General features: G+C 42.1%; 41 protein-coding genes and 3 pseudogenes (2 of these 44 only partly in view). 22 read left to right on the top strand and 22 right to left on the bottom strand.

The annotated features are described in order from the left end of the window. Together ACRQ5D_RS33240 and ACRQ5D_RS33235 are read right to left on the bottom strand one after the other, a co-directional pair. Nucleotides 1–907, bottom strand: the 5' portion of a protein-coding gene (locus ACRQ5D_RS33240; RefSeq protein ID WP_431198872.1) for a response regulator. It extends 197 nt beyond the left edge of the window; only the first 907 of its 1104 coding nucleotides appear in the window; the start codon lies at nucleotides 905–907; its stop codon lies beyond the left edge, outside the window. Next, nucleotides 852–2039 (bottom strand): PAS domain-containing sensor histidine kinase, encoded by a 1188-nt coding sequence (locus ACRQ5D_RS33235; RefSeq protein ID WP_091170066.1) that lies wholly within the window; start codon nucleotides 2037–2039, stop codon nucleotides 852–854. The genes ACRQ5D_RS33240 and ACRQ5D_RS33235 overlap by 56 nt, the downstream gene beginning before the upstream one ends. A gap of 195 nt (nucleotides 2040–2234) precedes the next feature. Here ACRQ5D_RS33235 and ACRQ5D_RS33230 point away from each other — a divergent pair, with 195 nt between their 5' ends. Next, nucleotides 2235–3212, top strand: coding sequence for a glycoside hydrolase family 43 protein (locus ACRQ5D_RS33230; protein WP_091170064.1), 978 nt, complete (start codon nucleotides 2235–2237; stop codon nucleotides 3210–3212). 242 nt (nucleotides 3213–3454) lie between these two features. On the opposite strand, the gene ACRQ5D_RS33225 is transcribed toward ACRQ5D_RS33230, so the two are convergent. The 7 genes from ACRQ5D_RS33225 to ACRQ5D_RS33195 form a co-directional block, all read right to left on the bottom strand. Then, a complete protein-coding gene (locus ACRQ5D_RS33225) occupies nucleotides 3455–3535 on the bottom strand; it encodes a hypothetical protein (protein WP_432329947.1) in 81 nt (26 codons plus the stop codon). 29 nt (nucleotides 3536–3564) lie between these two features. Beyond that, nucleotides 3565–3789, bottom strand: coding sequence for an L-rhamnose mutarotase (locus ACRQ5D_RS33220; RefSeq protein WP_432327924.1), 225 nt, complete (start codon nucleotides 3787–3789; stop codon nucleotides 3565–3567). 15 nt (nucleotides 3790–3804) lie between these two features. Beyond that, complete coding sequence (locus ACRQ5D_RS33215) at nucleotides 3805–4821, bottom strand: aldo/keto reductase (protein ID WP_091170058.1); 1017 nt, start codon at nucleotides 4819–4821, stop codon at nucleotides 3805–3807. A gap of 18 nt (nucleotides 4822–4839) precedes the next feature. After that, nucleotides 4840–6108 carry an L-fucose:H+ symporter permease gene (fucP, locus tag ACRQ5D_RS33210; RefSeq protein ID WP_091170054.1) on the bottom strand — a complete coding sequence of 423 codons (1269 nt, stop codon included), beginning with the start codon at nucleotides 6106–6108 and terminating at the stop codon, nucleotides 4840–4842. A 109-nt stretch (nucleotides 6109–6217) separates the two neighbouring features. Continuing rightward, nucleotides 6218–8113, bottom strand: coding sequence for a glycoside hydrolase family 97 protein (locus tag ACRQ5D_RS33205; protein WP_431198871.1), 1896 nt, complete (start codon nucleotides 8111–8113; stop codon nucleotides 6218–6220). A 5-nt stretch (nucleotides 8114–8118) separates the two neighbouring features. After that, complete coding sequence (locus tag ACRQ5D_RS33200; protein WP_091170048.1) at nucleotides 8119–9759, bottom strand: alpha-L-fucosidase; 1641 nt, start codon at nucleotides 9757–9759, stop codon at nucleotides 8119–8121. Nucleotides 9760–10240: 481 nt separating this feature from the next. Then, nucleotides 10241–11128 (bottom strand): helix-turn-helix domain-containing protein, encoded by an 888-nt coding sequence (locus ACRQ5D_RS33195; RefSeq protein WP_091170045.1) that lies wholly within the window; start codon nucleotides 11126–11128, stop codon nucleotides 10241–10243. A 334-nt stretch (nucleotides 11129–11462) separates the two neighbouring features. Between ACRQ5D_RS33195 and ACRQ5D_RS33190 the strand changes: the two genes are divergently transcribed. The 16 genes from ACRQ5D_RS33190 (at nucleotide 11463) to ACRQ5D_RS33115 (ending at nucleotide 25282) form a co-directional block, all read left to right on the top strand. Then, nucleotides 11463–13061 carry a ligand-binding sensor domain-containing protein gene (locus ACRQ5D_RS33190; protein WP_431198870.1) on the top strand — a complete coding sequence of 533 codons (1599 nt, stop codon included), beginning with the start codon at nucleotides 11463–11465 and terminating at the stop codon, nucleotides 13059–13061. Continuing rightward, nucleotides 12980–14908: an ATP-binding protein gene (locus tag ACRQ5D_RS33185; protein ID WP_432329945.1), complete on the top strand. Its 1929-nt coding sequence runs from the start codon at nucleotides 12980–12982 to the stop codon at nucleotides 14906–14908. Before ACRQ5D_RS33190 ends, ACRQ5D_RS33185 begins: the two co-directional genes overlap by 82 nt. Then, on the top strand, nucleotides 14905–15321 hold the full coding sequence (locus ACRQ5D_RS33180) for a response regulator (RefSeq protein ID WP_432327923.1): 417 nt from the start codon (nucleotides 14905–14907) through the stop codon (nucleotides 15319–15321). The genes ACRQ5D_RS33185 and ACRQ5D_RS33180 overlap by 4 nt, the downstream gene beginning before the upstream one ends. Before the next feature lie 41 nt (nucleotides 15322–15362). Continuing rightward, nucleotides 15363–15614: a helix-turn-helix domain-containing protein gene (locus ACRQ5D_RS33175; RefSeq protein ID WP_432327922.1), complete on the top strand. Its 252-nt coding sequence runs from the start codon at nucleotides 15363–15365 to the stop codon at nucleotides 15612–15614. Nucleotides 15615–15951: 337 nt separating this feature from the next. Continuing rightward, nucleotides 15952–16563, top strand: a complete 612-nt coding sequence (locus ACRQ5D_RS33170; RefSeq protein WP_432327920.1) for a glycoside hydrolase family 5 protein — start codon at nucleotides 15952–15954, stop codon at nucleotides 16561–16563. Beyond that, the gene (locus ACRQ5D_RS33165; RefSeq protein ID WP_431198868.1) at nucleotides 16529–16687 is read left to right on the top strand and encodes a cellulase family glycosylhydrolase; all 159 of its coding nucleotides are present in this window, start codon (nucleotides 16529–16531) and stop codon (nucleotides 16685–16687) included. Before ACRQ5D_RS33170 ends, ACRQ5D_RS33165 begins: the two co-directional genes overlap by 35 nt. Before the next feature lie 46 nt (nucleotides 16688–16733). After that, nucleotides 16734–17141, top strand: coding sequence for a hypothetical protein (locus ACRQ5D_RS33160; RefSeq protein ID WP_431198867.1), 408 nt, complete (start codon nucleotides 16734–16736; stop codon nucleotides 17139–17141). Then, a complete protein-coding gene (locus ACRQ5D_RS33155) occupies nucleotides 17104–18747 on the top strand; it encodes a glycoside hydrolase family 3 C-terminal domain-containing protein (protein WP_432327918.1) in 1644 nt (547 codons plus the stop codon). The genes ACRQ5D_RS33160 and ACRQ5D_RS33155 overlap by 38 nt, the downstream gene beginning before the upstream one ends. Nucleotides 18748–18908: 161 nt before the next feature. Then, nucleotides 18909–21308, top strand: coding sequence for a glycoside hydrolase family 2 TIM barrel-domain containing protein (locus ACRQ5D_RS33150; RefSeq protein WP_091170038.1), 2400 nt, complete (start codon nucleotides 18909–18911; stop codon nucleotides 21306–21308). 202 nt (nucleotides 21309–21510) lie between these two features. Beyond that, entirely contained in the window at nucleotides 21511–21723 is a 213-nt protein-coding gene (locus tag ACRQ5D_RS33145) for an alpha-L-fucosidase (RefSeq protein ID WP_218134450.1), read from the top strand. Next, complete coding sequence (locus ACRQ5D_RS33140) at nucleotides 21665–23023, top strand: alpha-L-fucosidase (RefSeq protein ID WP_369596629.1); 1359 nt, start codon at nucleotides 21665–21667, stop codon at nucleotides 23021–23023. Before ACRQ5D_RS33145 ends, ACRQ5D_RS33140 begins: the two co-directional genes overlap by 59 nt. Before the next feature lie 333 nt (nucleotides 23024–23356). Then, nucleotides 23357–23512: a hypothetical protein gene (locus ACRQ5D_RS33135; protein WP_431198863.1), complete on the top strand. Its 156-nt coding sequence runs from the start codon at nucleotides 23357–23359 to the stop codon at nucleotides 23510–23512. Then, entirely contained in the window at nucleotides 23506–23937 is a 432-nt protein-coding gene (locus ACRQ5D_RS33130) for a Crp/Fnr family transcriptional regulator (protein WP_431198862.1), read from the top strand. Before ACRQ5D_RS33135 ends, ACRQ5D_RS33130 begins: the two co-directional genes overlap by 7 nt. A gap of 104 nt (nucleotides 23938–24041) precedes the next feature. Next, nucleotides 24042–24443, top strand: a complete 402-nt coding sequence (locus ACRQ5D_RS33125) for a hypothetical protein (protein ID WP_431198861.1) — start codon at nucleotides 24042–24044, stop codon at nucleotides 24441–24443. After that, nucleotides 24428–24880: a hypothetical protein gene (locus tag ACRQ5D_RS33120; RefSeq protein WP_431198860.1), complete on the top strand. Its 453-nt coding sequence runs from the start codon at nucleotides 24428–24430 to the stop codon at nucleotides 24878–24880. The genes ACRQ5D_RS33125 and ACRQ5D_RS33120 overlap by 16 nt, the downstream gene beginning before the upstream one ends. A 12-nt stretch (nucleotides 24881–24892) precedes the next feature. Further along, entirely contained in the window at nucleotides 24893–25282 is a 390-nt protein-coding gene (locus tag ACRQ5D_RS33115; RefSeq protein ID WP_091170029.1) for a nuclear transport factor 2 family protein, read from the top strand. Nucleotides 25283–25374: 92 nt separating this feature from the next. Here the strand turns inward: ACRQ5D_RS33115 and ACRQ5D_RS33110 are convergent, their stop codons facing one another. From ACRQ5D_RS33110 to ACRQ5D_RS33090, 5 genes are all read right to left on the bottom strand, one after another. After that, on the bottom strand, nucleotides 25375–26841 hold the full coding sequence (locus ACRQ5D_RS33110) for a cellulase family glycosylhydrolase (protein ID WP_091170026.1): 1467 nt from the start codon (nucleotides 26839–26841) through the stop codon (nucleotides 25375–25377). Nucleotides 26842–27225: 384 nt separating this feature from the next. Continuing rightward, complete coding sequence (locus tag ACRQ5D_RS33105; RefSeq protein ID WP_091170023.1) at nucleotides 27226–28440, bottom strand: glycan-binding surface protein; 1215 nt, start codon at nucleotides 28438–28440, stop codon at nucleotides 27226–27228. Nucleotides 28441–28475: 35 nt separating this feature from the next. Then, nucleotides 28476–29951, bottom strand: a complete 1476-nt coding sequence (locus ACRQ5D_RS33100) for a RagB/SusD family nutrient uptake outer membrane protein (protein ID WP_431198859.1) — start codon at nucleotides 29949–29951, stop codon at nucleotides 28476–28478. A 150-nt stretch (nucleotides 29952–30101) separates the two neighbouring features. Then, nucleotides 30102–32030: a SusC/RagA family TonB-linked outer membrane protein gene (locus ACRQ5D_RS33095; protein ID WP_431198858.1), complete on the bottom strand. Its 1929-nt coding sequence runs from the start codon at nucleotides 32028–32030 to the stop codon at nucleotides 30102–30104. After that, on the bottom strand, nucleotides 31973–33262 hold the full coding sequence (locus ACRQ5D_RS33090; protein ID WP_431198857.1) for a SusC/RagA family TonB-linked outer membrane protein: 1290 nt from the start codon (nucleotides 33260–33262) through the stop codon (nucleotides 31973–31975). Before ACRQ5D_RS33090 ends, ACRQ5D_RS33095 begins: the two co-directional genes overlap by 58 nt. A 739-nt stretch (nucleotides 33263–34001) precedes the next feature. Between ACRQ5D_RS33090 and ACRQ5D_RS33085 the strand changes: the two are divergent. From ACRQ5D_RS33085 to ACRQ5D_RS33070, 4 genes and pseudogenes are all read left to right on the top strand, one after another. Then, nucleotides 34002–35626: pseudogene (locus tag ACRQ5D_RS33085) on the top strand (GH39 family glycosyl hydrolase). An 848-nt stretch (nucleotides 35627–36474) separates the two neighbouring features. Then, nucleotides 36475–37526, top strand: a pseudogene (locus tag ACRQ5D_RS33080) (glycoside hydrolase family 5 protein); the annotation flags it as partial. A gap of 123 nt (nucleotides 37527–37649) precedes the next feature. Further along, complete coding sequence (locus ACRQ5D_RS33075; protein WP_431200916.1) at nucleotides 37650–38168, top strand: RICIN domain-containing protein; 519 nt, start codon at nucleotides 37650–37652, stop codon at nucleotides 38166–38168. Nucleotides 38169–38450: 282 nt separating this feature from the next. Then, a complete protein-coding gene (locus ACRQ5D_RS33070; protein ID WP_091170322.1) occupies nucleotides 38451–40799 on the top strand; it encodes a glycoside hydrolase family 127 protein in 2349 nt (782 codons plus the stop codon). 422 nt (nucleotides 40800–41221) lie between these two features. Here ACRQ5D_RS33070 and ACRQ5D_RS33065 read toward each other — a convergent pair whose 3' ends face one another. The 3 genes from ACRQ5D_RS33065 to ACRQ5D_RS33055 form a co-directional block, all read right to left on the bottom strand. Continuing rightward, nucleotides 41222–42106, bottom strand: coding sequence for a response regulator transcription factor (locus ACRQ5D_RS33065; protein ID WP_431198856.1), 885 nt, complete (start codon nucleotides 42104–42106; stop codon nucleotides 41222–41224). 53 nt (nucleotides 42107–42159) lie between these two features. Next, nucleotides 42160–44247: a sensor histidine kinase gene (locus ACRQ5D_RS33060; protein WP_432327912.1), complete on the bottom strand. Its 2088-nt coding sequence runs from the start codon at nucleotides 44245–44247 to the stop codon at nucleotides 42160–42162. 459 nt (nucleotides 44248–44706) lie between these two features. Then, nucleotides 44707–45333: a ligand-binding sensor domain-containing protein gene (locus ACRQ5D_RS33055; RefSeq protein ID WP_431198854.1), complete on the bottom strand. Its 627-nt coding sequence runs from the start codon at nucleotides 45331–45333 to the stop codon at nucleotides 44707–44709. An 840-nt stretch (nucleotides 45334–46173) separates the two neighbouring features. Here ACRQ5D_RS33055 and ACRQ5D_RS33050 point away from each other — a divergent pair. Then, entirely contained in the window at nucleotides 46174–47646 is a 1473-nt protein-coding gene (locus ACRQ5D_RS33050) for an RICIN domain-containing protein (RefSeq protein ID WP_091170008.1), read from the top strand. Between the two features lie 441 nt (nucleotides 47647–48087). On the opposite strand, the gene ACRQ5D_RS33045 is transcribed toward ACRQ5D_RS33050, so the two are convergent. The 5 genes and pseudogenes from ACRQ5D_RS33045 to ACRQ5D_RS33025 all read right to left on the bottom strand — a co-directional run. Further along, nucleotides 48088–49641 carry a RagB/SusD family nutrient uptake outer membrane protein gene (locus ACRQ5D_RS33045; protein ID WP_091170006.1) on the bottom strand — a complete coding sequence of 518 codons (1554 nt, stop codon included), beginning with the start codon at nucleotides 49639–49641 and terminating at the stop codon, nucleotides 48088–48090. Between the two features lie 11 nt (nucleotides 49642–49652). After that, nucleotides 49653–51719, bottom strand: coding sequence for a SusC/RagA family TonB-linked outer membrane protein (locus ACRQ5D_RS33040; RefSeq protein WP_431198853.1), 2067 nt, complete (start codon nucleotides 51717–51719; stop codon nucleotides 49653–49655). Then, the gene (locus ACRQ5D_RS33035; RefSeq protein ID WP_431198852.1) at nucleotides 51629–52795 is read right to left on the bottom strand and encodes a TonB-dependent receptor plug domain-containing protein; all 1167 of its coding nucleotides are present in this window, start codon (nucleotides 52793–52795) and stop codon (nucleotides 51629–51631) included. Before ACRQ5D_RS33035 ends, ACRQ5D_RS33040 begins: the two co-directional genes overlap by 91 nt. 1086 nt (nucleotides 52796–53881) lie before the next feature. Next, a pseudogene (locus ACRQ5D_RS33030) lies at nucleotides 53882–55287 on the bottom strand (sugar porter family MFS transporter). 7 nt (nucleotides 55288–55294) lie between these two features. Further along, nucleotides 55295–57671, bottom strand: partial view of a glycoside hydrolase family 38 C-terminal domain-containing protein gene (locus ACRQ5D_RS33025; RefSeq protein ID WP_091169996.1) — the 3' portion only. 506 nt of this gene lie beyond the right edge of the window; only the last 2377 of its 2883 coding nucleotides appear in the window; the start codon falls outside the window, past its right edge; its stop codon occupies nucleotides 55295–55297.

Genomic DNA, 57671 nt, shown 5'->3' with positions numbered 1-57671 from the left:
ATACCTGCGCCAGCCGTTTCCTTACCGAATGGTAGGCCAGCTCGATTAGTTGTTCTTCCTTTTCTTTGATATTGTTTGACAGTATTTTCAAAAATTGCCGGCCAACGTCGGGATACCGGTCAAGCATGGTTAAAACGGTATCTTTCGGCAGCAGGCATATGGCCGCGTCTTCGGTTGCTTCGGCAGTTTCGCCGTAAGCATCATCAAGCAGCAGGGCATGTACGCCAAGGTAGTCGTCGGCTTTGTATAAGCCGGTCATCAGTTCCCTGCCGTCTTCGGCCAGTTTAAATGTTTTTATGCTGCCTTCCATCACCAGGTAAATTCCCTGCGGGCTATCCCCGTCATAAAATAATACTTGTTTTTTTCTTATCTGCCTTATTTTTCTACTGGCTATCAGTGCGTTTAATTCGGCTGCTCCGTTGCGCGAATTGATGGCCAGGTGCTCTATTTTTTGCAGCGACCTGCTAAAAAATGCCTGTTGTTTTTCTTTTTTGCTCAACCTGCTATCAATGGCATTAAGCAATTCTATATCGTCAAAAGGTTTGGTAAGATAATCATCGGCACCCATTTCCATGCCTTTTCTAAAGTCAACCCGTTCGGCTTTCGCGGTTAAAAATATAAAGGGTATATTATCCGTTTCGGGCGATTTGCTGAGCATGAATAATACGCCATACCCGTCAAGCTCGGGCATCATGATATCGCACAAAATAAGGTCCGGTTTATGCTTTATAGCTAAGTCGACACCAATTTTGCCGTTGCCGGCCTGCAATACCAGGTAGCCGGAAAGCTCCAGTATTTCGGCGGTGCTTTCCCTTATATCGGTATTGTCTTCAATAATGAGGATACTTTTTTCATGATTGCGAAAATGTGAGCGTGAATGATGTTCCGTAATTAACTTTGCTTTCAAATTGCACCGTGCCGTTGATCAGGCTAACGTAGCGCGCTACTATATTAAGGCCGAGACCAGTACCTGATATATTGCCGGTATTATGTGCCCTGAAAAACGCTTCAAACAAGTGCTTCTGGTCATTTTCAGGGATTCCTATACCATTATCCTTAACCACAACAACCAACTGATCGCTGGCTACCTCCGTGTTAAATTCAATAAAGGTATTTTCGCCCGAGTATTTGATGGCGTTGCTGATCAGGTTAATGATGCAGTTTTTTAATAATGCGGGATCCAATTTAAAAACACTGGTAGTACCGGTATGCTGATAAATGATATTTTGGTTTTGTTTGGCTACCAGTTGCATTTCTTCTGTTATTTCCTCGCCAAATTTTACCAGGTTAAATTCGGTAAATACGGGCTCGACCTTGCCGGCTTCGAGTTTTTCGAGCGACAGAAAATCATTTAGGATACCCGTAAGGTTACCTACCGACGTTTTTATTTTGGCGATGTGTTTGCTGATGTTAGGATTGCTAAACTCCTGCGCATATTTTTCAACAAGAATGGCCGATAACTGGATGCTGCTCAGAGGGGTCCTGAATTCATGCGAGGCCATTGATACAAAGCGGCTTTTCATCTGTCCAAGTTCTTTTTCTTTCTCTAATGACAGGCTAACTTCTTCTTTAGCCTGCAACAACTCGCTTACCGAATGCTTTAAAGAAATTGTACGCTCCTCAACAAGCTCTTCTAAATGGACGGCGTAGTCCTTTAATCTTTCTTCTGCCTCCTTTTCGCGTGTGAGATCATGGATAAAACCGGTATAGATTTTTCGGCCTGAAAACTGTACTTCACTTACCCCCAGGCGGAAAGGGAATACGGAGCCATCTTTTTTTAACCCCTTAACTTCGCGGCCAAAACCTATAATGTGCGCCTTGCCTGTGTTTTGATAACGGTTTATATAACCATCGTGCAGCTCCTTATCGGGCGGGGGCATTAAAACAGATACATTTTTACCAATTACTTCGCCGGGACTGTATTGAAACAGATTACATGCTGCCGGATTGATAGATTCGATAATTCCGTGGCTGTTTATGGTAATAATGCCGTCTATGGCATTTTCAATAATTGCTTTTAGCAGCGCGGCATTCTCCATCAGCGTTTCCTTGTTTAATGCCAAAGATCACGAATGGATTTAGTCTTCAATATGATGTGCCTCACCATAAAAAGTGATCACAATCACTTTTTATGGTGAGGCACAAAGTAAAAGGATGGTTGAGTGTAGAGCAACCATCCTTTTTTTACCTATTTTTAAACTCTATCCGATCTGTTAAAATAGAAAACAAAATATATGAAGTATACGGTACTGATCCTGATCTTATCCATATTTTTCAATAACCAGGCACGGTCGCAAAACATGATTTCGGGCGGAGACTTTAAGGACACTGACGGAAATCAGATTAATGCTCATGGGGCAGGGGTACTTTATTATAATGAGGTATATTACCTGTTTGGCGAAATTAAAAAAGGCAAAACCTGGTTGGTTCCCGGGCAAAGCTGGGAAGATTACCGGGTCCCTGCAGGCGGGGTATCGTGTTATTCGTCGACAGATCTGAAACATTGGAAAAATCTCGGAACTGCATTAAGATCTGTCACAGGTGACCCGTCAAATGATCTGGATACCGGTAGGGTAATTGAACGGCCCAAGGTGCTTTACAATGAGAAAACCAAAAAATTTGTGATGTGGTTCCATAATGACAGAAATGATTATCAGGATTCAAAGGCCGGTATTGCCATAAGCGATTCGCCCGAGGGGCCATATACGTACCTGGGCAGTATCAAACCAAACAATCAAATGCTTAGGGACATGACACTTTTTAAGGATACCGATGGCAAAGCCTACGTTGTTTATTCATCCGAAGATAACAACACTATGCATGTTTGCCTGCTGACAGATGATTATTTGAAGCCAACGGAACATTATACCAGGATTCTGATCGACAGAAACCGCGAAAGCCCGGCACTTTTCAAAAATAACGGCAAATATTTCCTGATCACTTCGGGATGCTCAGGTTGGAGCCCCAATGCGGCATCTTACGCAACTGCCAATAGTATCATGGGGGCGTGGACTGAGATAGGCAACCCCTGCAGCGGTACCAATGCAGAACAAACGTTCTTTGCACAGGGAAATTATGTTTTGCCGATAAACGGAAAACCTTCAAATTTTATCTTCATGGGAGATCTGTGGAACAAACTTGACCTGGAGAAATCCGGTTATCTGTGGATTCCTTTTGAGGTAATAGACGGCGAAGTGAAAATAAATAACTGATGTGGTGCTAACGATAAATTGGTGTTTAGTCCTTAGCCAAAAGTCATAAACACTAAGTAACCCAAAAGCAGAAAACGGGAAAGACCGCCATGATTTGCGTCTTTCCCGTTGTATGCCCGGAATCGGGAGTTGCGTTATGGTTTTAATTTATTTTAAGTCCGTATCTTATGTTGGTGATTGAACGTTGCGCAATTAATCGTTTATCCCTGTTTTTTGCAATATTATCTGTATATCACCCGTGCTTAAAGTTTAAAAATCTGTTTCATGATCACCCATTTTTCTCCTTCTTTTGCCCAGGGGAGGGGCTGTTGAAATAGCCACATAAGTTGCTCCCATTCCTGTACTTTAGGATTTAGCGCATCCATTTCTTCTTTTTCTTTGACTCAAAATTGTCGCTCGTTTCCATGATCATAAACAACCGGTTTCCCGTGCGATAGATCTGCATATCAAGAATGTCCGCGTCCAGTATGCTTTTGCGTACTTCTGGCCAGCTATTTTCAGCCTTATGCCAATGTTCATATTCCGCTATCAATTGCGAATCATCCTTTAAATCGAGGGCCAAACAGTATCTTTTCATAGTGAGATTAAATTTTTACAGATAGGCGGAAGCGTATGATTCGTCAACTAAGCCATATTCTTTCATTTCTTTCCAAAATTGTGGTGGGATCTTTAATGAAGCCAGCGAAATATTTTGTGCAACCCTATTGGGATTTGTGGTATTCAGGGCGATGCTTTTAACGCCTGGACCATTTAACCCAAAAGCCACGCAGGCATCCGCCGGTTTTATTTTATAATTTGCACATAAGCGATAAAACAACTCTCGCCAACGATGTAAATGTTTGTCTTTTACCGGATCAGTTAACCGATAGTTATAATAATCAGATCCGGTTAAAAAGCCGCCGTTAAAAACGGCGGAATTAATGATCAAAGTTCCTTGCTTTTCAAGTTCCTGCATAAATTCAATTAATTCTGGCGGATGGCTATGAATTGTCATGCTATTGGCGATCATTACCCAATCCAATTTTACATCCTGCGTTATCATTTTGATGATCCGCCAGTCTTTCGAACCTACACCAATACCTTTTACTTTGCCATTGCGTTTTAATTCAATCAATGCCCGGTAAGCGTCCAATATGTCCCGGTAGCGTTGTGCTTGTTCCTGTTTATCTTTTGCTGCATTAAGGTATTCATCGGGGTCATGTACAGATACCAGTTGTGCACGATAATTCCCCAGCAACTCATTTCCCTGTTCATAACATTCCAGGATGCCTTCATAACTTATTCGCTGAACGGCGTCATATTTCAGGTCGCGCCAAACACCCGGTTCAAAAGTAGGTTCGGGACTTTTTAACGCCGTACGCAGCCAGCCCAATTTATTACTGATCAGTACCTCCGAGGGGGAGACATTTAGTATTGCCAAAGCCTTTCCCAATGATTCGAGCGCGAGCCCCGCGCCGTATTTCCCTGCTGAGTCAAATACAGCCGGTTTAGGAGAATGCCTGATACTTTCGGCAACAATAGCACATTTAACATCGTCTGGAAGTGCTACATATAAATTTCCTAATCCGCTGGTTCCAAAAATTACTTTAGGTAAATTAATTTCCTGCATATTGAAAATGGAAAATTGTTAAAGGATAGTTGAAACCGGTACATTTTCCGGCCCCACTTTTACACGATGTCCTTTCAATCCAAAAAGGGCCACTACCGCAAAGCATACCAACGGTACCACATAACCATTTTGAATATTGCCAGTTACATCGCTGATATAACCGAATGCCCTTGGCAACACAGCACCACCAACGATAGACATAATGATCAGGCTGCTGCCAAATTCCGTATCTGCCTTCAGATCTTTTATACCCAGCGCGAAAATGGTTGGAAACATAATGGACATGAAGAAACAGATCCCAATTACTGTGTAAACCGTGATCATGCCGTGACCAAAAATGGCGATTGCGGATAGCAAGATATTGATACCCGCATAAACTGCAAGTAAAACAGCCGAGCTATAATACCTCATCAGGAAAGTACCAATAAACCTGCCTATTAGAAATGCAGCGCCGCACAAACTGAGATAGTAGGTCGTTTGCACCTCCGTAAGTCTGGCAGATTTCGTGGCATAAAGAATAAACAAACTAAATACACAAACTTGCGCGCCAACATAGAAGAACTGGGCAGCCACACCCCATGCTAAATGACGATGCTTCAGGGCATGGAAAATGTTTTTACTGGCTGCGTGTCCTTCATGCTGCTGGATCCTTGGCAGCCGTGTAAACGCGAAAAGTATGGCAATAAACACCAACACGCTGCCTAATATAAAATAGGGTGTTTTTACTGATGAAGCTTCGGCGGCCAGCGCCAGTTTACGGCCCTCTTCTGTCATTGCGCTTAATTGTGCCGGAGTATAACCTTTTGTCAGTATAATACGCCCGCCAATTATAGGCGCGAGGGTGGCAGCAAGCCCGTTAAATGATTGCGCAAAGTTAAGCCTTTGTGTAGAAGTTGCGGGATCTCCTAATGAAGAAGCATAAGGATTGGCGGCAGTTTCTAAGATGGTTAACCCGCAGGCAATGATAAACAAAGCTACAAGGAAAAATGTGTACTGCTGCGTATTGGCTGCAGGTATAAATAAATAGGAACCAAACGCGAAAATTAGCAGCCCTGTGATAATACCTGTTTTATAACCATATTTTTTCATAATGAACCCCGCAGGTAAAGCCATCACGAAATAGGCTATAAACACCGCAGAATCTACAAGCGTAGCCTGCACTGTGGTAAGCGTAAACGACTTCTTTAAGTGCGGTATCAATATCGGGTCGAGGTTATGTGCAAACCCCCACAGAAAGAATAAGCTGGTTATTAATATAAATGGAAAAAGAGTTTTATTCTTTGTCATGATCTGATCATTGTATTAAACTTTTGTATGCCGGGTTAAAGGTTCTCAATTAATTACTGGGCAGTTATTTTAGCTGCCCATCCGCCTGCTGTATCCATATGGATGTTGATCACGGAATTAGCCGATAACTTTTTTCAGCCCGGGTTAGGCCTTGAGGAGATGACAACACATCGCCCCATGATGATAACGTGTAGTTGCCCGCCGGTAAAAAATCCATTTTCAATTGTACAGTCCTTTCAGAATCGTTTGTCATCGCGCCGATATACCAGTCTTTCCCGTTTCTTTTAGCAATAATGACATATTGGCCCGGGTAACCGCCGAGTACCTTCATGTCATCCCAAACAGTTGGTATATTGTTTAAAAAATCGGCTCCGGGCTTGCCTAAAATGTTTTCAGGCGCATCGCAATAAACCATAAACGGACTTTCGTAGATCACGAATTTTGCCAGCTCGGCACATCGGCTGTTCATTACCTGGGTAGGGCTTCCCTTTCTGAAATCGCTTTTCTTTACATTCAGGAATCCGCCGGGAGTATAATCCATTGGCCCGGCCAACATACGGGTGAATGGCAATGTGGTATTATGCCCGGCTGTTATCCTGGTCGAAAATTTGGAATATTCTTCTCCTAAAACTCCTTCGCGGGTTACCATGTTGGGATAGGTCCGCTCAATGCCGTCGGGTTTAAAAGCGCCATGAAAATCAACCATCAAATGATACTTTGCAGCCGTTTGGATGATACGACGGTACCAGTTCACCATTTGCTGATCATCGCGGTCCATGAAATCAATTTTTATTCCTGCAATACCCCAGTTTTCGTAAATCGGAAATGCTTTTTCAAAATTGTCATTCCGGTTAACATCCGAGCTATATAACCAAAGCCAGCATTTAACCTTTTTGGCTTTAGCATAGGCTAAAATCTCGGGCATATTTAATTGCGGAGCCACTTTGGTAATATCTGCTTCAGGCTTGTTAAATGGCCCATACCATTGCCAGTCAATAAGCATGTAAGGCCAATGTTGTGCCGATGCCAGGTCTATATACTTTTTGATCGTTGGCATGTCAACCTTTACGTCTCCGCTCCACCAGTTATCCCAGGCGCTCATGCCTGGTTTGATCCAGCTGGGATCTTTCAATACGTTAGGTGGGTTCAGGTTCTGTATCAGTTCCGATTCAATTAATTTACCTGGCGAAGCAGCCAGCATCACTACGCGCCAGGGTGTAAACAAATTATTAGTGAAGCGTGCTTTAACACCATTTTCACCTTCACCGGGTAGGGGCGATAGTTTGGTGATCAGGCTAATTTTGTCGGTAGTACCAGTGTCAGTTTTTGAGGATCCTATATAAAACCCCGGATAGTTATCAATATTGGCTTCAGTAAAAGCCGCATAATGATGCTCATCTAATTCTACCAGCAGGGGTAAGCCTGCAATTGTTTTATCAGTAATATGGTTTAGGTTTTTCGGTTGAAATTCGGTTTCCTGGGATGAGGTATAACTACCATAGTCTGCCACCCAGGTTTTTGCTTTTGCTGTTAAGTTAAAAGCGGTGAGCTCCTTTACTATCTGCCGGTCGCCGATTTTATCAGCCCCGAACAACTGGTAGCGAAAAGCAACACCATCGTTATAAGCTCTGAACAATATGTTCATGCGGCGCATTGGCGCTGATTTTTCAACCAGTGATAATTCCAGTTCATTGTAATGATCGGTTACGATACTGTGCTTCGCTTTTACTATCGGCGCCCACGTTTGGTTAACAGAATGCTCCACATGACCGGTTACGGCCATACCGTTGCCAAGAGCCGGTTCATCTTTAAACTCGAAACCGAGTGATGAAGGATGGACGATTGTTAAACCATTGCTGGAAACTGTATATCTCAGGCTGCTGGTGTTGTTTATTTCCACAACGGTTTTTTTATCCGGCGAAACCAGCTTAAACGTTTGCGCCAAAGAAGGAACTGCCAGTGAAACGGCAGTGATCAGGGCGTAACAAGTTTTCAGGTTCATCATATAAATTAAACAGCTCCTTCTATTTTTAAAACAAACGCATCTTTACCGGGTGCCTGCTCAGGTAATTTTACTTTAAGACCGGCCTCAGTCTGCTCAAAACTCAAATTGCCGTTTCCAAGCAAGCTTACACTGCTTACATTGCCTGCTTCATTACCTTTTGCTAACTTTTTAACAACGGCTTCATTCCCGGTTGGCCAACCCAGCATGGTGGCGTAAAGGGTTTTGCCTTTTACGGTAAACCGGATATCTTCGGCTCCGAATGGTTTGCCTTTGCCTTCATTAAAGCCCTGCGCGCTAATTGGAGCCGCTGAATCTGTTGCGGGCCCCTCTCCAAATACTTTCCAGGGGCGGGTGCCATAAATTGCCTCGCTGTTAACCTGCATCCAGGCTCCTATTCCCTCAACAACAGTTCGTTCTTCGCTGTCGATACTTCCGTCTCCCCGTAATGGGACATTTAAAAGCAGGTTACCGTTTTTACTTACAATATCAACCAGGGTATGTACCACTGTTTTGGCACTTTTGTAGCCTTTATTATCAAATATGCGCCGATCATAATGCCAGCCGCCAATACAAGTATCGGTTTGCCACGGTAAAGGTTCTATCTGGTTACTTTGGCCACGTTCTATATCCCATATCATGCATTTACGTTGCTGCTCATTCAATACTTTAGCAAACAGTGCGGCCTGCAACTTTCCATGCTTTTTAATGCTGGTATTGTACATATGCGCCGCTATTTTTAAACCGGCGTCGCTCACCGGCCATAGGGGCAAGGCTGTATCATCAAAATAAATCAGTTCTGGGCCGTATTTATCTATCAGCTCAATGGTTCGGTTCAAAAACTTATCGCAATAAGCCTTGCTGGGCACGCTTGCGCCGTTGCCCCAGTCCCAATGGCTGCCCATACTGTTGTTATCGAGGCTGTCCTTACTTAACGGATGGTTTTGTGCATATAATTCCTGTGGGTCGTAACCGTTCCACCATTTACCTGCACCATCAGCTTTGGTAAGCTTGCCATCATAAGGTACGCCTGCTAACGGGCCGGTTTTATCCGCGCGCTGGGCAACCTCGTACCAGGTCCAGGGGTGGGAGGCGTGTACGGTTACGCCAAAAGGCAAACCATGCTCTTTAGCTGCTTTGGCCCAGCCGCCTATCAGGTCTTTTTTGGGGCCAAGTTTAGTGGAGTTCCAGCTTTGGTATTTGCTGTCATAAAGGTCAAAATTATCATGGTGATTGGCCAGTGCCATAAAATATTTGGCACCGGCTTTTTTATATAGGCCAACCAACTCGTCAGGGTTCCAGTTTTCGGCTTTCCATTCATTAATAACGTCTTTAAAACCGAATTTGGAAGGATGTCCATATTTTTGGACGTGATATTTATACTGATCGCTGCCTTCCTGGTACATGCCGCGTGCATACCAGTCACCACGTTCCGGTTGGCATTGCGGGCCCCAATGCGCCCACATCCCAAACTTTGCATCGCGAAACCAGTCCGGCACCTGGTACTGAGCCAATGAATCCCAATTTGGTTTAAACGGCCCAGAAATAGTTTCAGTGTTTGTTTGCAGTAAACTGCTACCAAATACCTTTGACAGATACAGAGATGAGAGTCCCGTGGCCATGCCTTTTATTAATGTTCTTCTTTTCATAATTGAGTTTGGAAGTTTTGAAAAAGTACCTATCTGGATCAGCTATGCAAACGAGCAGCCAGGCCTTTAAGTAAATTTCTATATGTCATTATCTATAATTGGTTGATGAGCTATTCACGTTAAATTGATCATCAATCAAATTTCTTTGAAATAATATTCAAATAGTTGACCTAATGGGACTTTTTTTATACAAACCCGACTTTTTGAGTGTTTGATATTACGATTGAAGTTGAGATTGATAAAAGGATCGGATACTACTTAAATCATATTATTTTTCAGGTTTACCTATAAATAGCTTATTTATTGAGAATTACTTAATAATGGAAATTAAGCGTTTGTTTACGCCATATCAGGATGCGTAGTGAAGGAAGGTTTGGGAACGGGATTGTAAAAATGAAATCATTGGCTGTTTCAGACCATGCTGTTCTCGGGTTGTGGCATTATCGGTGAAAAAAGCGATAATGATAAGTAGGTATGAATACTAATGATTGAAGCCAACCTGGTACATCTGTTTTTTATATTCACTGGGCGACATACCGGTTAGCTTTTTGAATGTTTTGGAAAAATAAGAAAGGTTATCAAACCCGGTTTGCGTGCAGATCTCTGAGTAAGCCATTCTGCTTGTTGCCATCAGATATTGTGCACGTTCAATTCGTTTTTCATTTATATAATTTAATGGCCTGGTTCCTGTGTGCTGCTTAAATTGCCTTGAAAAGTAATCGACATTTTGATTTGCCCGGGATGCAAGCAGGTTTACGGAAAGATCCATATGTAAATTAACAAGGATATAATTTAAGGTTTCCGCAATTTTAATGGGTATAGATTTATGTTCCGGATGTTTAAATAATTGTGGGTTAAGGAATTTTGCGGTTAACATCAGGAGGATACCCTGGGTTTCCAGGTACACGGAAGTGTTTTGTTGATTATTAAGTTCCTGATATTCCTTATAGTAGATATCTTTTTCATACACCTTAGGATTATCTGACCTGTTAATTCCCCTCCCCGGGTTAATTTCAAGCAGTCTGTTAAAAAGGTTTATATCCATTTCGGTGGCCATTGTTTTCAATACAACCCTGTGATTAGCAAAAAGCGAACTTCCATCTATCGAATCTTCAAAAAACTGTACAAAATACTGGCCCAGGTAATCGTTGCAACTTAAATTACATAGGGTGAAGCTTGGAACGATGTACAAATAACCCGGTTCAAGTTTTAGCGAACTGGCTGCATCTGAAATTTCACCTTCTCCATCATCTATATAATAAATGCGATAGTAAGGGCTGATCACATTCCTGTAATTCCATTTTGGGTTTAACCTTACGTAATCAACGTTAAGGAGCGAGAAAGTATGCTTTAAATTCCTTTTAATCATCTGAACTACAAATATGCAAATTGATTTGACACACCTAAAAGTATATGAGTGGTTTAAAGATTATGAAGTCGGTTTTTTACAAAAAAAGTCCATTTAAATCAAAATTTGAATGCTTATTTTACTGTAGGTTTGAATTAACCAATATAAGCGGTAAAAGAATAGGCTTTCCTTTTTAACGGTTGGTGGAAGTTTGAAAGTATCCTCATAATCGGGTGTTTTTGGATTTATACGTTCAAAATAGGATATTTACTAAAGCCATATTAAAAAAGACTTGTTTTTGTGAAGATAGTCTAACCTATTGATCGAACTTTATGAGTACCCCTATCCCTAAGCTATGAGATATAAATTATCCATAAGCATGCTTGTTTTACTATTGACGCTGCGTGTCGCTTTTGCACAAAATGGTAAATATCAGTTTTCGCAGTTAAACCGAAGTAATGGCTTATCGCACAACCAGGTAAACTGCATTTATAAAGACTCCGAAGGTTTTATGTGGTTCGGAACTGCATCAGGGCTTAACCGTTATGATGGCTACAGTTTTAAAATATTCAAGCATGACGCAAATAACAAAAAGTCGCTTAATGATGATTTTGTAAGCGGTATTTTTGAAGGACCCGGCAAAAAATTATGGGTATCAACCCGCGGAGGATACTGTTTTTATGATCCGGAAACGGAACAGTTTGACAGTGATATGTCGGTAATGACGCGCTCGTTAAAGGTTCCCGGATATCCTAACGTATCTAAAATAATTCGCGGTGGTAAGGGCGAGTTTTGGCTGGTGTGCCCGGATTCCGGTCTGTACAGGCATAATGAAATAAACAAAACAACCCGTCGGTATTATCATCACCGTTCAGGTGCGTCATTGTATTCAAATTTTATCTCAGATATAACACTGGATGCAACCGGCAATGTTTGGGTGGTGTACCGTAACGGCATCGTTGAGATGTTCGATATCAAACAAAACAAAATTACTTATCATACCGAGGTATTTAATAAAGCCGTTAATAACAAAGATGCTTATTACGCTATTACTGTGGATAAGGACAATGATTTATGGTTTTACACACCTGGTTTTTACGCCAACGCGTATTATTACAGTCCCTCAAGCAGGGCGTTCAGGCCTATCGCTAACGAACCTTCGGGGCTCAAATTAAAATCTAATATCATCAGCAACATTATCCAGGCCGATGACGGCCTGATATGGATAGCAACCGACCACGGTGGTATAAATTTGTTAGATAAAAAAACTTTCACATTTACCTATTTATTGAACAGGGAAGATGATGCCAAATCATTAAGTCAAAACAGCGTTATCAACCTTTATAAAGACGATTCGGGTATTATGTGGGCAGGCACCTTTAAAGAAGGTGTAAGCTATTATCACAAAAATATTATCCGGTTCCCATTGTACAGGCACTTCGCTTCAGACCCTAAAAGTTTGGGCTTCGAAGATGCTAACAAGTTTGTTGAAGATAAAAATGGGAATATTTGGATTGGTACAAACGGGGGAGGCTTAATTTATTTTAACCGTGAAACCGGCAGTTTTAGGCAGTATAAGTATGAACCAGGAAATGCAAACAGTCTCAGCAACGATATTATTGTCAGTTTATGTATCGATCATGATCAAAAATTGTGGATAGGGACATATTTTGGCGGCCTGGACTGCTTTGACGGAAAAACGTTTACCCATTATAAACATGACGATAAGATAGCGGGGAGCCTTGCCGATAACCGGGTGATGAGTATTTTCGAAGATTCATCGCATAAGTTATGGATAGGGACATTTGCAGCCGGGCTCCAGATATTTGACAGAGAAAAAAGAAATTTTCCCCTCCCTTTAAACAAACAGATATCAGGTGTCTTTACGTTTCTGCTCTGTTTGAAGACCGCAAAGGCAATATTTGGGTTGGAGGATACTTTGGTATCGATGTGATTTTAAAAAATACAGGCAGGTTTATTCATTACAGCATAAATAAAGATGATCCTAACAGCTTAATCAGTAATACAATCAACTGCATTAACCAGGACAGGCACGGCTTGATCTGGATAGCTACACGCTACGGATTAAGCATACTTAACCCCGAAACCAACAAGTTCACATCACTAACAAAGCGAAACGGATTACCAGATAATGCCATATTGCAAATACTGGAAGATAGCAAAGGAAGAATGTGGTTTAGTACTGCTAATGGTTTAAGCAGGGTAACGCTTATTGCCCAAAAGGCTCCTTACGCTTTTAGGTTTGAGAATTTTGATGAAACGGATGGTTTGCAAGGCAGGGAATTTAATGACCAGGCAGGGCTCAAAACCCGCAAGGGCGAACTTATATTTGGCGGCGGGCATGGTTTCAATATTTTCGACCCGTTAGCCATACATGCCAATACCAACAAGCCTAAACTAACTTTTACTGATTTTTTGCTGTATAACAAAAGTATTAAAGCCAATGAAGAAGTTAACGGACATGTGGTATTGTCAAAAGCTATTTCGGCAACCCGCGAGCTGACACTGACACACAGCGAAAATGTATTTACCATTGAGTTTGCCGCGCTTAATTTCTTTAATCCCAACAAAGTAAAACATCAGTATATGCTGGAAGGCTTTGATAAGGATTGGATTGATGCCGATAATGCTACGCGAAAAGCTACCTACACCAACCTTGATGGCGGCGATTATACTTTTAAAGTACGGGCGGTTAGCCAGGAAGGGCGGTGGGACCCTGATTATATCACATTAAAAATTAAGGTATTGCCCCCGTTCTGGAAATCGACAATGGCTTATTTTATTTATATATTACTTTTATTTGGGATCCTATTTTTGATGCGCCGGCGCGGAATTCAAAAAATAAGAAGGCAGTTTGAAATCGAAAAGGAGAAACGCGAGGCTAAATTGTTAATTGAAAATGAGCGGCAGGAGGCCAGGCGTATGCATGAGCTGGACATGATGAAAATTAAGTTTTTCACCAATGTAAGCCATGAATTCCGGACCCCTTTATCATTGATCATGGCACCTGTTGATAAGATTTTAAAGCAAACCGAGGCCGAAGAGCAGAGAAATCAGTTGCAATTAATTAACCGCAATGCCAAACGGTTACTAAATATGGTAAACCAGTTGCTTGATTTCAGGAAAATGGAGGTGCAGGAACTTAGGCTGCATGCACGGAGTGGTGATATTATCAGTTTTATTAAGGAAATGGCTTATTCGTTCTCGGATGTTGCTGAGAAAAAACATATCAGGCTGGTATTCGACTCGGAAATTCAAAACCTGATTATCAACTTTGATCACGATAAAATCGAACGCATCATCTTCAACCTGCTTTCTAATGCTTTTAAGTTTACACCTGATGGCGGACATATAAGCGTTTTATTGGCGATACTCGAAAAGGACTCTGGAAAGCAACAGCTTGAGATAAAGGTTATTGATACGGGTATTGGTATTCCGTTAGATAAGCAGGACAGAATTTTTGAGCGCTTTTTTCAAAACGAAGTGCCAGGATCTATGGTTAACCAGGGTAGTGGTATAGGGCTGTCAATAACTAAAGAATTTGTAAAGCTGCACAACGGTGAAATATCAGTGCAAAGTGAACCCGGACAAGGCAGTTATTTTACTATATTTTTACCTGTTGATTTAGTAACAGACGAAGAAGTATCGATAAATGAACCTGATTTCCCCGGACAGCGGTATCCGAAAATACCGATTGGGTACAGATGGGAGGCAGCAATTCAATTAAGAAGCTTTCTGTTTTACTGGTTGAAGACAATGAGGATTTTCGTTTTTATTTGAAAGACAATTTAAATGAAACTTTTAACATCATCGAAGCTGCTAATGGAAAGGAAGGATGGCAGAAAACCCTGGCCCTTCATCCTAACCTTGTAGTCAGCGATATTAGCATGCCTGAGATGAATGGCATAGATTTATGCCGCAAAATACGAAACGATAAACGTACATCACATATACCGGTTGTTCTCCTTACTGCTGTTACAGATGAAGAACAGCAATTGCAGGGACTTGAAACGGGTGCCAATGATTACCTTACCAAGCCTTTCAATTTCGAAATACTGACTTCTAAATTAAAGAACATACTGGCCATGCAGCAAGATATGCGTAAAACTTATCAAAAGCAGCTTGATGTTAAACCAACTGAAGTAGAAACCGAATCACTTGATGAAGCGTTTATAAAAAAGCAGTACAAATAATTGAAAAAAACATTGACAACGCCGAATTCTCGGTAGAGGAATTGAGCAGCGAATTATGTGTGAGCCGCGTAACCCTGTACAAAAGAGCGCTGGCTTTAACAGGAAAATCTCCCGTAGATCTGATCCGCACCATCCGCCTCAAACGTGCCGCACAGTTGCTTGAGAATTCACAGTTAACTATATCACAGATCTCCTACAAAGTAGGCTTTAAAAGTCAAAAGTATTTTGTACGATGCTTCAAGGCCGAATTTAATTGCCTTCCATCTGCGTATGTCAGCAATAAGAACAAATAGTGTTTTATAATCGATTTTACCGCAAGCAAATTGCTTTTATTATTTTAAAAAAACGATTTACCTGATTTTGTTATTGGTTTAACTTGATGCTTTTTGGGTCTTTTTGTTAAATTTAGTACAACATCTGTTTCAGTTACGACCGATTATTAGGTATAAATTCACTTTAACATATTGTAAATAAGTACAGTATGTGGTTTTAACATTTGTGTACCCATTTGTGAACAATCGATTGCACCCCGACATTTAAATTAGCAGCATAATTCAATGTTTCTTTATTGTAAAACGCAATTAAAGTTGGGCATTGCTTAAGCCAATTTTCAAACCTGCTTAATTTACTATGATGTTAAAACGTATACTTTGGTGTACTACTGTTATTTTTTCGATTGCTTCTCCGCTCAAGGCCGCTTATTGCAATAGTCCTCAAAAGGCAATAAAAGATACAGCCGTTATCAGAACAATCTATCCCTCATACAATATATCGCCCAAAGCTCCCGATAAAACGAGAATGGATAACACTGCAGTTCAACGGACAGCAAATATCAAATTGGGCTGGAACATCGGCAACACAATGGAAGCGCTCGGCGCCGAAACCGGCTGGGGCAACCCTTTAATCACAGAAGATTATATCAAGTTGGTTAAGCGGAGCGGTTTTAACGCTATTCGTATCCCTTGCGCCTGGGATCAATATTCAGATAAAAAAACTGCCAAAATACAGGATGCCTGGTTAAACCGCGTAAAACAGGTAGTACAATATTGTGTAAAAAACGATACGTATGTGTTGCTCAATATTCACTGGGATGGCGGTTGGCTTGAAAATAATATTACTCCGGCAAAACAGGATTCTGTTAACGCTAAACAAAAAGCGTTTTGGGAACAAATTGCAACGGCAATGCGCGATTTTGACAGAACATGTGATGTTTGCCAGCGCCAACGAACCCAGTACAAATGATGCCGCCCAAATGTCGGTACTGCTTTCATATCACCAAACGTTTGTGAACGCGGTGAGGTCAACAGGTGGCAGAAACAGTTACCGGGTGTTAATTGTCCAGGGCCGTCGGCTATCGAAATCATAGCCGCTGATAAATAATGTTTAACAAAGGATTTAAAGAAATAATGTTTATGAAATGCATAGTTACTTGTTTTATTGCTCTTCTATTTTTCGGTAGTGTATCTGCACAAAACAAAAACGAGGCTGCCCTTAAATTAAAGATCAATAGGATCATCAAAAAGATGACACTTGAAGAGAAAATAGCAATGTTGCACGGCAACGCTTTATTTTCTTCGGCAGGTGTGCCCCGTTTAGGTATCCCTGAATTGACCTGTGACGACGGGCCATTAGGCGTGCGCGAAGAAATTAAACGTTTTGACTGGGCTTCGGCTAACTGGACAACCGATTCGGCTACGTTCTTACCCAATGGTTCGGCAATAGCTGCCACCTGGAACCCTATAATGGCCAATAAATATGGCGTGGTAATAGGAGAGGAAGCGAATGCCCGAAAAAAATGTAATGCTTGCACCGGCATTTAATATCTGCAGGATGCCTCTTTGCGGCCGTACTTATGAATATTACTCAGAAGACCCTTATTTAAACAGCCAGTTGGCCATTCAATCGGTAAAAGGGATTCAAAGTCAGCACGTGGCTGCCTGCATTAAACACTTTGCAGCTAATAACCAGGAACTCGACCGCGATAGTGTAAATACAATAGTTGATGAAAGAGCTCTACAGGAAATCTATTTCCCGGCTTTTAAAGCCGCCGTTCAGCAGGGCAATGCTTATACCGTTATGTCGGCTTATAATAAGTTAAATGGTTATTGGTGTTCTGAAAATGGGTATTTATTAAACAAAGTTTTAAAAGGAGACTGGGGCTTTAAAGGCGTAGTTATGTCTGACTGGGCCGGCACACATCATACCGTCGCGGCGGCAAATAACGGCCTGGATATTGAAATGGGTTCAAGTGGACCTTATGATCAATGGTATCTGGCTAAACCATTGCTTGCCGCTGTTAAAGCCGGGGAGGTTTCAGTAAAAACTATTGACGATAAAGTGGGCAGGATTTTATGGCTCATGTACCATACATCTATGAGTACCAACCATCCAAAAGGGGCTATCGCAACACCGGAGCACACTAAAGCCGCATATGATATCGCCTCAGAATCCATAGTTCTGTTGAAAAATGATAAACAATTATTGCCGTTAAAAACAAGTGAGATCAAACGCATAGCAGTTATAGGGGATAATGCCGTACGCACTTTCGCCTTAGGAGGATATGGCGCAGGTGTAAAGGCTAAACAGGAGGTTACCGCATTAGAAGGTATAAAATCAAGGTTCGGCAAAACTGCCGATATCAGGTTTGCACAGAGTTACAGGGCAAGTTATCTGGCAAGTAAAACTGCTGAGCAAAATGGCGACTATAATGAACCTGATCAGGACCTGATTAATGAAGCCGTAGCGCTCGCTAAAAGCAGTGATGTTGCCATTTTGTGTATCGGTTCAAACCGTGAATACGAAAGTGAAGCCCATGATCGTAAAAGCCTGGAGCTGCCTTTTGGTGAGCAGGCTTTGGTTAACGCCGTAAGTGCCGTTAATCCAAATACCGTTATTGTAGTAATGGCTGGCGCGCCATTTGACCTGAACGAAATCAAAAAATCAAATCACGCCATTGTTTGGTCATGGTTTAACGGATCAGAAGCCGGCAATGCGCTGGCCGATGTGTTGAAGGGAACTATAAACCCATCGGGTAAGCTGCCGTTTACCTTTCCTGCTTCGTTAAATGATTCACCGGCATTTAATTTGAACACCTATCCAGGCGATAATCTCACAGCCGAATATAAAGAAGGAATATTGGTTGGTTATCGCTGGTACGATACTAAAAATATAGTGCCGCTGTTCCCATTTGGTTATGGCCTTTCCTATACTGATTTTTCAATCAGCAAGCTTTCAACAGATAAATCAAGCTATAAAAAAGACGAAACGATCCATGCGAAGTTTACGATCAAAAATACAGGTGAAAGAAGTGGCGCCGAAGTTGTGCAATTGTATGTGAATGATCCGGTTTGTTCGGTACAGCGTCCTGAAAAAGAGCTCAAAGCCTTTAAAAAGGTATTTTTAAAGGCCGGCGAAAAAAGACGATAGAAATGCAGGTGAAAGTCGCAGATCTGGCATTTTATGATGAAGCAAAAAAGGTTGGAACACTGAAGCCGGCGAATACGTTCTCGAGTTAGGTAATTCATCCCGTAATATTATTCTCAAAACAAAGATTACGGTTAAATAACTGTTTTAAGCATATTACTTTTATGAAAAAAATAACAATAGTCATCTTGCTTTTGGCTTACAGTGTTGTAAGTTTCGCCCAGTCTTCCGGGCGAAAACAATTGTTTGATTACAATTGGAAATTTAACCTGGGTGACGATTCGTTGGCACGGTTACGGGATTTTAATGATAATGCCTGGCGTAACCTTGACTTGCCGCATGATTGGAGCATTGAAGGGAGCGTAAGCCCCAAAAATCCAACGGGAGGTGCAGGCGGTTATTTCCCGGCAGGCATTGGCTGGTATAGAAAAACGTTCAAGGTAGCTCCTGAATGGAAAGGAAAAAACGTTTCGGTTTATTTTGAGGGCGTTTACATGAACTCGGAGGTTTTTATCAATGGTAAATACCTTGGTATCCGGCCTTATGGTTATTCGTCATTTAGGTATGATCTTTCGCCTTACCTGGATTTTAACAAAGAGAATGTGATAGCCGTACGTGTGGATAATTCACAGCAAATAAACAGCAGATGGTATAGTGGTTCCGGGATCTACCGCCATGTGTGGATTGACGTTACCAATCCCTTACACTTAGCCGATTGGGGAGTAGCCATTACAACACCCGAAGTCTCTTCAAAGCAGGCTTCGGTACAGGTTAAGGCTACGATAAAAAACGAAACCGGCTTTCCGCAGCGCATCGCTGTTAACACCCGGCTGCTATCCGTAAGCTTTAAAGATGCGGGAAATAATACAACAAAGGTAGAGTTACCGGCACACGGCGAAAAAGAGGTTACTCAAATTATAAAAGTATCGAAGCCATTATTATGGACACCGGAAACCCCTTATTTATATCAGGCTCAAATCCAGGTATTAAAAGGCAATGAAAAAATAGATGAGACAAAGACCTCTTTTGGCATCCGCTCAATAAAATTTACGCCGGAAAAAGGTTTCCAGCTTAATGGTAAAACCGTAAAGATCAACGGCGGATGTGTTCATCATGACAACGGGTGCCTTGGTGCCGCTGCTTTTGACCGGGCAGAGGAACGTAAGGTTGAGTTGATGAAAGCTGCAGGCTTCAACGCCGTGCGTACATCTCATAACCCTCCGTCCGAAGCTTTTTTAGAAGCTTGCGACAGGTTAGGCTTATTAGTTATTGATGAGGCTTTTGATGGCTGGCGAGTTGGTAAAAACAAACACGACTATTCGGTATATTTTGATAACTGGTCGAAACTTGATCTGGAAACAATGGTGCTGCGCGACAGGAATCACCCTTCAATTTTTATGTGGAGTATCGGTAATGAAGTTGTTGAACGGAACAAACCAGAGGCTGTTACGACCGCTAAAATGCTTGCAGGTATTGTTAAAGGTATAGATAGCACACGACCGGTAACATCGGCAATTGTAAAGTGGGGCAATGACTGGGAATCTTTAGATCCGCTTATGGCGGCCCATGATGTTTGCGGTTATAATTATCAACTGCAAGGTGCGCCTGCTGATCATAAAAGGGTTCCTTCACGTGTTATTTTTCAAACCGAATCATATCCTCGCGATGCTTTTGCCAACTGGAAGCTGGTACAAAACAACAATTATATCATTGGTGATTTTGTGTGGACAGCGATAGATTATTTAGGCGAATCGGGAATTGGCCGCTGGTATTATTCGGGCGATGTGCCAGGAGAACATTGGGAAAACGATTTCTTTCCGTGGCATGGTGCGTATTGCGGAGATATAGATTTAACCGGATGGAGAAAACCGATTTCGCACTACCGCAGCATGTTGTACAACGATAAGGAAAAGCTGTACATGGCTGTCCGCGAGCCAAAGCCCGAACCACTGGAAATCAAAGAGACCTGGTGGTCGGTATGGCCGACCTGGGAGAGCTGGACATGGCCAGGCTTTGAAGGCAGAAAATTAGATGTAGAAGTATATTCCAAATATCCCAAAGTAAGGCTTTACTTTAATGATAAGCTTCTTGGAGAGAAGCCTGCAACAGTAAATCAGGAATTTAAAGCTACTTTCTCAGTGCCCTATACGCCAGGGACTCTCAAAGCAGCAGGCGTTGAAAATGATAAAGAAATTGAATCAACTACGCTGCAAACTTCAGGCTCCGCTACTAAGATCTGGCTCATTGCTGACCGTAAGCAGCTATTGCCGAATGGGCAGGACCTATCCTATGTTTCAATTGAAATCACTGATAAGGATGGCGTACTACAACCAAATGCATCAAATCGCCTTCAATTTAAAATTGAAGGGCCTGGTGTAATGGCCGGGGTGGATAATGCGGACGTGAAGGACACTGACCCATATACAGGCAATTCGCGCAAAGCCTGGCGTGGCCGGGCCATGGTGGTAATCAGGAGTACTCATAATGCCGGCGATATTAAGCTTACCGTTAGTTCGGCGGGGTTATCTGATGCAACTATCGCCATTAAAGCGCTCACACATTGACACAGGGGAAACACGCAGGGAACGCGCCAATTATTGATATATCAAAAAAGAACATGAACGTCCGGCCAATATTATGGCTAAAATCAAATAAGAATATATTGTTTGATAAGGACGATGCCGGAAGTTTTTCGCTTGCGCCGTATAAGCCCGAATTTATCGAACTGCGATAGATTTTTCTGTTTACATATAAATACCTGAAAAAATGATAACTAACCTTAAAAAGATTTTCGCGCTTAGCTTCGTCCTGTCCGGGATGTCGTTGATGCTGCGCGGACAAGAGCTGTCCGTTAACAATGGCCCGTTCAAGCCTTCGGATACTTCTTTTAAACAATACCAGTATCCTGCGTGGTTCAGAGATGCCAAGTTTGGTATCTGGGCGCATTGGGGACCGCAAGCCGTGCCCCCGCCAGGGTGATTGGTATGCCCGTAACATGTATATTCAGGGCAGCGAACAAAATAAATATCACGTTGCGCATTACGGGCATCCGTCAAAGTTTGGTTATAAAGACATTATACCATTATGGAAGGCGGAAAAATGGGATCCTGAGAAATTGATGGCGCTATATAAAAAAGTCGGGGCAAAATATTTTGTTAGCATGGGCACTCATCATGACAATTTCTTTTTATGGAACTCTTCACTGCACCGGTGGAATGCCGTACAAATGGGCCCTCATAAAGATGTGGTTGGCATTTGGCAAAAAGAGGCTAAGAAGAACGGTCTTAAATTTGGCGTGTCGGAGCATTTGGGCGCAAGCTATACATGGTACCAGCCTTCACATAATGCCGATACCTCCGGCGCTTACAAGGGTGTTCCATACGATGCGAATGATCCAGCTTATGCTGACTTATATCACCCGAAAGCGAAAGCCGATGATCGCGGCTGGTATACTACAGATCCTGAATGGCAGCTTACCTGGTATAAATCTATTAAAGAACTGGTAGATACTTATCACCCCGACCTGCTTTACTCAGATGGCGGCTTCCCGTTTGGGGATATTGGCCGTGACATGTTAGCTAATTTTTACAACGGAAATGTCGCCTACAACAATGGGCAGCTCACCGCTGTGTATAATTGCAAGCAACCTTCGCAGGGTATGTGGGTACAGGATCTTGAACGGGGCGTTCAGGATTCAATCAGCGCGTATCCATGGCAAACGGATACTTCTATAGGCGATTGGTTTTATCGTACCGGCCAAACCTACAAAAGTGGTACGGATATTATACGAATGCTGGTAGACATAGTAAGTAAAAATGGTAACCTGCTGATAAACATTGTGCAAACACCCGAGGGGGATTTAGAGCCCGATATGTTGAATACACTTGATGAGATAGGTAAATGGACGGCTGCTAATGGCGAAGGGATCTACGGATCACGACCATGGAAAAAATTTGGAGAACGCCCGGAAAACGCAGTGAAAGTTAAATCCGACAACTTTAATGAAGACCGGATGAAATACACGGCAGAAGATATCCGTTTCACCTGCAATGGCAACAAGTTATATGCTTTTTTACTTGATACGCCCACTTCAGATATTCGAATCAAATCGCTGGGTAAATCGTCGGCAATAAACATCAAAAAAATACGCTCCGTGAAACTTTTGGGCAGTAAAGAAAAAATACAATGGCAGCAGGAAGCGGATGCACTTGTTATCAAAAAGCCCTTAAACTTGCCCGCCTGGAAGGTATCAGGTTTTAGGATTGAGCTTGCTGATTAAGGCAAATCTGTTTAAGATAAATAAATTAAAAGACAGGCCCTTCTGCTTCAACAGAAGGGCCTGTCTTTTTCTGGAGACTAAAAGGAAGCTGCGTGCAATTCCTGCAATGATAAACTTCGATCTACTATTTTCGCTACATTAAAGCAGTCGATAAGCAGCTCTTTACCATATTTATTTTATAAAAATCAAACCGGATTATCTGTAAATTAATAGAAGATTTGTTAATTTAAGAAACGTATTTGAAGATAGAAAAGTGAATATCAGGTGTATAAAGGTTGTTATATGATATGCTTGACTTGGCTTTCTCCTGTGCTGTGTTATTAATTATATTCTATGAACCAACTACTGCGTAATAACATCGCCAGGCACGTTTCGCTCAGCGAAGATCAACTGCAACAGTTTCATGATCTTTTTGAACCTCGGTTGTTTAAGAAAAAAGCTATTTTCTATCAGAAGGACAAATTTGTGCCCATGAAGGTTTTGTGCTGAAAGGACTTTTCCGTGTTTACCATGTGGACGCAAACGGTGTTGAGCAAGTTCTTTATTTTGCGCCCGAAGATTGGTGGATTGCTGATATCGACAGTTTTTCTAACCAAAAACCATCAAATCTATTTATTGAGGCTTTGGAAGATAGTGAAGTCCTGGTCATTTCCCGGAAAAACAAGGATCTCGCTTATGAGCATTTTCCTGCCATTGAGAAGCTGTTCCGTATCATGACGCAGAAAACGCATGTAGCCTTGCAGCGCAGGATGATCGATAATTTGAGTAAAACGGCCGATAAACGATACCAGGACTTTTTAGCAAAGTATCCGGATTTATACAACAGGTTATCCAACAGGCAAATAGCGGCATACCTGGGGATTAGTCATGAGTTTTTGAGCAAAATTCGTAATAAACTGGCAAAGGAGAAGTAGCTGTATTTTTGCGTTTGTTGAACTTGTTCAATGTTTTTCGTTTTGACCATGGGTACCTTTGTTTAATCTATTAATCAATAAGGTTTAACAAAAGGTTTTTAACTATGGAAACGCAGGCACAGCAATTTAAACAATTTCAATCAGGCAATCTTACACTTGATGTATTTATTGCAGCGGAAACCGGTTTTGGCGTAACATCAACAATTATTTCGGGGAAGACGGAAGCAATGCTCGTCGATGCCCAGTTTACCCTGGCCGAGGCGGAAGTTGTTGCGGAGCACATCAAAAACTCGGGTAAGAAATTATCTTTAATTTATATCAGTTATGCCGATCCCGACTTCTATTTCGGATTGGAGATCTTCAAACGTTACTTTCCTGAGGTTACAGTTTATGCAAATGACACAACCATTGAACATATCAAGGCAACCTCGCAAAAAAGCTTGACGTTTGGGGAGGCCGCCTTGGCAATGCCCTTACCAAAAATGTGGTATTGCCGCAATTGCTAAAGGATGGTTTATTTGAATTGGAGGGCGAAAAAATTGAAATATACGGACTTGAAGAGTTCCCTTCGAGATCTTTTGTATGGATCCCTTCCGTAAAAGCTGTAATAGGGGGCATTAATATTTTTGGCAGCAATTTCAACCTGTGGACAGCCGACGCGCAAACCCCCGACACACGTGATAAATGGATTGCTATTTTGAATAAGATTACTGCACTGGCGCCATCAATTGTAATTCCTGCCCATACTGATCAGTATTCCGCTTTCGATACTGCGTCAGTGTCCCACACTAAAAACTACCTTTTATTTTACGAAGAAGCCCTGAAAGCAAATAAAACATCAGGGGAGTTGATTGCTGCTATAAAAAACCATTATCCCGATCTTAAGTTTGATATAGCACTTCAGATTGGAGCTAAAGTAAACACAGGCGAAATGAAATGGTAAATATTAAAAGCGATGACAAATCTTGAAATTGTAAAGAGCACTTACGAAGGAAAATCTTCGGAAGAAAACGGCAAAAACCTTCAAAAATTTCTCGCACCTGATGCTGTTTGGACAGAGGCCGCGGGATTTCCGCTCGCCGGCACTTATATAGGTTTTGAAGCGATTGCCCAAAATGTGTTTTATCGCCTGGCTACCGAGTGGATCGATTATAAGTTTACGCTGGAGGGTTATGTTGCTGATGGCCATAAAGCAGTTGCCTTTGGTACATATAGCGGTACCTATAAAGAAACAAACAAATTTTTTAAAGCGCGCGTGGCGCATCTTTGGCAACTGGAAAACGGCCTCATAACGTCTTTTGAACAGTTTGTGGATAGTAAAACGGTTGATGAGGCAACAAAATGAATAATTAATCAATGAGGCTCAGTTGCGTTCATTATTGATTTGAGGGCGCGACAAAAAAATGCCCGGGGCCAGTGGAAGCCCCAGGTGTTTTTTTAATTTGCGCCTTGCTTAATAGCGGTTATCGTACGCTGATCTTTTACTGTATAATTTCTTCTGTCCAGAGCGCCGCCTGTATCCCAATAAAATGGCAGCATGCCACGTGTTTTTGCTTGTTTTGTAACATAAAAATTCCAATAGTCTACCGCATCTTCATGTGTTGGTAAATCTAAAGGAACGTGCGCTGTGTTGTCGCGCCTGTAGGCACCATATTCGCCTAAAAGAACAGGAATCCCTTTATCAACGAAGTTTGTCTTCATTAGGTTGAATGAGGCGTCGACATCGCTCTCTTCACCCCAGGTGGCATTTCGTTCAGGCTCAATAGCCGAGTGGTGCCCTGAGCCCCAATAATAAAACATTTTACCCCAGCTTGCATCATTGTCCAACAGGCAGCAGAACTGAAATGGAGAATAGTAATGTACCTCTACCATCAGCTTGTTTGTCACCTGATCTTGCGGAAGATTGGTCATAAAAGCACTTGTTTTCTCCATATTAGTAGAGGGGCCCTGAAGTACCAATACACGATAGACATTTTTTCCACCGGTTGATCTAACCGCGTTAATAAAGGTTTGATGATAGGTAGAAAGTATCGCCGTTGCCGCGGCATCATCTGCAGCTGGCTCATTAGCACTGGCAAACATCAGGTGTTCATCAAAATCGCGCATAGCTGTGGCAATTTGTTCCCATAATGCCTTTTGTTTAGCATTAACTGAATCTTGTTTGGCTTGGGTAATGTTATTTTCAAGCCAGCCACCATCCCAATGGATGTTAAGCAACACATACATATCATTGTTTACGCAATACCCTACTACTTCTTTTACCCGTTTTATCCAGTTTGGATCTATTTGCGCAGTTGCCGGGTTACTTAAATGGCCCATGTTCCAGGCGCAGGGGAGGCGTATGGCATTAAAGCCTTGCTGTTTTACAAATTTTACATAATCTTCAGTGATTAGCGGATTGCCCCAGCCTGTTTCGCCGCCAGAAGCTTCCAGTGTATTGCCAATATTCCAACCCAATTTTATTTTCGTGGCAAGCTGAACAGCGTTACTGCTCATCCCGGTTGCATCAGGAGCTATTGGTGAAGTATTGTAATTGGGGAAAAGGTTTGATGTTTGAGACACTTTTAAGGTTCTCGCCTGTCCGTTTGAGGAGTTTATGGTCAAGGTACTGGAACGTGTTGATCCTGTACCGTTTTCTGATAACGTTTTGATATGAATGACGATACTGCCGCTATTGCCTGATGTGGTGCTTAACTGCAGCCAGGTAGAGCCTGGATTAACGATATTCCATGTTGCATTACAGGAAATAGAAAAATCCTGCGTACCGCCCTGAGGTGTAAAAGTTATTGCTGTTTGGTTTACAGTAAGTTCCGGCGGGGCGTTATTCGTTTTTTTACACGAAAAAAACGAAATCAATACAATTGGTATTAAAAATACTGGTTTTAAGAAAAATGTTTTTTTCATTTTTTAAATGATTGGTAATAAATTCTTTGTTTGTTTTTGCATGCGATTATTGGTTTGGGTTAGGTAAGTATTAGAACAATTATGGTGTAGTTATTTGAGGTACGCAGAACCGTTTTTTTAAAATTCATGCTGCACAAAGCCTTGTTAGCTTACGTTGTTAAAAAATGCCGGGGCCCTGCTACAACCCCAGGCATTCACTTATTCAACTAACTTTTACTTTTTAATTTAAACTGTTGTCAGGTTATGAACAGTTATATTAAATTCTTTACCGGAGTTTTCTCCGTATCTCAGCTTTCAGAGTTTTAATATCCAGGCATCAGCTAAAAAAATGCCGGGACCTGTTAAGGCCCCGCGCATTCATTTATAATCAACTAACTCTCTCGCTTATTTAACTCTTACTACTCTGATATTATCAATAGCCGCTTCAAAATTTTGAACAGTACTTGAGCCATCATTAGTAAATGTAACGTTGATGGCCCCGGCTCCTGCTGAACCAAGCAGATCTGAAAGCGTTGGTGCCGGAAAGCCTTTACTGTCAACAAAATTTGACAATGGAATAGTAACTGTTTGCCAGCCCTTGGTAGTAAACGGAACTGTTGCTCCTGTGGAGGTTTTCCACGGATGATAAAGGGCTGAATAATTCCATGAGTAATCTTTTACTATTTGGATAGAGCCGTTTATCCATGGCTTGGTAACCGATATCTCGAATTTTAAAACATAATGGCTTAAGGTATCTTTCATGTTGGCCTGAGGTATCCATTGCGCCGAGTTTGTATTGATTGACCTACCGTCATTCCACCAGGATCCATCGCCGGCAGGGACATTTGATGCTTTCATGATCCCATAATAACCGGTGTTGCCAGGGTAGTTTGCCGAACTGTTGGAAGTGCCCGAACCCCACGAGAAATTATTAATGTTATCGTAATTATTCAATACCCCGTTTACAAAATTGTGTATCGAATAAACAGTTGCGGCTTTGCCTGATTTTGTTTCAACGCTTACAATACCACCCGTTTGCGTAATGCCTGCAGGCACCGCAAGACTAATGCTTGTGCCATCATTTGACGATTTAAAGTTGGTGATATTAATTCCGCCGTAAATGACGCTTTTAACAAAGAAGAAGCTAAGCCCGTTTATTTTAACCGAATCGCCCGGGTTAGCGTCTTCGTTAGAAACGCCTGTAATAGTAGGGGCGGGCGCTACAATAGGGAACGAAAACGTAGTTTGACCATGATTGGTAATGTATTGGATGGTATTCAGCTTATCCGAAGGTACCGTCGGGAACGCAATAACAGCCGGTATGAGAGCTATAGCGCTGGTATCTGAAAACCAGGCGTCATTAAAAGAGCCTTTTACGCCATCAAAATTGATAGCAAGTGCACCTTTTAAATTTTTACCCGAAATAACTACCCATTGACCGGTACCCACACTGCTCAGTAGCGAATCCCCGGGATGGGCCACATAATTACGGATAGAGGTAATCACAGGAGTCCCTTTTGATGATGATGTTGCATCCTTTTTACAGCCGGATTGCATAAATGCGGCCGCAACAAGCAAGGCAAGCAGCAAACAGCTTTTAATATGATTTAATTTTTTCATGATTTTAAGAATTATCTAAACGATTCTGAATGCAATTAATAATAGGGTACAGGGGCCTCTAACAACTTAGGGTCTGCCGTTTGCTCATTTGCCGGTATAGGCAGCGTAAATGTGTTAACGGTCGGCGGCGTTATGATCAGGCTATTATTAGATGCTTTTTTTACTCCAGTGGCCGGATCATAGCTAAATTGTGAACGCGGCACGTACCTGTTATTAGGATCAGGGTCATTTGTAAGGGTTATTTGCTTACTAATTATGGAAATTGCCTTATTAGGGTCGTAATAAGAAAGGCGCACAAGGTCAAACCAGTACTGGCCTTCAAAGGCCAGCTCAATCCGTCTTTCTTTCATGATGATATCAGGAGTAAGTTGGGTAACAACATCAACACCCGCCCTGCTGCGTACCTGATTAAAGTACAGCAATGCATCCGTGTTAGTGGTTGATGCGTTGTTGCCTAATAAAGCTTCGGCATAAATTAAATATACATCGGCAAGGCGTAATACAGTATTATGCTCGATAGATGACCAAAGGTCCATAGTAGGCGAGTTGTTATCGGCGGCGGTACCTACTATGTGTTTTTTAACGTTTACACCAGTTGCTGTGTAACCTCCACCTGCCGCGTTAAGCTCAGGGTATTTATCACCGGTAAGCATAAATGTAGCTTTGCGGCGTACCGAGTCCTGGGCAGTATACTGGTTTGCAAGATCTATCGTTGGGCCAATTGCGCCGCCCCAGCCGCCGCCGCCGGTAACAAGGCTGCCGCTTGGTGCAAATTGGGCTTGTATGGAATTACCTTGCCCGTAAGGTACTCCAGGCGCCCATTGATAGGCAAATAATGATTCAGAATTGTCATTATACTGTGTCCTGAAAAGATTGTAGTAGCTTGGTAAAAGAGATAAACCGCTGGTTTTGCAAACATTACCGGCATAGTACGCGGCGCTATCCAGATCAGACTGGTTGCGTGAGCCTTTTTGATTTAAACCGGCCCGGGTTAAATAAACTTTTGCCAGCATACCCTGCGCCGACCATGTAGTAACACGGCCAGGCTGATCAGTTCGGGGCAAATTAGCAACGGCGTATCTTAAATCATTGATAATAAACTTGTATACATCCTCAAGCTTATGGCGAGGTACCAGCGGGTTAGCTATCAACTTGTCATTATCTTCTACAATAGGTACAGGCCCCCATAACTGGGCAAGATAAAAATAGGAAGTAGCACGAATAAACCTGATTTCACCAAGCGCGCTTGTTTTACTTTTTACGGCTACGCTATCGGGCATTTTGGTCTTAATGGCTTTAATATTGATGTTGCAATGCGCTATAACGTTAAAAAAGCTTTGCCATGCCGATGTTAGCGTTCCGTTTTGCGGCGTGATGGAAAAGGTAGTAAGCTGAACGAGATCGGCATTATAAGGCTGTAACATATTGCCGCTCATGATATCCCCCATCCCAAGCAATGGAAAGTTATTCCAGGTAGCCCAGGGCTGCGCGTAAAGTGTAGCTGTAGCCAATCTTAAATCCGAACCGCTTTTATAAAAATTATCGGTAGTAATACCGGTTAAAGGGGGCGGTTAAGGTAATCTTTTTGCAGCTGCTTATCATAATTATACCGATAACCAGCAAGACTATATTTATTTTGATACGTTTCATAAATCTTGATTTTAATTGTTTAGGGATACATTCAGGCCAAATGTGTAAACGCGCGGCTGTGCATAATATCCATTATCGATACCGGCTGCTAATGGGTTCCATGAGCCAATCTCAGGATCGTAGCCGGTGTATTTGGTAATGGTGAACACATTGGTTACGTTAACATATACCCTCAACGATCTTAATTTGATCTTATTCAAAAGGTTATTTGAAAAACTATATCCTAAAGCGATGCTTTTGCACTTTAAATAGGAACCGTTTTCGACATATTTGTCGGAAAAGCGCTGGTTATCATTACCACTGCTTTGGCTGATCCTGACGATGTTGGTTGAAGGGTTTGTAATGAATACATTGTTGATATCCGAACTGGAACCGGTTGGATTAATCAAACCGATTTTAGCATAGTTGAAAACAGACGGGAAATAGCCAAAGTTTTGATTAGGGTTATCGCCGTTAACCTTTAACTGGTTATAAACTTTATTGCCATAATTGCCGGCCATAAAAACATTCAGGTCGAAATTTTTATAGCTAAAGCTGTTATTGATGCCAAATTGAAATTTAGGCATGGGCGAACCCAAAAAGGTTTGATCGTTTGCATCAATTTTACCATCCCCATTAATGTCTTTAAAAATAACATCGCCTACCCAAACACCACCTGAGCCTGGCGTTATAGGTATAGGGCCGCTGCCATTTTGGGGCAAGGCGGTGTATTTTGCAAAGTCGGCGGCGTTTTTGTAAATACCCAGTACCTGGTATCCGTAAAATTCGCCGATTGAACGGCCAACAACAGTTTTGGAAACAGATCCGTAAATTGCCGGGGTGCCGTCAACCAATGCAAGTACTTTGTTGATATTTCGGGTAAAGTTGATGTTGGTGCTCCAGTTAAAATATTTTGACCGGATATTTTGTGTATTAAGTGAAAACTCGAAGCCCTTATTGCTCACCGCGCCAACGTTTACATATGGAGCTTGCACTGCGCCGGGTGAATATCCACCGGCAGCAAATGTGCCTGAATAATACGGTAAGGTAAGGCTAAGCAAAAGGTTGTTGGTTTTGCGGTAATAGACATCGCCCGTTAAACTGATCCTTCCGTTTAACACTGTTGCATCCAAACCAAGGTTATATGATTTTGTCGTTTCCCACTTGATGTTCGGATTACCAGTTGTAGTAGTTATTTGCGAATTACCTGATAAACCGGTGGATATTGTACTTAGAGTTGAACCATAAGCATATTCAGCAATATTTTGATTGTTTACCAATCCGTAACCGAGCCTAAGCTTAAGATCATTAATCGCTTTTACACTTTTAAGAAAGCTTTCGTGGTTAATCTTCCAGGCAAGGGCACCTGAATATGTGGTATTCCACCGGTTGGCTTCAGCAAATTTCGACGAACCGTCATGACGTACGGTTGCGGTTAACAAATAGCGGTCGTCATAAGTAAAGTTAGCCCGGCCAAAATAGGCCTCTAAAGCGCCTTGTCCTTTAACACCGGTATTGGTTGCAGTTGTGGCGTCGCCGCTGCTGATTGTTTGTACGTTATTACTTGCAAAATTGGTTCGGGTAGCCGATATGCCGCTATTTTTAAGCAACTGGGCTTCATGGCCAGCCACTACGTTTACCCAATATTTTTTTGCAAATGTGTGCTGGTAGGTTAAATAATTCGAGATTGAGTTATAGAAATTTTGCGCGCTTGAAGCAGTACCACTGTTATTGCTCTTGGTGTAAGCGCCCATAACATAGCTTGGGTTAAAATAATCTTCAGTTGCAAAGTCAAAATTTCCGGCAACCTCATTGCGCAAGGTTAAATCCCTGGTGAATTGGATTTCTGCATAGGCATTGCTAAACAACTGGTAGCGGCTTTTAAAATCTTTTACAATAGTTGCTATCGCAAACGGGTTAGTGCCCACCGCACCATAAATATTGGGATCATTACCCCCCATGTGCCATCAGGATTTTTTACAGCTACGTCGGGCGTTTGATTAAGCGCCTGCAAAATCACACCTGTATTGGAAGTGGTAACATTTTCGGCCACATGCGCCATATTCAAGTTGATGCCAACCTTTAACCAATCGGTGGTTTTATTATCGATATTTGCTTTTACCGAAGTCCTTTTAAAATCTGAGCCTAACGCTATCCCTGTTTGTGAAAAATACGTGCCTGATATATAATATTTTGTCCTGCTATCACCACCGCTGATGGCTAAATTATGGTTTTGCATAGGAGCTGTACGGAACAGCGCTTTTTGCCAGTTGGTACCAACACCCAGGTATTGCGGATTTGCAAATTGCGGCCGCATATCATAACCGATAATTGCCGATTTTTCATTCATGAAAGTGGCGTACTGCCTTAAATCCATCACATCATAATACTTGGGTAATTTTTGCCAGCCCTGGTATCCGTCATAACTAATTAGCGGAGGACCTGTGGTGCCTTTTTTAGTGGTAATAATAATTACACCGTTAGATGCCTGCGAACCATAAATAGCGGTCGCTGAAGCGTCTTTTAACACATCTATCGAAGCTATATCTGAGGGGTTGATGCTGGATAAGGGGTTAGTGCCATTGCCCGCAATAGCCGACTGTCCATTCGGTGGTATCTGTACCCCGTCGATTACATATAGGGGAGGGGCGCCTGTAAAACCGCCCAAACCGCGGATCTGCACGTTAACGTCACCACCGGGCTGGCCTGATACCTGTTGTACAACCACACCCGCTACTCTTCCTTGTAAGGCCTGGTCAAATGTGGTAGGTTGCGCTTTTAATAGGTCTGCCGCTGTTACTGACGATATAGCCCCGGTAAGGTCATGTCTTTTCCTGGTGCCATAACCAATTACAACAACTTCGTTCAAGTCGCTGGTTGCGGGTTTGAGGGCTACGTTTATAACGGTAGATGAGCTTACGTATATTTGCTGGGAATTGTAACTTATAAAGCTAAAAATCAGCACATCCCCATTTTTTGCATTGATACTGTAGCTGCCATCTGCACCAGATAGTGTGCCCGTTGGCGAATCCTTTACTTTAATGGTTACACCGGGCAGCGGCTGATTATTGTCTGTACTGGTAATTTTACCTGTAATTTTAACACTTTGCGCGTAACCTGTAAGGTTTAACAACAACAAAGTTGTAAACAGCAGTACTACATGTCTTAATCTTTTTCGTAAATCTTTTTCCATGTTAATTGGGGTTCATAATTGTTTGGTTATTTGGTTTGTTTATTTGATTGGTTTCGGACTTGATTTATCCTGTCATATTCATATTTTATTACAGTGGAACTGAAGTTGGCGAGAGCATCGGGATATTTACACGGAAGCATACCTGCGTAATGCGGACGGGATATTTACAACAAATCCTGAATTGATTTTTTTAATGGTTTGCCTCGTGAATGGCACAAGTATTAATAAGTACGCGTTTTGGCATAATGCTTAGTTTAAATTAGGTTATTCATAAAATTGGTTATCATCTGTCCCGTTGTTCAGGCATCAGACTACGGCATCGGTATAGAAGATATGCCGCTTTATGGAGGATGAAATTAGATGACCAATCGCAATCGATTGTTTACAAATGGGGGTACAAATGTTAATTAAAATTAACTAATTGATTATAAGTCAATTAAAGTTGTTTTTATCAATAATAGGCGTCAAAACGCCAATGCAGAGCCAGCAATATTCCCAAAAAAGCTAAAAGTGAAGCTTTAAGAACAGCTATTGACATTTAAATTTGAAGGTAAAATCGCCGAAAAGTACTAACAAATGCGAAAATAATACCAATTTTAAAAACTGTTGAAGAGACCGGCGAAGGTCATTGCAGATACGATCATCAAAAATTAACATTTGTATCCCTATTTACCAACAATAAGGAGCATGGTGCAACATAAATTTGCAGCCTCTGATATGATATTGCTTAGCTTCGTTTATTGCTGCGTACCAATATTGTAAGCTGAGATATAAAAATCAATATGAAAATCTTACCCATTATTTTAGGAAGCCTTTTTTTAGTAACGTTTTTGCTCAAGGTAACAACCCGGAAAAAGTAAATCAAGCTAAAAGGGTTATCAACATCGATTTTAAAAAAGAAAAAGGACGTTTTAATAGGTCATTTAATTTTTGTGTAGGAGCAGGGCGCGCAAATGAAGGCTTGCGGGCCGACTGGCAGCAGCAATTGGCCACTGTACAAAAAGAATGCGGTTTTAAATATATCAGGATGCATGGCCTGCTTACAGACGATATGGCTGTTTACCGGGAAGACAGGAATGGTAAGCCGGAATATAATTACCAATACGTTGACGCTTTATATGATTATATTTTAAGTATAGGCATGAAACCGTTTGTTGAACTGGGGTTTATGCCGGGAGCGTTGGCAAGTGGTAATAAGACAATTTTTTGGTGGAGGGGAAATGTAACACCCCCGAAAGACTATAATAAATGGGAAGGTTTAATCCGTAACCTTACTCAGCATTTTACCGAGCGGTACGGAATTGACGAAGTTAAAAAATGGTATTTTGAAGTTTGGAATGAGCCGAACCTCAAAGATGGTTTTTGGACAGGTTCGCAAGAAGAGTATTTTAAATTGTATCAATATAGCGCGAAGGCGATAAAAAGCGTAAACCCAGCCTATAAAGTAGGGGGCCGGCTACTGCCGGTGCGGCATGGGTACCTGACATGATAGATTTTTGCAGCAAAAATTCAGTTCCTATTGATTTTATAAGTACCCATGCTTATGGTGTAAAACAAGGCTTTTTGGACGAGTACGGTTCAACCGGTACCGTACTTGACAAAAACAAAGGAAGCGTTAGCGGTGATGTTCGGAATTCACGCAAGCAAATAGAAAACTCCACAATTCCGGGCCTCGAATTACATTATACCGAATGGAGCTCATCTTATACTCCGTCAGATCCCATACACGATAGTTATCACGAAGCGGCATATATACTTGAAAAATTGAAGCAAACCGGATCTGCAGCCAATTCCATGTCTTACTGGACGTTCACTGACATCTTTGAAGAGGCCGGACCACGGTTTACGCCATTCCACGGAGGTTTCGGTTTACTCAATACTCAGGGGATAAAGAAGCCGGCTTTTTTTGCCTATTCTTTTTTAAACAAATTAGGTGAAACGGAAATAACAGATCAGGATAGCTCCTCCTGGGCCTGTAAAAATAAAAAAGGGGATGTTCAGGTGTTGCTTTGGGACTACACTTATACTTTGCCTGATTCTGTCAATAACCAGGCTTACTATGTCCGCGACCTGCCTGCTAAATCAAAAGGAGAGGTTGAATTGGTAATATCCGGTATGCCCAGCGGCAAATATCGGATGGAAATCTATAAAACGGGATATAAGGTAAATGATCCGTACACAACGTACCTGTCTTTCGATAAACCTGATCAATTGACAAAAGCACAGGTTGATAAACTAAAAAAGGAAAATAGTGGTGCAGCCGTCTGGCATGAGGATATTACAGTAAATGCATCAGGTAAGGCGTTTAAGAAACTTCCTGTCAGGGAAAACGATGTTGCTTTCATTAATATCGTTAAACTTTAGCAGCCTTCAGTTATCTCATTTTAATACGTCAGCAGATGGATGATACTCATTTAAAAGTATCACCTACTGGCGTATGCCCGGGTAGTTTGTTAGTTAATCTGCAAAGCTAAACCTCTTACACAGTTATTTTCATCTTCGGCAGCTCAATTAAGCTGGCACGCATATTTATTCGTTTTATATACCGGTTAAAATTCACAATATAGCCTGTCCGCATCGAATTTGGCAATTGGTTTGGCTAATTGGTGAGCAACATTTATTATTGATCGGATATTTTATAAATATCCTTATAACTTCTTTAAATAATATTCAGGGTTTCTTTTTTTGTTGTATACCTGATTTGAAAAATCACCATAGCCATTAAGAAAGTAAGGGAGGTATAAAACCCCAAATTTTGTAGCGGCGAACCCACGGACATGGTCACGGCTGTTTCTTCTATTTTGCTAATCATTTAAAGTAGGTTGAGGTATTAATAATATTACTAAATTACTATTATTTACAACTTAAAGGAGTGAAATGAATTAGTTTTATTTAAATTACTTTAGTAGGGTCTTAATCTCAGTTGATAATAATTTTCGTTATATTTTATCTTGAATTATATCTATAGTATTCAAGATTATAGTCACCGGTATCATATTTTCTTTTAAATTAAACATTCAGTACCCTATTTATTCACTTTTGTGGCCTTTTCGGCCTATGTATTTGGCTCCCAAACCAATAGCCTAAGAGAGGCTTTAACCAAAAAACAACCTGCACTGATTTAAAACAGAAGCGCAATCGCTAAAATGACGTTTGTTTATGCGCTCTGTTTAATTGTTCTTTTTTTGCTATAAACCAATTAATATTTAAATATGAGAACACTTAACTGTTTTTTCAGCGTAGCCGCGATTTTATTGTTTACCCGGTGCCAAAAGCAACAAATTGCCAGTCCGGTTGTTAAGCTGCCTGTTTCCAAAGCAGTTAAAACATTGGCTATAACCAGTTATCCAAATTACAATACGTCGCCTCTTGCGCCTGATCAAACAGGGGTAACCAGTACAGCCGCACAGCTTGCAGCAAGGTTTCAATTGGGGTGGAATATAGGTAATACGCTGGAAGCAAGTGGATCAGAAACTGCCTGGGGCAATCCATTAGTTACACAGGCACTTATCGACGGAGTAAAGAAAGCCGGTTTTACGGCAATTCGTATTCCCTGTGATTGGGACCAGTACTCTGACCAAAACACCGGGCAAATACAGCAATCGTGGCTTAACCGGGTGCAGCAGGTTGTTCAATATTGCGTTAATGACGGCTTATATGTGATATTGAACATACATTGGGACGGGGGTGGCTGGAGAACAATTGTACCACCGCCGCACAGGCCGCAGTTAGTGCCAAACAAAAAGCCTTTTGGGAACAAATAGCTACTCAAATGCGAGGCTTTGACGAGCATGTGATATTTGCCAGCGCAAATGAACCTGCAGTATCTGATGCTACGGGAATGGGGGTACTGCTTTCTTATCACCAAACGTTTGTCAATGCGGTGCGGTCAACTGGTGGGCATAACAGTTACAGGGTACTCCTTATCCAGGGGCCGGGTACTAACATTGATAATACCAACAGTTTAATGAATACCTTGCCTACAGATCCAGCATCCAATCGACTGATGGTTGAAGTGCATTATTATACTCCCTTTAATTTTGCCGGTTTGTCATCAGATGCAAGCTGGGGCAGTATGTTCTATTATTGGGGCAATGGCTACCATTCTACAACGGATGCTTCAAGGAATCCCACCTATGGTGAGGAGTCGGATGCAGTTGCAGAGTTTCCTTTGATGAAGTCTAAGTTCATTGACAAGGGCATTCCGGTGATATTGGGCGAATATGGAGCTATCCGGCGGTCCACAACACTGACGGGAGATGCGTTAACATTGCATCTTGCAGGCAGGGCGTATTATCTTAATTATGTTACCCATAAAGCATTACAATATGGCTTGCGTCCGTTTTATTTTGATGACGGCGCGACGGGTAATAATGCATTCAGGCTTATGAGCAGGCAAACTAACGGAGCGGCCGATCAACAAGGTTTAGCCGCAGTAATACAGGGCGGGCAAAACAATACGTCTTCATCGATTCAGGTTGGGCAGGTTTATCAGATTTACAGCAGAAACAGTTTTAAAGCCCTGGAATTTGCCGGCTGGGGCACTGCTAATCAAACACAGGCCGATCAGTGGGACTATTTAGCAGGGGCAAACCAGCAATTTAAAGTGGAAGATGCGGGAGGTGGTTATTACAGGTTAACGCCTATGCACGCCACAGGAAAGTGCCTTGAAGTTTATGGCTGGAGCGGGGCTGACGGCGGGCAGATAGATTTATGGGACTACAGTGGCGGCGCAAATCAGAAATGGTCAATTCAGCTAACCGACAACGGATATTATAAAATTATCAATGCCAACAGTGGGAAGGCTTTGGACATTACCGGAGCTTCACTTAATAACGGCATTGCAGTTGAGCAATGGACTTATTCCGGAAACCGTAATCAGCAATGGGGTTTTGTGAAAATATAATGTAACTATTGGAAAGAATTATGGCCTTTTTAGGCTATTGATAGGTAAAAAGGCAAAAACAAAAAGCCTTCAGATTTAGCGATTTAAAGGCTTTTGTTTTTCATCGATTGCTTTTTTAGTCTTTAAATCGGCCAGGCCGCCCGGAAACGTATGCGATGCATCCTACAAAAACTTTCCATTCTTTATCAAACAGCCCCTTAGAATAGCGGACTTTTTCCATGATGTAGTTTTTTATTGTTGTTTTAACACTTAATGGTGTATCTTGCCGACGAAAACCCAATTATGAAACGCATCGCTTTTTTATCAATTCTTAGCCCATTTTTGCTGTGGGCGCAACAAAAGCAAGTTGTCAAAAGCTTCCCTCTAGGGGATGTCAAGCTATTACCGGGGATTTTTAAAGAACAGGAGCAGACAGACCTCAATTATATGCTTGCCCTGCAGCCCGACCGCCTGCTTGCGCCTTTTAGAAGGGAGGCGGGGCTGCCACAAAAAGCTAAAAGCTATACAAACTGGGAAAACTCAGGCCTGGATGGGCATATCGGCGGGCACTATCTTTCTGCCCTGGCTATGATGTATGCTTCTACAGGTGATAACCGTATACGCCAGCGCCTTGATTACATGATCAATGAGCTTAAATTGTGCCAGGACAAAAACGGTGACGGATATTTGGGTGGCGTGCCTGGAAGCCGCGAACTTTGGCCCCAGGTGATGAAGGGTGATTTTACAGATTTCAATAAGAAATGGGTGCCTTTTTATAATATTCATAAAGTATTTGCCGGCCTGCGCGATGCCTGGCTGTATGAAAATAACCAAACAGCAAAAGTCATGCTGATTAAACTGGCAGACTGGTTTTACAACATCAGTACTGCACTTAGCCAGTCACAAATGCAGCAACTGCTTGGGAATGAGCATGGAGGCGTCAATGAGGTACTGGCAGATGTATACGGCATCACCGGGGAAAAGAAATACCTTGACGCGGCCTACAGTTTCTCTCACCAGGCTCTCCTTCAACCGCTTGAAAAAGGTCAGGATAAACTGGATAATTTACATGCAAATACGCAGATCCCCAAAGTGATAGGTTTTAAGCGGATTGCTGATTACAGCGGTGATACCGCTTACAATCATGCTGCGACGTTCTTTTGGCAAACCGTGGTACATCATCGGTCGGTAGCAACAGGTGGTAACAGCGTAAGGGAACATTTTAACCCTGCTACAGATTTCTCAACCATGATTTCCAGTGTTGAAGGACCCGAAACATGCAATACCTATAACATGCTTAAGCTTACCGAAGATCTGTACATGTCAAATCCGGATATTGCGTATATCGATTATTACGAACGGGCGTTGTATAATCATATCCTTACAACCCAACGGCCGGGGAAGGGTGGTTTTGTTTACTTTACTCCAATGCGCCCCGGGCATTACAGGGTTTACTCCCAGCCACAAACAAGCATGTGGTGCTGCGTTGGCTCCGGGATGGAAAATCATTCAAAGTATGGTGAAATGATCTACAGCCATTCAGATAATGAGCTATATGTTAATCTGTTTATTCCATCACAACTTATATGGAAGCAAAAAGGCTTGCAAATGAGGCAGGAAACAGGGTTCCCTGACAAGGAAACAACAAGGCTGAAGATTTTGAAGACTGGCAATAGCGCATTCGGGATAAACATCAGGTACCCATCATGGGTAAAGGCCAGCGCGCTTTCAATTAACATCAATGGCCGGCCTGTTCAAGTTACAGCTCAGCCGTTATCATATGTGCAGCTAAAAAGAAAATGGAGGAAAGGAGATGTCATCACCGTCCAATTACCGATGCAGACAACGACGGAGAAACTTCCTGACGGCTCTAATTATGAAGCCGTGCTGCACGGGCCCATCGTACTTGCTTCAGTGATTGATACAATTGCCCAAAAAGGCCGTGAGGCTGATGATGGCAGGATGGGGCATGTTGCTGCGGGTAACCTTTATAAGCTTACTGATATGCCGGTTTTTGTAAGCGATTCTGCTGATGATGCCCCGATGATAGTTGCTGATAAAAATAAACCAATGTCCTTCACTGCCGTGCGGTTAATTTACCCGGCTAAATACCGAAACCTGAAGCTGGTGCCGTTTTACAAGATCCAGGATGCACGCTATGTTGTGTACTGGCGAAAAGAATCAGCCAAAGGCTTCGGCGAATTGCAGGCTAAGTTAGCGGAGGAGGATGCGAAGGAAGCAAAACTGGCTGCTAATACCATCGATATGCTGACTCCGGGTGAGCAACAGCCTGAATCAGATCATTTCATGGAAAAGGAAAATTCTTTTGCCGATGTTAATTTCAACAGGCACTTCAGGGCTGCTACAGGCTGGTTTAGCTATAAGCTGACTGATAAAGATAAAGCAGCAAAAAAGATTAGTGTTACGTATTTTGGGACGGAAAGGAACCATAAATTCAGCATTTTTCTAAATGAGCAGGAACTGGTGAAAGTTGATTTAAAGGACGGTAAACGTGACGCTTTTTATACCGTTGAATATGACCTGCCCGTAGATTTGAAATACAACGCAGACCAAAGTCTTCGGGTAAAATTTCAGGCGGATAAGGGTGCAATGGCCGGGCCTGTTTATGAAATACGACTTTTGAATAATTGAGGGCTTAAATCCGTTCCAAAGTGTTGCAATAACGGGATCGGTTCACTATTGTCCGGTAAAATTTATTCGATACATATAAATACTATCAGGGCCTCAAAAAGGCCCTTTTTTGTGTGCTTTTCAGAAGTAAACCGCTGTTTAACCTAAAATTATTCTTGCCTTTAGAACCCGGCTGTCCGGAACCTTACTACATAATATTCATCACGTTTCCTATAATGCGTATAAGATTAAGTAAGCAGTAATGTTTTGCTTTTCCGTTGGGAAACGGTTTACCGGACGACTTTTTATAATATTACTTCTTCAAAAAATCAAAAAGTAAAGTATAGTCAAATGCATACGAGCCGGGATAGGTTTAAAATAGCCAATAACTTACCGGCTAAGATTAAGTTTAACTTTTCAAAAAAGGATAAACAAGACAGGTATTACAGGTTTATTTTCCTTTCGCTCCCCTGGTAAACCATGGCGTTTTTAAAATTCTTCCTGAATTTTTTGATGTATTCAGAAGGTTTTAAATCAAACACTTTCTTAAACTGCTCACGAAAATATTTTATATCTTTTATTCCAACAGCGTAAGCGGTTTCCAGTATATTTAAATCGCTGTGAACAAATAGCTGTGCGGCTTTTCGCAATCTGATAGCTCTTATGAAGCTATTGGCTGGCTGCCCTGAAATCATTTTGATTTTTTTGTAGATGCCCGAATAAGACATATTTAATTCGGAGGCTAAGGATTGCAGATTAAAATCAGGATCAGTTATATGATCTTCCACAATGCGGATACAGGAATCCAGAAATCTTTTGTACTCGATAGAGATAGTGTGCGGGTTGTTGTTCAGCGTAATTTCATTATAAAAGTATTGCTGAAGTGTGTTTCGGCTTTTAAGCAACCCGCTAACCCGTGCTTTCAGGATGTCTTTGTCAAAAGGTTTTCCAATATAATCGTCGGCGCCTCCTTCAATACCTTTTAGTTTAATTTCATTTGATGCACTGGCGGTTAATAAGATAACGGGAACATGAGATGTTGTCATATTCTCTTTAATAGCGGCGCAAACTTCTATCCCGGTCATGCCCTGCATCATCACATCGCATATGACTATATCCGGCCACTGCTCATTAATAATTTTGATTCCATCCTCACCATTTGGCGCTACAAGAACATTATATTCAAGTTTAAATATCTGGCGGAGATACTCTCTCATATCCTCATGGTCATCGATGATTAACAGTGTTTTGAGGTCAGACACTATTACTTCCTCACCCTGATCTGCTGCGGGTACTATATCATTGGCTGTAGTTTCAGAATCGATCAACTCTTTTAAAAACTCAGAAGTAGCTGTTGGATGTTCTGAGATGATCTGATCTTTTAAATGCGATTTCCCTTTTTTAAAGTGATTGTAAAAGCTGTCCCTTTTCCCGCTTCGCTGTGATATTCAACAGTTCCGGCCTGACGCTCTACAAAATTTTTAACAAGATAAAGTCCAAGGCCAAACCCTCCGTTTGACGTACTGGCCAAATCAGACACCTGGTAAAACCGGCTAAAAAGTCTTTCGCCAACTTCAGGTGGGATTCCACAGCCGGTATCCTCAACGATTATTGAAACTGTCTGTTCAAATTCCCCTGCACAAACACGAATTCTACCGAGTTTTGGAGTGAACTTCATCGCGTTTGAGAGCAAGTTAAACAGCACGATCTCTGTTTTTTCCCGGTCGATATAAACATTCAAACAATCGGTTGGTGATATGAATTCAAGTTGAATGTGTTTTCTTTTTGCTTCATGTACAAAGCATAAATAAACCTCCCTGCATAAATCGATTATATTAACATTACTTATCCTCAATTGATCAGATTCCGATTCGGCCTTTTTGAAAAGCAGCAACTGATCTACTAAACCTAATAACCGGCGTGCGTTCCTGTAAACAATGGTTAAATTGGAGGTATCTACCGCCTTCTTTTCATTATATAAAAGTTCCTTAATAGGATTAATGATCAACGTTAATGGTGTTCTGAACTCATGCGAAATATTGGTAAAGAAGGCGAGCTTTCGTTCGCTGAGCTCCTTTTCCTTTTCGCTTTCATAGTGAGCTATCTGGATTTCATATTTTAATTTAGCCTGACGGTCCCGGTATAAAAGATACAGGTAAATTACCCCGCCAATGATTATGGTATAAATTGTATATGCCCACCAGGTACGGTACCATGGCGGCGAAATAATGATGATCAGGGATTTGGGCGTCTTGTTCCAGATACCATCATTATTACTTGCTATAACTTTGAATCTATAAGTTCCGGGATTAAGGTTGGTGTAAGTAACCCTTCGTTGGTTACCGTTAAAATTCCATTTTTCGTCAAAGCCTTCCAGTTTATACCTATAACTATTTTTTTCCGGATGAGTATAATTAAGCGAAACAAATTCAATTGAAAATACATTTTGATCATAGTTAAGAAAGGCAGTATCTGCTGTACCAACAGGTCTTTTCAATGGTGAATCAGCACCGGGTTTTACAGATTTATTAAACACCTGAAAATCGGTAAAGTAAACCTCTGGGATTTTATCGTTCAACTTGATTTTTGAAGGATCGAATACCACTACACCTGAATTTCCCCCTAAATAAATTTGCCCATCTGCCGCTTTGTAAATAAGCGAATGCGAAAATACGCCGTCGCCCTCATCAAAATTAATTATGGATAATGGTTGGGGCGTAAACTTTGATACCCCCGTGGCAGAATTGATCCAAAGATTTCCCACCTCATCTTCAACCACACTGTTGAAAACGTTGCTTACAAATCCGCTTTTACGTGAATAAATAATAAAAGAATCGGTTTCCGGAGCATATTTGTTCAACCCGTCGGCTGTGCAGATCCAGATATTCTTTTTGCTATCCTCAAATATGCAATGCACAATATTATTACTGAGGCTGCTTGCAATTTTATCATTATACGTATAGTGGTGAAAAATCCCGGTTTTAGGATCAAAACGATCAACACCGTTTCCACTTGTTCCGATCCATACATTGCCTTTGCTATCTTTTAAAAGATTATAAATATGGTTACTGGCAATTGAATTGAGGTTTCTGTCGTCATTATAATAATGTTTAAATTGCCGTGTTTCTTCATAGTAAATCTTTAAACCGGCATCTGTGGCGAGCCAATATTCATGAGGCCTTACTTCAAGAATATCCCTGAAAACATCTTCGTTAAAAAAATTACTCAGGGCCGAATGGTGAAAATGATGGATAAACCTATTATTGCTGCTGTCAAATTTATCGAACCCATTTTCGGTTGCTGCCCATAGCGCCCCCTCATTGTCCAAATATATTTTACCAACCTGGTTACTGCTGATACTTGAGGGATTATTGGTATGTTGATATAACTTTGTCGTCTTCTTCAGTAAATCAAACTTATAAAGCCCTTCGTTGGTAGCCAGCCACAACATATTGCCTTGCAATAACATACTTTTGCTTCGCGGGGCGCGATTGATAAGGGGATGAAACGGAATTTATATTGTGTAAAATCAACTTTTGTTAAGGCGTCTTTGCCACAAAGCCACATAATACCGGCCCCATCATTATAAACATATCCATCCGCAGTACTATTAATATCGCCAATCTTTCGCCATTGGCCATTACCCTTATTTATAAAATAGAACCCGCCGTTACTTCCAACAACTAAGGTGGAGTCATTAGCCTTATCAATGCTAAAAGCTCCTACGTTGATATTATCGTGACTTGAAAACCGGGTATATTGCTGGTTTTTAGGATTAAAACAAAAAAGGCCGCTCCAATAGGTACCCACCCAAATGCAACCTTTTTTTGATCGTAAAAAAGGCTCCAAATATCATTGGGGCTTTTTTTAAGCTGAGATTCAGTCTGCGGATAATTGCTGAAATGTTTACTTACCTTATCGAATTTATTTAATCCACCATTCCAGTTTCCCAGCCACAGGTTTTTTTATCATCCTCAACAATTGCATTTACCGACTTGCCTTTTATTGAAAATCGATCATTCTGATTGGGTTTATAACTAACAAAAGATCGCTTATTTGACACATATTGATTAAAACCATCATCCGTACCTATCCATATTGTTCCTTCTCTGTCGCAGAAGATCGAAAAAATCTTATTATTACTTACCGACTCTTTGATCTTATCGCTATGATAAAATCGTTCAAACTTCTCAGTATTGGGATCTAAAATGTTTAAGCCGTCCATGGTGCCAACCCATATCTTTCCGTTCTTGTCTTCGGCCAGCGCACTGATAAAATTTGAACTTATACTCGCAGTGTTTCCGGGAATATTCACTAAACTTTCAAAAGTGTAGCCGTCAAACTTACAAAGCCCGTTATCCGTCCCTATCCACATATACCCCCGGCTGTCTTTAAGTGCCACTGTTACATTTTCAGATGGCAGGCCATCATGAGTGGTATATGATTTTAATGCAAAATTCCTTGCATCGTTAGCTGGAAAAGTTACCGGAGCCTGCGCGTTCACAACACTGACATACAGAAGATTAATCAGAAAAAACAAGACAACTTTACGCATAAATCCGTTATCACTTTTAATTAGGCAAATACAACACTCCGTATCATCACTAACATTTTTTACACTATAAACCAGTTATCGCCGCTTGGCTTAGGCAGGCCATGCATTTAATATTGTACTTAATACACTTGTAACCTTCAACAATTCGGCAATGTAAAAACAGAGTTTGTTGGCTGTGCCACAAGTGCCTGCAAATAATTTTCTAATATCCAGGTATTAGATGTTCATTTGATGAATTTTCCTGTAAGGACCAATAGGCATCAAAAACTCATTTAATGCTCATTAAAATGATTCATCAATTCGCTTAACTTTTGGCAGAGCCTGTCATATAATGCTGGAATACTAAGTTTATAAGGCATCCAAATGTAAATAATTATTAATTGTATTTATAACAATAATTACGAACAAAAGGCATTCGTTGAATCGGCGGAAAGGCAAATTAAAAGCTGTGCTATTGTAATAAACCCTGATAAAATGCCACTTTATCCCCTGAATATTGAGGCTTTACCCCTTTTCAATTCCTACTTTTTAAAAGAAATTTAGGACAACCATATAAACACGGATTTTCATCCTCCGACATTACGTATAGCCATTTTTAATGGCTAATTAATTACTGACGGTTACATGCCGCAGTGATTGACAGTTAATTATCGGCAGAAAATCTATTGTTCAAAACATCTGCCATGATAATATTTGATTTGAGCCCGAATATGCATTCGGTCAGTTCACTGCCGACCGATATAATTCCCTTCATATTAACGCTGGGAAGGGCCCCGCCGTAATTAAAAATTAAAACCGATTGATCAAAAGAGCTACTTATTTAACACCTGATATAAAATTATGAGAAAAAATTTAACTACCGGGGCATTATGCTGCCTGTTAGCCCTGGCCATGGGCTGTTCTAAAAACCCTATTCAAAAAGGCGCTGACCTATCAGGCCAGAAATTTGGAAAACAATCATTTGCCCTTTCAACTACCAATACAAACGGTTTCAGGGGTATAAACTGGGCCGACCCTAACGGAAACGAGGGAGATGGGAGGGTTGTATTGCCCAGTGGTATGACAACATCGCTTACCGCTACACAGGCTGCTACGTTGGCCACTAATATATCCAGTGCCGTTAAAACAAGCGGCGGCACCACCATCAGGATGCCGATAAACCCCTGGACTGCCTCAAGCTCAACTTATTGGCCGGTTTACCAGGCTGCAATTAACGCGGTTGTGGCAAACGGCTGTAAAGTAATACTTTGTTATTGGCCGGTTGGGGTACACCATGTACCTGATACTGCACAATGGCATACCATGTGGGCAACAGTAAATAATGTATATAAAAACAATACATCGGTATTATATGAACCTATCAACGAGCCGGTTGATTATTCAAGTACCGACCTGAACAACTTATATGCTGGTTTCTTAACCACTTACAGCCCGGCCGATGGAAAATGTATCCTTGATGGTACCGGGTATGCCGCCGACGTAACTGCAGTTGGTGCCGATTCAAGGTTAGCAAACCAGTATCTTGGACTGCATTGCTACTGGTGGTTCTGGGGCTCATACAATGTTTGGTCAAGCTACTATAATATCATGTCGGCCCGTACAGGTTCATACGCATCTCGTACTATAGTTACCGAGGTTGGTATTGAAACATTCAGGAACATGAGCTTCTGGTGGCAATGGGATACCGGCGTATATGTTGACCAGGCATTCCTGACCGGATCGCTTGCCTATGCCAAGGATAATTCAATGGGAACAATAGCATGGTCCGGAGTTAATGACATTGATACCTATCGCTGGTATACAGCAAATAATAACCTTACCGAGGTTAGCCCGGGTACTGCCAATATGTTCAGGTGGTCATGGAAACTTACTGCCTCACCTGTATGGATAGGGCCGGTAGCCGACGGGCGATATCAACTTCAAAACCGTGCATCGGGCCTTATGCTCGATAACCTGGGCAGTACAACCGATGGTGCAGCTGTAGCTCAATGGGCATCAGGAACAAGTAATAACCAAAAATGGAATATAAGCTACACTGCCGGTTATTATACTTTAAGTTGTGTTACCGGAAAAGAATGTCTTGATGTGGGTACTAATACCGCAGATGGATCAAATGTTTTACAATATGTAGTAGGCACGAGTACAAACCAACGTTGGTCGCTTGTTTCAACCGGAGATGGCTATTATAGGGTAATTAATCTTACCACAGGCAAATGCCTTGATACCGGAGGTTTAACTGCCAATGGATCAGCTGTACAGCAGTGGCCACAGGGTTCAAGTTATAACCAGCAATGGAAACTTATTGCTCAATAGAACATATTTAATTGCCAGGGTAAGCATTCCGCTTTAGTTTAGAAACACATTGTTGAAGGCCGTCTCAAGGACGGCCTTTTTACTTTTCAATCAATTCATAATTATAGAGATTCTAAATTCGTTAGGCTTTAAAAGCCGTTTCTTAAAATAATTTAAAAGCACATCCATCATATCTTAATGAGACTGTTTAAATTTTGTTTGAGAAGGTTTTACATAGAGCGGGATCACATTCGAAAGTCATTCCCTTTTAACCAGCCATACACTCTCCGATCTTTTACTAATAGGGCGTAGAATATTCAATAAGATACAAGATAGATGCATTATAAATGCATTTATAATGCGAAAACCCTCGATAGGTCGCCGTAACCGGCAGTCCTATCGAGGGTTGTAGTTAAAGAAGGGGGACAATCACATCATTTAATGACGTAATGTCCGGAAGCCCTAATAGCCCGGATTGTTAGGCAACAATTTTTTATTAATATCAATATCAGCTTGAGGAATCGGCCAAAGCCACCCCTTGCCAGCGTCAAATGTCCTGGTCTCTAACTTAACCTGGCTAAATTTCCAGGTAGATGGGCTTGCCGGGTTCTTTAGCAACGATTTGTCGTAACCATATACGTCATGAACAAGGGATTGATCTTTCCATCGTAACATATCTGCATATCGGGTGCCTTCCATAAAAAACTCTACCCTGCGTTCATGGCGCAAAACGGCACGTAATTGTGCCTGGCTTAAACCGGCTCCTTCCACACTTTCTACCGTTGGCATATTTACCCTTGCCCGAACCTGGTCAATGAGTCTATAGATTTCGGGTGCTGTACTTCCGGATTCAATCAAGGCTTCTGCACGGATCAGTAATACATCTGCATAACGCATCAGGATTGTATTTAAAGAGCAATTATTCGGGTCGGCAATACCAATTGCTGCGTATTTACGCGGACGGGCCCCTGACGGAACTACATCAGTGGCGGGGATGTAAGTAGTTGAACCCCACTGAGAGCCGGGCAACACCACTGAAGAAGCCAGTCTTGGGTCGCGATTAACATAAGGGTTTTGCGAATTGTATCCTGAAGCAGAGTTGGTTATCGGCAATCCATTGGTCATGTAATATGAATCGATCAGATCGGCGGTAACATTTGGTGTTGGCCAAACACTTAAAGATAAGGCAGATGAAGGCCAGGGCTGTGGCTGGGTGGTTGGGATATACTGAATATCAAAAATCACCTCACTGTTGTTCTCATGCGTTTCATCAAAAAGCAAGCTGTAATTTGGATATAAACTATAGGCTTTAAGATCGATAACATCCTGCGCAGCCTGTGCAGCATCGGCCCATTTTCCGTTGTACAAAAGCACTTTTGCTTTATAGGCCAGGGCAGCGCCCTTTGTTGCACGGCCCACGTCAGAACCCGAATAAGAGGTTGGCAGTGCCGCAGCCGCATCGGTAAGGTCAGTTACAACCTGGGTAAGTACAGTGGCTTTGGCTGTCCTGGAAACATAAGCGTCGGAAAGTGTTTGAACCTGAGTAACTAAAGGTACATCGCCGAAGTAAGCAATCAGATCAGCATAGGCATATCCACGTAAAAACTTTGCCTCTCCCGCCATCTGGCTTTTTACAGTGGCATCAATGCTTGCAGCAGCAACCTCCTTAAGGAACTCGTTGGCCCTTGAAATGATGGCGTAATCCTGCGTCCACTTAGCGTATGGGGCCCAACTGTTGGATGTTGTTTGCCATTCCCCCACTTCCTTCGAACCCTGCCACGCATCCTGGCAATAGGCATTATCCGATTCAAAATCAAACTGAAAAAATTGTGCCGGCGTTGCATTGGGCTGTAACGCATTGTAAATACCCACCAGGGCCATTTTTACCTGGGTTTCATTTTGGTAGAATGTTGATGGTGATAAGCGGTCATTTGGGGTCTTGTCCAACAGACCTTTCTTGCAGCTTGCAAGATTAATAACAGCTAATACGGTTAAGACTTTATATATACTTTTCATGATTTTATCATTTAGAAATTAACATTTACACCTGCAGTCATCACACGGACCTGAGGATACGCTTCGGCCCTTGTTTGGTCTGTAGTTTGTTCCGGGTCAAAGCCTTTGAATTTGGTAAACGTAAACGCGTTTTGCACATTGGCATAGATTCTCAAAGAGCTTAACCCGATCTTTTTAATAGCAGCCGGACTTAAGGTGTATCCTAATTCAATATTTTTTATCCTCAGATAGGATGCATTCTCTACATAAAAGGAAGAGTGAATATTGTTTCTAACCCCATCCAATGTAAGGCGCGGGTAAGTATTGGACGGATTTTGAGGCGTCCACCTGTTTAACCACCAGGTACCAAGGTTGGCAAAGCCGCTGAAAGGTGAAGCAATTTCATAATAGGTATAACCCTGCATGCCTTGTACGCCTTGTAAAAACGCCCCAAGGTCAAAACCTTTCCAGGCTACATTGAAGTTGAAAGCATACGTTACACTTGGAAACTGCTTCCCGATAACTTTACGGTCATGATTTTGGTCAACTATACCATCGCCATTAAGGTCGGCATATTTAATATCCCCCGGTTGTGCGTTGTAATCGCTTACTTTAACAACACCTGGTTTAAGTGTGTAAGTACGATTTGCGTAAGGGATGGACGCATCGCTATTGTTTTGCCATGTAAAGTCGGAAATTTGGTAGATACCAGTCATCTGGTATCCGTAGAACGAATTAATAGCGGAACCAACAACAATCGCCTTTGGAGATGTAAACTGCTGTGGCACGTTCATGGACAGGATATTGTTTACAATGTGCGAAACGTTCAAAGCTGTTCTTAATTTAATACCATTATCAAATGCCTTTTTATAGGAGATACCGAGCTCAAAGCCTTTGTTTTGTACTTCGCCTGCATTAGCCATTGGTGCCGACTGTGCGATTGTTAGTGGAATTGGCTGGGTCAACAGCAGGTTCTTAGTTCTTTTATCAAAATAATCTGCCGTAATCTCAATGTTATTATGAAGAGATATATCAAGGCCCAAATCCAATTGCTGAGCTGTTTCCCAGGTTAGGTCCTTGTTGGTCATCGCTGTAATAGCAACGCCAGAATAAAGTGTTCCGCCAAACGAGTAATTCTGACCAGAGCTCAGGATATCGCTGCCATTATAGTAATTGCTGATATTTTGATTACCTAAACGCCCCCAGGAAGCACGAACTTTCGCAAAATCAAGCCAGCTCAGGTTTTTCATAAAGCTTTCCTTCGATATTACCCACCCAGCTGAGAATGAAGGAAATGTACCCCACTGTTTGCCTTGTGCAAACCTGGAAGATCCGTCCCTCCTGATATTGGCTTCAAATAAATATTTTTCATCGAAAGCATAACTGAAACGGCCAAAGTATGAGCGAAGGCCAAGAGCATAGCTGCCGGCATTATTGGTCTGTGTAGCTGCATCGCCCAGGTTTAATACACGTTGTGTGTTGTTTACAAAATGTGCACGATAGCCGCTTTGCCAATCGTAGGTAAACTCCTCTTCACTGTAACCGCCTAATAAATTGAATGAATGATGGTTGATGGTTTTGTTATACTTTAGTAAACCTGTGAGTAACGAGTGACCGTCAATCTCGCTCGACGTAGTCAGATCGGAAGGTAATTGCGTAACCGTTCCGTTTTGATTTTGTAAGGTTACATTGGCATGAAAGGCATTGCCATTAGTGGAGATAACGTTATAACCGTAGGTAAGCTGCGCGCTTAAACCTGGCAGAATTTTATATTCAGCTTCGGCCTGTCCGCTAAAATTATAGCGTTTTGTAAGGTTTGTACTCCCTTCTTTAATTTCACCGTAATAGTTGCGTTCGCCGTTAACAGAAACCCAGTTGCCGTTGGCATCCTTAAGTGGATGTATTGGCGCTAAAGTTGCATACCATTCGGCGTTCCATAGGTCTGTCGGTTCATTTTTTATCCCCACGTTTCCAGATATATTGCCCGAAACACGGAGTTTTTTATCTTTTAGATGATAACTGTCAAGATTAAGGCGGAAGTCGGTTTTTTTATAATTGGTTGCAACCAATATACCGTCCTGATCCAAATGTCCCAGCATAAAGGAGTAGTTAACATTATCACTCCCCCCGTTGCGCTTACCCGGTGATTTTGCATGTAAGCGTTACCGTAGTATACGTCGAAATAATTGATATCGGGGTATAATGGGTTGTTATGCGCCGCATATTTTTGTATTATCGAGTCGGGATATGTAGGAGGCGCGCCACTATTTATATCAGCCTCGTTATGCAGTGTAGTATATTGAACCGAGTTTAGTACTTTAGGTAGCCTTGTCGGGCTCTGAATACCTGCATATCCGCTGTAATTAACACGGACTTTGCCTGCAGATCCTCGTTTAGTAGTAATTAAAATAACGCCGTTTGCAGCACGGTTACCGTAAATAGCCGATGATGCCGCGTCTTTAAGCACCGAAATTGATTGAACATCATTAGGGTTTACATCGCCGATTGCCCCGGGGAAACCGTCAACTAATACTAATGGGGAATTATCTCCAAAAGTTCCAACGCCGCGGATATCTATGACTGTATTATCATCTCCCGGTTTACCCGAACTTTGCAGTGCAAAAACACCGGAAACTGTACCTTGCAATGCCTGGCTGGTATTTGTTAAGGGTCTGCTTTCCAGGTCCTGCGTATTTACAATACCTACAGATCCTGTTAGGTTTTCTTTCTTCTGCGTTCCGTAACCTACTACCACCACATCATTTAGGGTTTTCATCGATGGTTTAAGCTTTATCGCAATATCAGTTTTACCGTTAACTGCAATTTCAACTTTCTCATAAGAAATATAAGTTACAACCAACACCGCATTTTCGGGCACATTGCTTAGTTGAAAGTTGCCTTTTACATCAGTTAGTGCACCTTTAACAGTACCTTTAATACTGATAGATACACCGACCAGCGGTTGACCATCGCCGGCATCGACAACAGATCCTTTTACCGTGATAGCCGCTTTATCAGAAGTTACATTGGCTATTACCTGCCTGCTGTTGTGCATTACTAAATTGGGGGTCGACGCGTTAGCACCAATTGGCAATATCAGCAATGCCAAAGCTTTAAATGTGGTGCGAAAACCCTGGGAATACAAATAATTTGAAATAAGTAATTTTCGTTTCATAATTGGGTTATTAATAATTTAGATTTTTGGGTATTGACAAAAGACAGTTATGTAAACGCTGTTGGCATGTCAGACACCAACAACCGAAAGGCATAATTTAAATGAAGCTTTCAGGGTTAACAATAAAGGACAATTGCCCGGGCAGTATTTATCCCGACATTTCTCGAGATCGTTTTCAGTTAAGATGCATGCGGCTTCTCTTTCCAGGGAGCATGCGCTGCGTTCGGTTTTTTTCATCATGGGTTTTAATTAACAGTATAATTGGTTGCACGAATAGTCATCTCTGAATGACCATTCGGGAGATGCAAAGTCTTTGAAAAACACAGAAAACAAAAGGGGCTAACCAGCAAAAAAGAGGGGACAAAAGGGGAGTTTTTAGTTGAAAAAGCACTTAGTGGATAAATCACAGCATATTGCTCGAGGGAGGCAATCATCTAATGAGAAAGCGTTTTGTAGCCCTTATAGTCTTCAATTGCCACCGGTTTCGCCATTCAGTTTGCATACCTGGCAACTGGGCAATGTAAGGCCAGCAGTTAAATGAACTGTACTTCCTGTAGCAATGATCGCGTTGAGTTACACTGTACCAGGGATTAAAGGCTTTGATTGGTGGCGCCAAGCTGAAAATAGCCAGTACATATAAAGCTAAAGCCAGGTCAGCATCAACTATGCGGACGGGCGGAAGATCGCGCCAAAGGGTACAATGGAAGCGTTGCCAGTGGAAGACGGCATCGTATCCCGTCTTGGAAGATCGATGGAGGACATACTATTACACAAAGTTATTCGGTAAATACCGCTGCTAATGCCATCAGGCTTTGGGTGATAAGTACTGCTATTACCGGGGCCTCACAAAGCTCGATTTATCCGACCGGAAGTCCTGCGGTGGGCATACAGGCGGTGCATTTGTTTCAGCAAAAAAGAAGTGATTAAAAATATACCTTTTACGTTATAAAGAACGTTAATGCCCTGAATAATACGATTGGGGGCGACCTGCGATACTCAGAAAATTGCCAACCTGTTGCCGGGAGTGAACCTCAGGCGGAAGGTTAAGCAGCACTCTGAAGTGACCTTTCTGAATGCAAATTCAGATTAGTGCCCAGCCCAGATTTCCTGAACCTCCTCCAACGATTTTCCTTTGGTTTCGGGAACCATTTTATACACAATCAGTAAAGAAAAAAGCAACACGCCGCAAAGAACCAGAAGGTGACCGCCGGCCCGATTGAATTTAAAAACATAGGGGTTAGCTGCCCTACGATTGTATCTGCCACCCACATGGTCATGATGCTTAAGCCTAAAGCCCGACCTCGGATCCTTGTTGGATAAATTTCGGATGCGATAACGAATTTTAACGGTCCTATCGAGAATGCGAAACAAGCTAAAAATAGGATGATGCTAACAACTAATGCAATGCCGGTTGTAGCACCTGTATAAAAGCAAACGCCGGTAAAAATAAGGCAAACTGTGGCACCTAAAGCACCAGCTATATATAAGGGCCTGCGCCCCATCTTATCAACTTTCCAAATAGCTATTAGCGTAAAAGCAAAGTTAGCAATGCCAAATATGATTTGGCTAAGCAGGGCATTGCTGATATTGATGCCTGCATCGCTCAATATTCTGGGGCCATAATAAATAACGGCGTTAATACCACTGAACTGAGAGAACAGCGGCAGTAGCAAGCCAATTAGGAATGGTTTACGCATAGCTGGTGCAAATATCTCGCGGTAGGTGCCTATGTCACGGCTTTGGGTGTTCTTTATCAGTGTTACGTCTTTTAGAGCCGTTGCATAGTCGGTTACTTTTGAGAGGACGGCAATGCCATCGTCGGTTTTTCCGTTTTGAATAAGCCAGCGTGGGCTTTCGGGTACAAAGCACAGGCCAACAAAAAACAGCAGGGCAGGGATGGCGCCCAGGCCAAGCATGCTGCGCCAAACTTCTTTAACCATCACCAGATCGATAATTGTACTTAAGCTATTGCTCTTATGGTGTAATGAAAAATTAAGTAAACCGGCATTGGTAAGGTAAGCTACAAGAATGCCAGCGGTGATAGCCAGTTGATAAAAAGTTACCAGGCGGCCGCGTATCCGTGCCGGGGCAATTTCTGATATGTACAGCGGTGCCACAATTGATGCTACGCCAACACCCATACCGCCCAGCATCCGGGCTAAGATAAGCAGGGTAAAGCCCGATGACAAGGCCGAACCCAGGGCAGAAAGTAAGAAAAGCACCGCCGATAACATCAGCATTTTTTTACGGCCTACCCGGTCGCTTAAGTCCCCCGAAAAAGCTACACCGATAATACACCCGATAAGTGCCGACGATACGAACCAGCCTTCGGTAGCGGCCGATAGCGCGAATTGGCTTTTTACAAACGGGAGCACACCCGAAATAACTGCCATATCAAAACCAAAAAGCAGGCCGCCTAAGGTAGCTATAAGGGTTACAGCGGTTAAAAACAGGGCGGAGGTTTTGGTTTCCGGCGATAGTTTTTGTTTCATGGCGCTTTTATTTTTCGATGCGTACAGTGATTATTCCTTTTGCCGAAATCTTAAAATTGTTATCAAGTGCGGCCACCTTTTCTTCGGTTAGATTGCTTTTCCAGACCTTTATCGTCGTTTTTGCTTTCGGAGTGATGCTCACTTCACTATCGCCGGTGCTCACTATCTGCGCAATAACGCCATTGCCATCATCGGCAGGTTTTAAGGATTCTACATAGATCTGCTTACCACCGATATTAAAAAACAGTTCGTCATCCTGATTATCCGAAGCGGAAACTACTAATGGCTGATGATTATTAAGGCCAAACCGGTTGGCATCAAAACTATCGTATCCTAAGGCGTGTGAACGGAAGATATAACGGAAGGTGGCCGGCCCTTTTTCCTGCTCGGCGCGGAAATTGGTATGCCATAAGTTGTTCATTACCCACGAATAAATCTTTGGTGACTGTGCCGTGAATGTTAACCACTGCGGCGCGTGATGCAAACCACCAAGCAAATCGGCAGTTGTGATCTTGCCTATCTCAAACAAAGGCGCATCCGGACTTGACCAGGTAATACCGAACGCCGAGTTTGATACATCAACCCAGCGCTGCATGGTAAACCAATTTTTATTGGCGTTAGGGAGTTGGTCGGCTTCGGCAGCAGCACTTCCCCATGGAATACTATAACGTACCTGCGCACCTGGAACACTAAACGGAAACGCGAAGTGAACGCTCTCTTTAGAGCGAATACTTTCCTTATCAATGGTATTGATCAGCTCAATTTTATCAAGCCCGTTAACCAGCCTTATTTCGCGGGTCAAGCCATAGGCTCCGGGCGCTTTTGAGGTAACCAAAAGGCTCACCACCAATGGCCCATCTTCTTTAATGCTAATGATGGCGTCGGTACTTGTTTGTTGCCGCTGCAGCGAATCGCCGGGCATATAAATGTATTTGTTAAAGCCGGTGCTATCCACCAATACCTGTTTTTTGCCACCCTCGATCTTTACTAGTTTGCTTATATCGCCGGTTTTACTGTCAATTGTGACAGTGTAGATGCCGTTAGCCAAGCCGTTTAACGAAATGACAGCTTTGCTCTTTGCAAAAGCTTTACCACGGTTAATGGTGTAAGTTTTTTTACCAAACGCCGGTACCCCGGTGGCTACAAAAGCCAGCTCGCCCGAGCTTAAGCGTTGCGATGGGATTGCATTGCCTGTTGCATCCTTAACCAGGTCGCCCGCTTTGCTTAAACCGGCCGGTACATAAACAACATCGGTACGCGGCCATGACAGGGTGTTGTAAACGTCTACTTTATTTGCTGCTGCGGTTTTTATAGCCAATATCAAATTGCTGAGCGAATCGGTTTGTTTTTGGGCGCTTAGTGCATAGCCTTTTTTAATAGTCCACTCGCTTTTAACTTTTGCATCTTCGGGGTCATCAACGCTGTTATATGCGCCCCAGGTATGTTCATTGTAAAGCAGCAGGTTTTTCCAGGTGTCATCAAAATCATTAACAGGGTAGCCTGGTTTATTACGGATGGCCCAGAGGGCCGATGCCTGTTTCAGCTTATCAGATGTTTGGCGGCTGATGGCTGTTTCTTTCGCGGCTGACGACACGCCGTCCGTCCAGTACTCAGTATAATCGCCGGTGAAAGACGGGATTTTGTCTTGATATTGTTTCTCAAAATCCTGGAAAAATTGTTTTACCGAGGTGATCACCAGTTTGGGCGAGGCAAAATGCTCGTTCCAGCTTTTAACAGCATCGGGAAGTTCAGGATCGATAGGAGCATTATCGCTCATAGCCCAGGTTAACAACGACATGTTATACGGAAAGTTATTTTGTTCAAGGCCGCCGAGATATTGGAAAAGGTGCGGATTTAGAAAATTATCCGATGGGTGACCAGTATAAAAAGGTTTAGGATCGTCTATAGTAAAAAAATTAGGGATCCTGGTTCCTTTTAGCGCATAGCCTATCGAGTAAGGCTGGCATTGCCAGAACAGTAGTTTTTGTTTACCCGATGGGGAAATCCAATAGAATGGTTTATCCTGCCATTTGGCAAGGTTGCCTATCCTGTCGGATGCGTTTGGGCCTGATAAAAAATATTTGATCCCGGTTTGTTCACTTTGCGCAGCAAGGCCCCAACTGGCGCCCGGCACATCGCCCTGGAACATGGTATGGATCTCAACCTCATTCGCCTTAGCCAGTTTTTGAGATTTGGCGAACATTTGCATCAACTGGTAGGAGTCTGTCATGCTGGTGTTGATATTACCGTAAGCGCCATCCAAATTGATCCATCCTTTTTTCACCGCGTCCCAAAAGCGCTCTTTTTTAGCTTCACCTGCCGCTTTCAGGTAATTATCAACTACCCAAATGGCTTCTGTTGTCCATTTATAGTGGGCTTCCACT

The sequence above is a fragment of the Mucilaginibacter sp. P25 genome (genome assembly GCF_050859465.1).
GTDB classification, from domain to species: Bacteria; Bacteroidota; Bacteroidia; order Sphingobacteriales; family Sphingobacteriaceae; genus Mucilaginibacter; species Mucilaginibacter gossypii.
Note: the sequence above shows the minus strand (reverse complement) of the source record. Positions and strands in the feature narration are given on the sequence as shown.

Coding starts and splice junctions, on each gene's coding strand:
- ACRQ5D_RS33235 (WP_091170066.1), bottom strand. CDS start 2,039: ATGGAGAATGCCGCGCTGCTAAAAGCAATTATTGAAAATGCCATAGAC.
- ACRQ5D_RS33230 (WP_091170064.1), top strand. CDS start 2,235: ATGAAGTATACGGTACTGATCCTGATCTTATCCATATTTTTCAATAAC.
- ACRQ5D_RS33225 (WP_432329947.1), bottom strand. CDS start 3,535: ATGTGGCTATTTCAACAGCCCCTCCCCTGGGCAAAAGAAGGAGAAAAA.
- ACRQ5D_RS33220 (WP_432327924.1), bottom strand. CDS start 3,789: ATGAAAAGATACTGTTTGGCCCTCGATTTAAAGGATGATTCGCAATTG.
- ACRQ5D_RS33215 (WP_091170058.1), bottom strand. CDS start 4,821: ATGCAGGAAATTAATTTACCTAAAGTAATTTTTGGAACCAGCGGATTA.
- fucP (WP_091170054.1), bottom strand. CDS start 6,108: ATGACAAAGAATAAAACTCTTTTTCCATTTATATTAATAACCAGCTTA.
- ACRQ5D_RS33205 (WP_431198871.1), bottom strand. CDS start 8,113: ATGATGAACCTGAAAACTTGTTACGCCCTGATCACTGCCGTTTCACTG.
- ACRQ5D_RS33200 (WP_091170048.1), bottom strand. CDS start 9,759: ATGAAAAGAAGAACATTAATAAAAGGCATGGCCACGGGACTCTCATCT.
- ACRQ5D_RS33195 (WP_091170045.1), bottom strand. CDS start 11,128: ATGATTAAAAGGAATTTAAAGCATACTTTCTCGCTCCTTAACGTTGAT.
- ACRQ5D_RS33190 (WP_431198870.1), top strand. CDS start 11,463: ATGAGATATAAATTATCCATAAGCATGCTTGTTTTACTATTGACGCTG.
- ACRQ5D_RS33170 (WP_432327920.1), top strand. CDS start 15,952: ATGATGTTAAAACGTATACTTTGGTGTACTACTGTTATTTTTTCGATT.
- ACRQ5D_RS33165 (WP_431198868.1), top strand. CDS start 16,529: ATGTTTGCCAGCGCCAACGAACCCAGTACAAATGATGCCGCCCAAATG.
- ACRQ5D_RS33160 (WP_431198867.1), top strand. CDS start 16,734: ATGAAATGCATAGTTACTTGTTTTATTGCTCTTCTATTTTTCGGTAGT.
- ACRQ5D_RS33155 (WP_432327918.1), top strand. CDS start 17,104: ATGCCCGAAAAAAATGTAATGCTTGCACCGGCATTTAATATCTGCAGG.
- ACRQ5D_RS33150 (WP_091170038.1), top strand. CDS start 18,909: ATGAAAAAAATAACAATAGTCATCTTGCTTTTGGCTTACAGTGTTGTA.
- ACRQ5D_RS33145 (WP_218134450.1), top strand. CDS start 21,511: ATGATAACTAACCTTAAAAAGATTTTCGCGCTTAGCTTCGTCCTGTCC.
- ACRQ5D_RS33140 (WP_369596629.1), top strand. CDS start 21,665: ATGCCAAGTTTGGTATCTGGGCGCATTGGGGACCGCAAGCCGTGCCCC.
- ACRQ5D_RS33135 (WP_431198863.1), top strand. CDS start 23,357: ATGAACCAACTACTGCGTAATAACATCGCCAGGCACGTTTCGCTCAGC.
- ACRQ5D_RS33125 (WP_431198861.1), top strand. CDS start 24,042: ATGGAAACGCAGGCACAGCAATTTAAACAATTTCAATCAGGCAATCTT.
- ACRQ5D_RS33115 (WP_091170029.1), top strand. CDS start 24,893: ATGACAAATCTTGAAATTGTAAAGAGCACTTACGAAGGAAAATCTTCG.
- ACRQ5D_RS33110 (WP_091170026.1), bottom strand. CDS start 26,841: ATGAAAAAAACATTTTTCTTAAAACCAGTATTTTTAATACCAATTGTA.
- ACRQ5D_RS33105 (WP_091170023.1), bottom strand. CDS start 28,440: ATGAAAAAATTAAATCATATTAAAAGCTGTTTGCTGCTTGCCTTGCTT.
- ACRQ5D_RS33095 (WP_431198858.1), bottom strand. CDS start 32,030: ATGGGGGGTAATGATCCCAATATTTATGGTGCGGTGGGCACTAACCCG.
- ACRQ5D_RS33090 (WP_431198857.1), bottom strand. CDS start 33,262: ATGGAAAAAGATTTACGAAAAAGATTAAGACATGTAGTACTGCTGTTT.
- ACRQ5D_RS33075 (WP_431200916.1), top strand. CDS start 37,650: ATGAGCAGGCAAACTAACGGAGCGGCCGATCAACAAGGTTTAGCCGCA.
- ACRQ5D_RS33070 (WP_091170322.1), top strand. CDS start 38,451: ATGAAACGCATCGCTTTTTTATCAATTCTTAGCCCATTTTTGCTGTGG.
- ACRQ5D_RS33060 (WP_432327912.1), bottom strand. CDS start 44,247: ATGTTATTGCAAGGCAATATGTTGTGGCTGGCTACCAACGAAGGGCTT.
- ACRQ5D_RS33055 (WP_431198854.1), bottom strand. CDS start 45,333: ATGCGTAAAGTTGTCTTGTTTTTTCTGATTAATCTTCTGTATGTCAGT.
- ACRQ5D_RS33050 (WP_091170008.1), top strand. CDS start 46,174: ATGAGAAAAAATTTAACTACCGGGGCATTATGCTGCCTGTTAGCCCTG.
- ACRQ5D_RS33045 (WP_091170006.1), bottom strand. CDS start 49,641: ATGAAAAGTATATATAAAGTCTTAACCGTATTAGCTGTTATTAATCTT.
- ACRQ5D_RS33040 (WP_431198853.1), bottom strand. CDS start 51,719: ATGCTGGGACATTTGGATCAGGACGGTATATTGGTTGCAACCAATTAT.
- ACRQ5D_RS33035 (WP_431198852.1), bottom strand. CDS start 52,795: ATGAAACGAAAATTACTTATTTCAAATTATTTGTATTCCCAGGGTTTT.